The sequence below is a fragment of the Aquabacter cavernae genome (assembly GCF_003993795.1).
In the GTDB taxonomy this organism is placed as follows: domain Bacteria; phylum Pseudomonadota; class Alphaproteobacteria; order Rhizobiales; family Xanthobacteraceae; genus Aquabacter; species Aquabacter cavernae.
Window position 1 is genome coordinate 109,422 of record NZ_RWKV01000001.1, and the last position, 54,824, is coordinate 164,245.

55 protein-coding genes and 2 pseudogenes (2 of these 57 cut by a window edge) are annotated in these 54,824 nt (G+C 65.7%); 26 read left to right on the plus strand and 31 right to left on the minus strand.

Features of this window, described 5'->3' with window-relative positions; translation table 11 throughout:
• Both EJJ38_RS00560 and otnC read right to left on the minus strand, forming a co-directional pair.
• On the minus strand, nt 1-362 hold the start of the coding sequence (locus EJJ38_RS00560; protein WP_127088393.1) for an ATP-dependent helicase. It extends 2,035 nt beyond the left edge of the window; only the first 362 of its 2,397 coding nucleotides appear in the window; its start codon is at nt 360-362; the stop codon falls past the left edge of the window.
• Nucleotides 363-516: 154 nt separating this feature from the next.
• On the minus strand, nt 517-1,209 hold the full coding sequence (otnC, locus tag EJJ38_RS00565; protein ID WP_127088167.1) for a 3-oxo-tetronate 4-phosphate decarboxylase: 693 nt from the start codon (nt 1,207-1,209) through the stop codon (nt 517-519).
• A gap of 125 nt (nt 1,210-1,334) precedes the next feature.
• On the opposite strand from otnC, the gene ltnD reads away from it, so the two are divergent.
• Entirely contained in the window at nt 1,335-2,246 is a 912-nt protein-coding gene (gene ltnD, locus EJJ38_RS00570; RefSeq protein WP_127088168.1) for an L-threonate dehydrogenase, read from the plus strand.
• A gap of 3 nt (nt 2,247-2,249) precedes the next feature.
• Nucleotides 2,250-3,539 carry a 3-oxo-tetronate kinase gene (otnK, locus tag EJJ38_RS00575; protein ID WP_127088169.1) on the plus strand — a complete coding sequence of 430 codons (1,290 nt, stop codon included), beginning with the start codon at nt 2,250-2,252 and terminating at the stop codon, nt 3,537-3,539.
• A gap of 205 nt (nt 3,540-3,744) precedes the next feature.
• Here otnK and EJJ38_RS00580 read toward each other — a convergent pair whose 3' ends face one another.
• Nucleotides 3,745-4,575: an alpha/beta hydrolase gene (locus EJJ38_RS00580; RefSeq protein ID WP_127088170.1), complete on the minus strand. Its 831-nt coding sequence runs from the start codon at nt 4,573-4,575 to the stop codon at nt 3,745-3,747.
• A gap of 42 nt (nt 4,576-4,617) precedes the next feature.
• Nucleotides 4,618-5,196: a TetR/AcrR family transcriptional regulator gene (locus tag EJJ38_RS00585; RefSeq protein ID WP_164738355.1), complete on the minus strand. Its 579-nt coding sequence runs from the start codon at nt 5,194-5,196 to the stop codon at nt 4,618-4,620.
• A gap of 119 nt (nt 5,197-5,315) precedes the next feature.
• Between EJJ38_RS00585 and EJJ38_RS00590 the strand changes: the two genes are divergently transcribed.
• The 3 genes from EJJ38_RS00590 (at nt 5,316) to EJJ38_RS00600 (ending at nt 7,434) form a co-directional block, all read left to right on the plus strand.
• Nucleotides 5,316-6,017: a glutathione S-transferase N-terminal domain-containing protein gene (locus EJJ38_RS00590; protein WP_127088172.1), complete on the plus strand. Its 702-nt coding sequence runs from the start codon at nt 5,316-5,318 to the stop codon at nt 6,015-6,017.
• Nucleotides 6,018-6,024: 7 nt separating this feature from the next.
• Nucleotides 6,025-6,750, plus strand: a complete 726-nt coding sequence (locus tag EJJ38_RS00595) for a glutathione S-transferase family protein (RefSeq protein ID WP_127088173.1) — start codon at nt 6,025-6,027, stop codon at nt 6,748-6,750.
• Between the two features lie 168 nt (nt 6,751-6,918).
• Nucleotides 6,919-7,434 carry a flavin reductase family protein gene (locus EJJ38_RS00600; RefSeq protein ID WP_205666063.1) on the plus strand — a complete coding sequence of 172 codons (516 nt, stop codon included), beginning with the start codon at nt 6,919-6,921 and terminating at the stop codon, nt 7,432-7,434.
• Nucleotides 7,435-7,858: 424 nt separating this feature from the next.
• Here EJJ38_RS00600 and EJJ38_RS00605 read toward each other — a convergent pair.
• Nucleotides 7,859-8,746, minus strand: a pseudogene (locus EJJ38_RS00605) (YifB family Mg chelatase-like AAA ATPase); the annotation flags it as partial.
• 49 nt (nt 8,747-8,795) lie between these two features.
• Between EJJ38_RS00605 and EJJ38_RS00610 the strand changes: the two are divergent.
• Both EJJ38_RS00610 and EJJ38_RS00615 read left to right on the plus strand, forming a co-directional pair.
• Entirely contained in the window at nt 8,796-10,589 is a 1,794-nt protein-coding gene (locus EJJ38_RS00610) for a recombinase family protein (RefSeq protein ID WP_127088175.1), read from the plus strand.
• A gap of 67 nt (nt 10,590-10,656) precedes the next feature.
• Nucleotides 10,657-11,355 (plus strand): recombinase family protein, encoded by a 699-nt coding sequence (locus EJJ38_RS00615; protein WP_245454044.1) that lies wholly within the window; start codon nt 10,657-10,659, stop codon nt 11,353-11,355.
• Here EJJ38_RS00615 and EJJ38_RS00620 read toward each other — a convergent pair.
• Nucleotides 11,329-11,613 (minus strand): helix-turn-helix domain-containing protein, encoded by a 285-nt coding sequence (locus tag EJJ38_RS00620; protein ID WP_127088177.1) that lies wholly within the window; start codon nt 11,611-11,613, stop codon nt 11,329-11,331. The genes EJJ38_RS00615 and EJJ38_RS00620 overlap by 27 nt on opposite strands.
• A gap of 130 nt (nt 11,614-11,743) precedes the next feature.
• On the opposite strand from EJJ38_RS00620, the gene EJJ38_RS20870 reads away from it, so the two are divergent.
• The gene (locus EJJ38_RS20870) at nt 11,744-12,001 is read left to right on the plus strand and encodes a superinfection immunity protein (RefSeq protein ID WP_127088178.1); all 258 of its coding nucleotides are present in this window, start codon (nt 11,744-11,746) and stop codon (nt 11,999-12,001) included.
• A gap of 249 nt (nt 12,002-12,250) precedes the next feature.
• Here EJJ38_RS20870 and EJJ38_RS00630 read toward each other — a convergent pair whose 3' ends face one another.
• The 5 genes and pseudogenes from EJJ38_RS00630 to EJJ38_RS00645 all read right to left on the minus strand — a co-directional run.
• Nucleotides 12,251-13,297 (minus strand): hypothetical protein, encoded by a 1,047-nt coding sequence (locus tag EJJ38_RS00630; RefSeq protein WP_127088179.1) that lies wholly within the window; start codon nt 13,295-13,297, stop codon nt 12,251-12,253.
• 205 nt (nt 13,298-13,502) lie between these two features.
• On the minus strand, nt 13,503-13,664 hold the full coding sequence (locus EJJ38_RS20225; RefSeq protein WP_164738356.1) for a hypothetical protein: 162 nt from the start codon (nt 13,662-13,664) through the stop codon (nt 13,503-13,505).
• Nucleotides 13,665-13,710: 46 nt separating this feature from the next.
• Nucleotides 13,711-14,994, minus strand: coding sequence for an outer membrane protein assembly factor BamB family protein (locus EJJ38_RS00635; protein ID WP_127088180.1), 1,284 nt, complete (start codon nt 14,992-14,994; stop codon nt 13,711-13,713).
• Nucleotides 14,994-15,431 carry a toll/interleukin-1 receptor domain-containing protein gene (locus EJJ38_RS00640; protein WP_127088181.1) on the minus strand — a complete coding sequence of 146 codons (438 nt, stop codon included), beginning with the start codon at nt 15,429-15,431 and terminating at the stop codon, nt 14,994-14,996. The genes EJJ38_RS00635 and EJJ38_RS00640 overlap by 1 nt, the downstream gene beginning before the upstream one ends.
• A gap of 101 nt (nt 15,432-15,532) precedes the next feature.
• A pseudogene (locus tag EJJ38_RS00645) lies at nt 15,533-16,180 on the minus strand (magnesium chelatase domain-containing protein); the annotation flags it as partial.
• Nucleotides 16,181-16,350: 170 nt separating this feature from the next.
• On the opposite strand from EJJ38_RS00645, the gene EJJ38_RS00650 reads away from it, so the two are divergent.
• The gene (locus tag EJJ38_RS00650; RefSeq protein ID WP_127088182.1) at nt 16,351-16,551 is read left to right on the plus strand and encodes a hypothetical protein; all 201 of its coding nucleotides are present in this window, start codon (nt 16,351-16,353) and stop codon (nt 16,549-16,551) included.
• Between the two features lie 134 nt (nt 16,552-16,685).
• Nucleotides 16,686-17,477 carry a class I SAM-dependent methyltransferase gene (locus EJJ38_RS00655; protein ID WP_127088183.1) on the plus strand — a complete coding sequence of 264 codons (792 nt, stop codon included), beginning with the start codon at nt 16,686-16,688 and terminating at the stop codon, nt 17,475-17,477.
• Between the two features lie 54 nt (nt 17,478-17,531).
• Here the strand turns inward: EJJ38_RS00655 and EJJ38_RS00660 are convergent, their stop codons facing one another.
• The 4 genes from EJJ38_RS00660 to rsmI form a co-directional block, all read right to left on the minus strand.
• Complete coding sequence (locus tag EJJ38_RS00660; protein WP_127088184.1) at nt 17,532-17,843, minus strand: polyhydroxyalkanoic acid system family protein; 312 nt, start codon at nt 17,841-17,843, stop codon at nt 17,532-17,534.
• Between the two features lie 99 nt (nt 17,844-17,942).
• A complete protein-coding gene (gene gshB, locus EJJ38_RS00665) occupies nt 17,943-18,887 on the minus strand; it encodes a glutathione synthase (protein ID WP_127088185.1) in 945 nt (314 codons plus the stop codon).
• 75 nt (nt 18,888-18,962) lie between these two features.
• On the minus strand, nt 18,963-19,337 hold the full coding sequence (locus EJJ38_RS00670; protein WP_127088186.1) for a YraN family protein: 375 nt from the start codon (nt 19,335-19,337) through the stop codon (nt 18,963-18,965).
• Complete coding sequence (gene rsmI / locus EJJ38_RS00675) at nt 19,330-20,232, minus strand: 16S rRNA (cytidine(1402)-2'-O)-methyltransferase (RefSeq protein ID WP_127088187.1); 903 nt, start codon at nt 20,230-20,232, stop codon at nt 19,330-19,332. Before rsmI ends, EJJ38_RS00670 begins: the two co-directional genes overlap by 8 nt.
• Before the next feature lie 132 nt (nt 20,233-20,364).
• Here rsmI and EJJ38_RS00680 point away from each other — a divergent pair, with 132 nt between their 5' ends.
• Together EJJ38_RS00680 and EJJ38_RS00685 are read left to right on the plus strand one after the other, a co-directional pair.
• Entirely contained in the window at nt 20,365-21,564 is a 1,200-nt protein-coding gene (locus EJJ38_RS00680; protein WP_245454045.1) for a penicillin-binding protein activator, read from the plus strand.
• A 152-nt stretch (nt 21,565-21,716) separates the two neighbouring features.
• A complete protein-coding gene (locus EJJ38_RS00685) occupies nt 21,717-22,337 on the plus strand; it encodes a hypothetical protein (protein ID WP_127088189.1) in 621 nt (206 codons plus the stop codon).
• A 66-nt stretch (nt 22,338-22,403) separates the two neighbouring features.
• On the opposite strand, the gene EJJ38_RS00690 is transcribed toward EJJ38_RS00685, so the two are convergent.
• Nucleotides 22,404-22,844, minus strand: a complete 441-nt coding sequence (locus EJJ38_RS00690) for a GlcG/HbpS family heme-binding protein (protein ID WP_245454046.1) — start codon at nt 22,842-22,844, stop codon at nt 22,404-22,406.
• Between the two features lie 177 nt (nt 22,845-23,021).
• Complete coding sequence (locus tag EJJ38_RS00695; protein WP_127088191.1) at nt 23,022-23,909, minus strand: NAD(P)-dependent oxidoreductase; 888 nt, start codon at nt 23,907-23,909, stop codon at nt 23,022-23,024.
• Nucleotides 23,910-24,076: 167 nt separating this feature from the next.
• Here EJJ38_RS00695 and EJJ38_RS00700 point away from each other — a divergent pair, with 167 nt between their 5' ends.
• The 8 genes from EJJ38_RS00700 to maiA all read left to right on the plus strand — a co-directional run bounded on the left by EJJ38_RS00700 (nt 24,077) and on the right by maiA (nt 32,773).
• Complete coding sequence (locus EJJ38_RS00700) at nt 24,077-25,876, plus strand: CocE/NonD family hydrolase (RefSeq protein ID WP_205666064.1); 1,800 nt, start codon at nt 24,077-24,079, stop codon at nt 25,874-25,876.
• Nucleotides 25,877-26,112: 236 nt separating this feature from the next.
• Nucleotides 26,113-27,360 carry an ABC transporter substrate-binding protein gene (locus tag EJJ38_RS00705; RefSeq protein WP_127088192.1) on the plus strand — a complete coding sequence of 416 codons (1,248 nt, stop codon included), beginning with the start codon at nt 26,113-26,115 and terminating at the stop codon, nt 27,358-27,360.
• A 186-nt stretch (nt 27,361-27,546) separates the two neighbouring features.
• A complete protein-coding gene (locus tag EJJ38_RS00710; protein WP_127088193.1) occupies nt 27,547-28,407 on the plus strand; it encodes a branched-chain amino acid ABC transporter permease in 861 nt (286 codons plus the stop codon).
• Nucleotides 28,404-29,393 carry a branched-chain amino acid ABC transporter permease gene (locus tag EJJ38_RS00715; protein WP_127088194.1) on the plus strand — a complete coding sequence of 330 codons (990 nt, stop codon included), beginning with the start codon at nt 28,404-28,406 and terminating at the stop codon, nt 29,391-29,393. The genes EJJ38_RS00710 and EJJ38_RS00715 overlap by 4 nt, the downstream gene beginning before the upstream one ends.
• Nucleotides 29,390-30,133 carry an ABC transporter ATP-binding protein gene (locus EJJ38_RS00720; protein ID WP_127088195.1) on the plus strand — a complete coding sequence of 248 codons (744 nt, stop codon included), beginning with the start codon at nt 29,390-29,392 and terminating at the stop codon, nt 30,131-30,133. Before EJJ38_RS00715 ends, EJJ38_RS00720 begins: the two co-directional genes overlap by 4 nt.
• A complete protein-coding gene (locus EJJ38_RS00725) occupies nt 30,123-30,839 on the plus strand; it encodes an ABC transporter ATP-binding protein (protein ID WP_127088196.1) in 717 nt (238 codons plus the stop codon). The genes EJJ38_RS00720 and EJJ38_RS00725 overlap by 11 nt, the downstream gene beginning before the upstream one ends.
• Nucleotides 30,840-30,874: 35 nt before the next feature.
• The gene (locus tag EJJ38_RS00730; RefSeq protein WP_127088197.1) at nt 30,875-31,924 is read left to right on the plus strand and encodes an amidohydrolase family protein; all 1,050 of its coding nucleotides are present in this window, start codon (nt 30,875-30,877) and stop codon (nt 31,922-31,924) included.
• Nucleotides 31,925-32,116: 192 nt separating this feature from the next.
• A complete protein-coding gene (gene maiA, locus EJJ38_RS00735) occupies nt 32,117-32,773 on the plus strand; it encodes a maleylacetoacetate isomerase (RefSeq protein WP_127088198.1) in 657 nt (218 codons plus the stop codon).
• A gap of 40 nt (nt 32,774-32,813) precedes the next feature.
• Here the strand turns inward: maiA and EJJ38_RS00740 are convergent, their stop codons facing one another.
• The 3 genes from EJJ38_RS00740 to EJJ38_RS00750 form a co-directional block, all read right to left on the minus strand.
• Nucleotides 32,814-34,934 (minus strand): xanthine dehydrogenase family protein molybdopterin-binding subunit, encoded by a 2,121-nt coding sequence (locus tag EJJ38_RS00740; RefSeq protein ID WP_127088199.1) that lies wholly within the window; start codon nt 34,932-34,934, stop codon nt 32,814-32,816.
• On the minus strand, nt 34,931-35,398 hold the full coding sequence (locus EJJ38_RS00745; protein ID WP_127088200.1) for a (2Fe-2S)-binding protein: 468 nt from the start codon (nt 35,396-35,398) through the stop codon (nt 34,931-34,933). Before EJJ38_RS00745 ends, EJJ38_RS00740 begins: the two co-directional genes overlap by 4 nt.
• Nucleotides 35,399-35,506: 108 nt before the next feature.
• Nucleotides 35,507-36,043, minus strand: coding sequence for a carboxymuconolactone decarboxylase family protein (locus EJJ38_RS00750; RefSeq protein WP_127088201.1), 537 nt, complete (start codon nt 36,041-36,043; stop codon nt 35,507-35,509).
• 204 nt (nt 36,044-36,247) lie between these two features.
• Between EJJ38_RS00750 and EJJ38_RS00755 the strand changes: the two genes are divergently transcribed.
• A complete protein-coding gene (locus EJJ38_RS00755; protein ID WP_164738357.1) occupies nt 36,248-37,147 on the plus strand; it encodes an NAD(P)-dependent oxidoreductase in 900 nt (299 codons plus the stop codon).
• 53 nt (nt 37,148-37,200) lie between these two features.
• On the opposite strand, the gene EJJ38_RS00760 is transcribed toward EJJ38_RS00755, so the two are convergent.
• Nucleotides 37,201-37,887: a TetR/AcrR family transcriptional regulator gene (locus tag EJJ38_RS00760; protein WP_127088203.1), complete on the minus strand. Its 687-nt coding sequence runs from the start codon at nt 37,885-37,887 to the stop codon at nt 37,201-37,203.
• A 318-nt stretch (nt 37,888-38,205) separates the two neighbouring features.
• On the opposite strand from EJJ38_RS00760, the gene EJJ38_RS00765 reads away from it, so the two are divergent.
• The 3 genes from EJJ38_RS00765 (at nt 38,206) to EJJ38_RS00775 (ending at nt 41,460) form a co-directional block, all read left to right on the plus strand.
• Nucleotides 38,206-39,156, plus strand: coding sequence for a cyclase family protein (locus tag EJJ38_RS00765; protein ID WP_127088204.1), 951 nt, complete (start codon nt 38,206-38,208; stop codon nt 39,154-39,156).
• An 11-nt stretch (nt 39,157-39,167) separates the two neighbouring features.
• Nucleotides 39,168-40,475, plus strand: coding sequence for a histidinol dehydrogenase (gene hisD, locus EJJ38_RS00770; RefSeq protein ID WP_127088205.1), 1,308 nt, complete (start codon nt 39,168-39,170; stop codon nt 40,473-40,475).
• A gap of 208 nt (nt 40,476-40,683) precedes the next feature.
• Nucleotides 40,684-41,460 (plus strand): SDR family NAD(P)-dependent oxidoreductase, encoded by a 777-nt coding sequence (locus EJJ38_RS00775; protein ID WP_127088206.1) that lies wholly within the window; start codon nt 40,684-40,686, stop codon nt 41,458-41,460.
• Nucleotides 41,461-41,551: 91 nt separating this feature from the next.
• Here EJJ38_RS00775 and EJJ38_RS00780 read toward each other — a convergent pair whose 3' ends face one another.
• The 4 genes from EJJ38_RS00780 to EJJ38_RS00795 are packed head-to-tail and all read right to left on the minus strand — an operon-like array spanning nt 41,552 to nt 45,109.
• Complete coding sequence (locus tag EJJ38_RS00780; protein ID WP_164738358.1) at nt 41,552-42,532, minus strand: TRAP transporter substrate-binding protein; 981 nt, start codon at nt 42,530-42,532, stop codon at nt 41,552-41,554.
• A 52-nt stretch (nt 42,533-42,584) separates the two neighbouring features.
• Complete coding sequence (locus tag EJJ38_RS00785) at nt 42,585-43,853, minus strand: TRAP transporter large permease (protein ID WP_127088208.1); 1,269 nt, start codon at nt 43,851-43,853, stop codon at nt 42,585-42,587.
• A 14-nt stretch (nt 43,854-43,867) separates the two neighbouring features.
• Nucleotides 43,868-44,413: a TRAP transporter small permease gene (locus tag EJJ38_RS00790; RefSeq protein ID WP_127088209.1), complete on the minus strand. Its 546-nt coding sequence runs from the start codon at nt 44,411-44,413 to the stop codon at nt 43,868-43,870.
• Nucleotides 44,414-44,443: 30 nt separating this feature from the next.
• Entirely contained in the window at nt 44,444-45,109 is a 666-nt protein-coding gene (locus EJJ38_RS00795; RefSeq protein WP_245454047.1) for a GntR family transcriptional regulator, read from the minus strand.
• A 169-nt stretch (nt 45,110-45,278) separates the two neighbouring features.
• Between EJJ38_RS00795 and EJJ38_RS00800 the strand changes: the two genes are divergently transcribed.
• Nucleotides 45,279-46,181: a dihydrodipicolinate synthase family protein gene (locus EJJ38_RS00800; RefSeq protein ID WP_127088210.1), complete on the plus strand. Its 903-nt coding sequence runs from the start codon at nt 45,279-45,281 to the stop codon at nt 46,179-46,181.
• Between the two features lie 256 nt (nt 46,182-46,437).
• Here EJJ38_RS00800 and EJJ38_RS00805 read toward each other — a convergent pair whose 3' ends face one another.
• From EJJ38_RS00805 to kaiC, 4 genes are all read right to left on the minus strand, one after another.
• Nucleotides 46,438-47,364, minus strand: coding sequence for an alpha/beta fold hydrolase (locus EJJ38_RS00805; RefSeq protein WP_127088211.1), 927 nt, complete (start codon nt 47,362-47,364; stop codon nt 46,438-46,440).
• Nucleotides 47,365-47,539: 175 nt separating this feature from the next.
• Nucleotides 47,540-49,030 (minus strand): sensor histidine kinase, encoded by a 1,491-nt coding sequence (locus EJJ38_RS00810; protein WP_127088212.1) that lies wholly within the window; start codon nt 49,028-49,030, stop codon nt 47,540-47,542.
• Entirely contained in the window at nt 49,027-49,308 is a 282-nt protein-coding gene (locus EJJ38_RS00815; RefSeq protein ID WP_127088213.1) for a circadian clock KaiB family protein, read from the minus strand. The genes EJJ38_RS00810 and EJJ38_RS00815 overlap by 4 nt, the downstream gene beginning before the upstream one ends.
• 11 nt (nt 49,309-49,319) lie before the next feature.
• On the minus strand, nt 49,320-50,996 hold the full coding sequence (kaiC, locus tag EJJ38_RS00820; protein WP_127088214.1) for a circadian clock protein KaiC: 1,677 nt from the start codon (nt 50,994-50,996) through the stop codon (nt 49,320-49,322).
• 227 nt (nt 50,997-51,223) lie between these two features.
• Here kaiC and EJJ38_RS00825 point away from each other — a divergent pair, with 227 nt between their 5' ends.
• The gene (locus EJJ38_RS00825; RefSeq protein WP_127088215.1) at nt 51,224-51,778 is read left to right on the plus strand and encodes an HXXEE domain-containing protein; all 555 of its coding nucleotides are present in this window, start codon (nt 51,224-51,226) and stop codon (nt 51,776-51,778) included.
• Nucleotides 51,779-51,799: 21 nt separating this feature from the next.
• Here the strand turns inward: EJJ38_RS00825 and EJJ38_RS20230 are convergent, their stop codons facing one another.
• On the minus strand, nt 51,800-52,927 hold the full coding sequence (locus EJJ38_RS20230; protein ID WP_245454048.1) for a DUF2778 domain-containing protein: 1,128 nt from the start codon (nt 52,925-52,927) through the stop codon (nt 51,800-51,802).
• 422 nt (nt 52,928-53,349) lie between these two features.
• A protein-coding gene (gene ettA, locus EJJ38_RS00835) for an energy-dependent translational throttle protein EttA (protein WP_127088216.1) crosses the window boundary here: on the minus strand, nt 53,350-54,824 show its 3' portion. 181 nt of this gene lie beyond the right edge of the window; 1,475 of the gene's 1,656 nt are visible here — the last part of the coding sequence; its start codon lies off the right edge, out of view — the gene reads right to left on this strand; it ends in the stop codon at nt 53,350-53,352.

Genomic DNA, 54,824 nt, shown 5'->3' on the forward strand with positions numbered 1-54,824 from the left:
ATGGAATGGAAGGTGCCGAGCCAAGGCATGCCTTCCACCGCATCGCCCACCATGGCGTGGATGCGCTCCTTCATCTCCCGCGCGGCCTTGTTGGTGAAGGTCACCACCAGGATCTGGGAGGGGAAGGCGCGGCCCTGGGAGAGGATATGGGCGACGCGGGCGGTGAGCACGCGCGTCTTGCCCGTGCCCGCCCCGGCGAGCACCAGAAGCGGCCCGTCCAGGGTTTCCACCGCCTCGCGCTGCTCCGGGTTCAGCCCGTTGAGGAAAGCGGGGTTGGGCCGCCCGCCCGCCCGCGCGCGCTCGGCGATGCCGCCCGGCCGCAGGGCCGGAGGCTCGGGCGCCTCGTGGGGCAAGGACGGCATCTTCTCGGGCAAGCCAGCCAACCGGGTTCCCTTTCCGCGCGACCATCCGCGCGTGATTCTCTAGTGAGAACAAAATGGCATCGGAAGGGCCGGATTGCGAGGGGGGAGCGGAATCGGGCTGAAAGCTGTGAAAAACCCTGCGGGCGGAAGAGGATTACGGATGGTGGTGCCCGTCATGGTCTTCGTGGGCCGGCAGCTCCACGCCGAACACGCGCACCAGCTCCTCCACCTGGGCGGGGCTCAGCAGGCGGGGATTGAGGTTGCGCAGCAGGAGATAGAGCTTGGCCGTCTCTTCCAGCTCCTCGGTGGCGTAGACGGCCGCCTCCAGCGTTTCGCCCGCCACCACCGGCCCGTGATTGGCCAGCAGCACCGACGAATAACGCCCCGCCAGGCCCTTGATGGCCCCCGCCACCGCCGGATCGCCCGGACGATAATAGGGCAGCAGCGCCACCTGCCCCGCGCGCATGAGGGAATAGGGGGTCAAGGCGGGCAGCACCGCCTTCGGGTCCACCTCCGGCAGCATGGAGACTGCCACCGCATGGGTGGAATGCAGGTGCACGATGGCGCGGGCCTTGGCGCGGGTCTCATAGAGCGCGCCGTGCAGCGGCATTTCCTTGGTGGGGGCCGACCCGGAGATCAGCCGCCCGGAGGCGTCGAGCCGGGAGAGGGCGGTGGGGTCGAGGAAGCCGAGGCTGGCATTGGTGGGTGTCACCAGCCAGCCGCCGTCATCGAGCCGCACGGAGATGTTGCCGGAGGAGCCCGGCGTCAGCCCCCGCTCGAACAGGGAGCGGGCGAAGCGGCAGATCTCTTCCCGCAGGCGCGTTTCCGATGAGCCGTTCTGGGACATGAAACGCCTCCCTCTTGCGTGCCTCTCCCCTTGGCAGCGGGACATATCCCGACGTACCAAGGGAGGGAAGTCAAAACGATTCAATAAGCCGTTCCACACGGAAAACGGCAGTCAGGGAGGCGAGGATGACGACACCCCTCAAGGCGGCGGTGTTCGGTCTCGGGTCCATGGGCGGCGGCATGGCCCGCTCCCTGCTGCGCGGAGGCTTCGCGGTCACGGGCTATGACCCGGCTTCCGCCGCCGTGGAAGCCTTCGCGGCTGACGGCGGCACCGGTGCCGCCACCGCCCGGGAGGCCGCTTCCGGCGCGGACATTGCGGTGAGCGTGGTGGTGAACGCCGCGCAGACCGAGGCGCTGCTGTTCGGCCCGGAGGGCGTGGCCGACACCTTGCCCGCGGGCGCCGTGTTCCTGTCCTGCGCCACCATGGCGCCGGAAATCGCCCGCGACCTCGCCGCCCGGCTGGAGGCGACGGGCCGCTTCTATCTGGACGCGCCCATTTCCGGCGGCGCGGCGCGGGCCGCCACGGGGGCGCTCACCGTGCTCGCCTCCGGCAGCCCCGCCGCCTTCGCCAGGGCCCGCCCCGCGCTCGATGCCATGGCCGCCAAGGTCTATGAGCTGGGCGCGGCCCCCGGCACGGGCGCGGCCTTCAAGATGATCAACCAATTGCTCGCGGGCGTGCATATCGCCGCCGCCAGCGAGGCCTTCGCCTTCGCCGCCCGCCAAGGGCTGGACCTCGCCAAGGTCTATGAGGTGATCACCGCCTCGGCGGGCAATAGCTGGATGTTCGAGAACCGCATGCCCCATGTGCTGGCGGGCGACTACCGGCCGCTTTCGGCCGTGGACATCTTCGTGAAGGATCTCGGCATCGTGCAGGACATGGCGCGGGGTGCGCGCTATCCCGTGCCGCTTGCCGCCGCCGCCCTCCAGATGTTCCTTGCCGCCTCCGGCGCGGGCATGGGGCGCGACGACGACGCCTCCGTGGCGCGCATCTATGCGCAGCTGTCCGGCACGCACCTGCCCGGCCAGGGAGAGGGCTGAGCCATGCCGCTGATCCTCGGCGCCGTCGCGGACGATTATACGGGCGCGTCCGACCTCGCCAACACCTTCACCAAGGCGGGCCTGCGCACGGTGCAGACCATCGGCGTGCCCGATCCCGCCCTCCCTTTGCCGGAGGTGGACGCGGTGGTGGTGGCGCTGAAGAGCCGCTCCATCCCCGCCCCCGAGGCGGTGGCCCTGTCGCGCGCTGCCGCCCGCTGGCTGCGGGAGCGGGGCGCGGGCCATGTGCTGTTCAAGGTCTGCTCCACCTTCGATTCCACCGATGCCGGCAATATCGGCCCGGTGACGGACGCCCTGCGGGCCGATGTGGGCGCGGGCCCGGTCATCGTCACGCCCGCGTTTCCGGAGACGGGCCGCACCATCTATCTGGGCCATCTGTTCGTCGGGCCGGTGCCGTTGAATGAAAGCCCGCTGAAGGACCATCCCCTCAACCCCATGCACGACGCCAATCTCGTGCGGGTGCTGGCGCGGCAGAGCGCGGCGCCGGTGGGCCTGCTCGATCTTCCCACCGTGGAGGCCGGACCGGGCGCGGTGCGCGCGCGTCTCGCCACGCTGGCGGCGGAAGGCGCGGGCGCGGCCATCGCGGACGCGGTGTTCGAGCGGCACCTGGAGGTGCTGGGGGAGGTGGCGCTGGACGGCCCGCTGTCCACCGGTGCTTCCGGCCTCGGTCTCGGGCTTGCCCGCGCCTTGGTGCGCGCGGGCAAGCCGGGGCGGGTGACGACGGGCGAGGGAGTGGCGGGCGAGGGACTGGCGGATGTGGGCGGCCCGGCCGCCATCCTGGCGGGAAGCTGCTCGGCCGCCACGCTCAGTCAGATCGCCGAGGCGGAAAAAGTGATGCCCGTTCTGCGTCTCGACGGCGAGCGGCTGGTGACGGCGGGTGCGCAGGCGGTGGAGGCGGCGCTCGCCTGGGCGCATGAGCGCCTGAGCCATGGCCCGGTCCTCATCGCGGCGAGCGGCACGCCCGCCCAGGTGGCCGCGCTCCAGGCGAAGCACGGCCGGGCCGCCTCCGGCCATGCCATCGAGCAGGCGAGCGCGGCCCTGGCGGAAGGGCTGGTGGCGGCGGGGGTGCGCCGCCTCGTTGTGGCGGGCGGGGAGACCTCCGGCGCGGTGGTGGACCGCCTCGGCCTCACCGCCTTCCTGCTGGGCCCGGAAATCGCGCCGGGGGTGCCGGTGCTCGCCACGGTGGGATCGCGGCCGGACATGCGCCTCGCCCTGAAATCAGGCAATTTCGGCGGCCCCGACTTTTTCGCGCGGGCGCTGGAGGCAGTGCGCTGAAGGCGGTGCGGCTTCTCCCTGGCGGGAGAGGCGATCTGTCGCCAAAGCCCTCTTCCGCCCGAACTTGGCTGTTGCCAAGTTCGGTTCGCGAGCGTGCCGAAGTCGGAAACATCCGACTTCGATGCGGGGGAGGGTTGGGAGGGGGAAGGCCGGACGGTGTGCGACGGAGACCGGGAGGGGGACCAAGAGAAGGGCGGGGAGGTCCTCAGCCCAGCGTTCGGCGCAGCCACTCGGAGACGCTGTCGCACACCAGGTCTTCCACGCCGTTATAGAAATGATCGCAGCCCGGCAGCACCTGCGCCTCGCAGGGGCCGCCGGCCCGCTCCGCATAGACCTCCGCCGGATAGCCCACGGGGGATTCATCGTCGCCCCGGATAGTGAGGGTGGGCACCTTGATCTGTGGTGCGAGGTCGAGGATCTCGTACATGCTGGTGAGGCGGTCCACATAGCTCTGGGCGGAGATCACGTACCACCAGCCCGGCAGCAGCAGCAGCTGGTCGCCTTTGCCTGCCGCCACCAGCGCCTTCGCCTCTTCCAGAACCTCGGCACTGCGCTCCTGGCCCAGATGCCCGGAGCGGGCGAGCGTGGAGAGGATGCCCGGCCCCGAACCGCCGCGATGGGCGGAGAGCAGGACGAGGGCGGGCGTCTCCGGCCGCTCCAGCACATGGCGCACCGCCAGGAAGCCGCCATTGGAATGGCCCATCACGATGGGGGCGGGAAAGCCCTGCTTCGCCATCCAGGCGGCGGCGAGCGCATTGTCCTCCAGCGCCTGCGCGGTGGTCTGGTAGGCCCCGCCCTCAGTGGCGCGGCTGTTGCGGATGGAGAGGATGTCATGGCCGCGCCGGTTGAAGGCGAGGCAGGCATAGCCCATGGCGGTGAGCACCGGCGGCAGGAAGCGCGGGGCGCCCATGTAGAAGTTCATGGTGTTGCCGTGGAACAGCAGCACGCCGCCGCGCACCGGCCCGTCCTCCGGCAGGTGAAAGGCGCCGTCCAGCGGCGTGGTGGGCGTGTCGATGCTGATGAGCTGCGTGCGCATGGGCGTTGCCTTCCGGTCTTGGTCTTGAATTGGGGGGCGGGATCAGGCGGGTGGGTTGGGAAACAGCAGGGCGACGAGGTCGTCGCCCATGGCTTGAAGCTGGCCGGCATCGCCATGCACCCGCTCCATGACGGCAAGGCCCCGGGTGAAGGCCACCACCAGCCGGGCCGCATGGTCGGGGGGCAGCGCGCATCCGGTGCCGGGCCGGGAGAAGGCGGACAGGAGCAGGGCGTCCAGCGCATCCAGCAATTCGCGCACCTCCTCGCACACCTTCGCTCCGGCGCCCGCGCCCTCGGTGGCGAGGCGGGTGGAGAGGCATCCGCGCGCGGGGCCGGCGGTCATGTTGGCGACGGCGATGCGCAGGAAGGCACTGAGCCCGGCGCGCAGGTCCGGGGTCGCCAGCGCCGTCTCCGCCGCCTCCAGGAAGCGGGTGCGATAGCGCGCGAAGGTCTTGAGGAAGACGTGTTCCTTGTCGCCGAAGGCGTTGTAGAGGCTGCCGCGCTGCACGCCCGTGGCGCGGGACAGGTCCAGCATGGAGGTGGCGCCATAGCCCTGGGCGCGGAACAGCCGCTCCGCCGCGCCGAGCACCTGCTCCTCGTCGAACTGCCTGCGGCCCGCCATCCGAGATCCGTTATTGACATGCGTGTCAAAGATGACACCCTTGTCAAACATAGGCCCGCCCGCACGGGATGGGAAGCCGTATCGTCCGTGTCCCGTCCCCGCCGTCCCCCGGAGGTTTCATGATCGATCTGCTGTACTGGACCACGCCCAACGGCCAGAAGGTCCTCATCGCGGTGGAGGAGCTGGGTCTTCCCTATGAGATCAAGCCCGTGAACATCTCCAAGGGCGAGCAGTTCCAGCCGGACTTCCTCAGGAACAGCCCCAATAACCGCATTCCCGCCATCGTGGACCATGCGCCCGAGGATGGCGACGGCCCGCTGGCGGTGTTCGAATCCGGCGCGTGCCTGGAATATCTCGCCGACAAGACCGGCCGCTTCCTCGCCAAGTCCACCCGCCGCCGGTTCGAGGCGCTCCAGTGGCTCTATTGGCAGATGGGCGGGCTCGGCCCCATGGCGGGGCAGGCGCACCACTTCATCCAATATGCCGCCGATCAGCACCCCTATGCCATCGAGCGCTATGTGAAGGAGGCGAACCGCCTCTATGGCGTGCTGGACCGGCGCCTTGCGCTCGTGCCCTATGCGGGCGGCGAGGACTACACCATCGCCGACATGGCTATCTATCCCTGGATCTACCGTCACGAGCGGCACCGGCAGGACCTCAACGACTTCCCCAATGTGAAGCGCTGGTACGAGATCGTCGGCGCGCGCCCGGCGGTGAAGCGGGCCTATGAGATCCAGGACGCCATCAACGTCACGCCCACGGTGAGCGCCGAATCCCACGCCTTGCTGTTCGGCCAGACCGCCGAGCTTCCCAAGGTCTGAGGCCGCCATGAGCGACACCGCGCGCGACACCGCCTTGCGGCTCTATGAACTGGCCGGGGACGATCCCGGCCTGCGCTTCAGCCCCCATTGCTGGAAGGTGCGCATGGCGCTGGCCCATAAGGGCCTCTCGCCGGAATGCGTGCCCTGGCATTTCGCGGAAAAGGACGCCATCGCCTTTTCCGGCCAGGGGCTGGTGCCCGTCTTGGTGGCGGGCGAGACGGTGGTGAGCGATTCCTTCCGCATCGCCGAATATCTGGAAGCCGCCTATCCCGAGCGGCCCACTTTGTTCGGCGGCGAGATGGGCCGCGCCACCGCGCGCTTCATCAATGCCTATGCGGATACGCTGCCGGTGCCGCTCATCGCCCGCACGCTCCTCATGGACATTCATGACCGCCTCGCGCCGGGCGACCGGCCCTATTTCCGCCAGTCCCGCGAAAAGCGCTTCGGCATGACGCTGGAGCAAGCGGCGGCCGACGCGCCCGCGCGGATCGAGGAATTGCGGCGCATCCTGCAGCCGCTGCGCCTCATGCTGAAGGCCCAGCCCTTCCTCTCCGGAGCGGAGCCCGCTTATGCGGACTATTGCCTGTTCGGCATGTTCATGTGGGCGCGGGTCATCAGCCCCACGGAGCTTCTGGCGGAGGACGACCCGGTGCATGCGTGGCGCGCCGCGCTGCTGGATGCGTTCGACGGCTTCGCCCGTGCCGCACCCACGGCAGGGGCGCGTGCGGCGTGATGCGGGCGGGTGGCGAGCCTGATAAAGGAGGCGGGGCAGCGGGCACGCCTGCGCCCGGCCGGTTCAAGGTCATCAGGCCCTGTGATCGACTGGATTAAACATCATAATTTGCGCTCATGGCCTGCGCTGGCCATGGTGAAGGCCAGACGATTGCATTAGGATTTTACCGTGAGCCATCCCGCCGCCGATATCGACACCCTGGCCCCGATCCTGCCGCGCCACCTGCGCGATGTGCTGGGATCCTTCACCACGGGCGTGGTGGTGGTGACCACGCAGGTCGAGGGCGACCGTCCGGTGGGCCTCACCATCAATTCCTTCAATTCCGTCTCCCTGGATCCCCCGCTCATCCTGTGGAGCCTCGCGCTGAAGGCGCCGAGCCTGGGGGCGTTCCGGGCGGCCGGAAGCTTCGTCATCAACATCCTGGGCGAGCACCAGGAAGATGTCGGCCGCCGCTTCGCCACCCCGGCCCCGGACAAGTTCGCGGGTGTCGCCTGGGAGCCGGGCCTCACCGGCGCGCCAGTCCTGGCCGACACGGCCGCCCATCTGGAATGCCGGGTCTATGCCCGCTATCCCGGTGGCGACCATGAGATCTATGTGGGCGAAGTGGTCGCCCTGCAGGATCGCGGCCATGCCCCGCTGGTCTATCACCGCGGCGCCTTCTGCAAGATCCACAAGGCGGGCTGAGCGCCCATCGGGCGTGGGGCCGATCGATATTCAGATCGATGGAAGGCTTCGCGCCCTTTAAGGCCCGTCATGCCTGGGCTTGTCCCGGGCATCCACGCCTCTGCGTCGAGCGTGCACCCAGCGGAACCCCGTGGATGGCCGGGACAGGCCCGGCCATGGCGCCGCTTTCTTAAAAGAGCCGTCCAGGCCGCTTGAAGGGCGATCCGCCCCAGAGCGTTCCGAGCGAAGCGTGAAGCAGTTCGCATGAAGGAAGCGCTTAAAAACAAAGAGATAGAGCGTTTCAACGTTTCCATGAAATGCTCAGACGCGCTCGGCGGCAAGGTCTCCCGGCCACTGACGGTTCGCGCACCCGGCTTCGCGGTGCCGTGTCCCGCACCGATGCCTGCTTTCCCGCACGGGTGCTCGACGCTTCCCGGGCGGCGGGTCACGCCGCCAGTTTCTGCCGGTCCGCCAAGGCGCGATAGGCCAGGGCCTCGGCCAGATGCCGGCGGCCCAAAGTCTCGGCGCCGTCCAGATCCGCCAGCGTGCGGGCCACTTTCAGCACCCGGTGATAGCCGCGCGCGGACAGGCGCATGGCGTCCGCCGCATCCCGCAGCAGCGCAAGCCCGGCTGCGTCCGGCGCGGCGGCCACGTCCAGCAGCGGGCCGTTGGCCTGCGCGTTGGTGCGCACGTCTGGCCGTCCCAGCGCGGCATAGCGCTCCGCCTGGAGAGACCGCGCCTGCGCGACGCGGGCGGCCACGTCCGCCGAGCCTTCCTGCGGAGCCGGGCGCACCAGATCGGCGGCGGTGACGGCGGGCACTTCCAGATGCAGGTCGATGCGGTCGAGGAACGGACCGGAGAGGCGGGCCTGGTAGTCCTGAACGCAGCGCGGTCCGCGCGCGCAGGCATGTCCCGGCTCCCCCGCCTGCCCGCAGCGGCAGGGATTCATGGCGGCGATCAGCTGGAAGCGCGCGGGATAGGTGACGCGGTGATTGGCCCGCGCGATCAGCACGTCCCCCGTTTCCAACGGCTGGCGCAGGGAATCCAGCACCTGAGGGGAGAATTCCGGCAATTCGTCCAGGAACAGCACGCCGTGATGGGCGAGGGACACCTCGCCGGGCCGGGCCTTCATGCCGCCGCCCACCATGGCCGCCATGGAGGCGGAATGGTGGGGCGCGCGGAACGGGCGGCGATCCACCAGGGCGCCGTCCTCGATGGCGCCCGCCACCGAGGCGATCATGGACACGTCCAGCATTTCCGCCGGGGCCAGCGGCGGCAGGATGGAGGGCAGGCGCTGCGCCAGCATGGACTTGCCCGCGCCGGGCGGGCCGACATAGAGCCTATTGTGTACTATTTCCTTCTTGCTACGCTGGAGGAATCAGATGGCCCCTAATTGCTTATTTTCAAAAGGAAAAGGTGGGATGCGCTCCAGCGAGTCCGATGGTCGGCCATTGGCATATTCCTACATACGCATGTCCACCGATCACCAGCTGAAGGGAGATAGCCTCCGCCGGCAGCTTCAGCTCTCCAAAGCATATGCTGATCGACACAATCTCAATCTGCTGGAGACGTATCAGGACATTGGCTTTTCAGCCTACACGGGAGAGAACGTTAGCGAGGGTGCTTTAGGAAGATTTCTGGCTGCCATCGAGGCGGGAGGTGTTCCCTCAGGCTCGTATCTCTTGGTTGAGTCTCTTGACCGCATTAGCCGGCAGACGGTCTCAAAAGCATTTGCTGTTTTCAGCCGAATAATAAGCCTTGGGATGAAGGTAGTCACGTTACAGAATGAGAAGACCTATTTTGGCGACCTAGATTTTTTGGATATGATTCTTTCGTTGTCCGACATGTTGAGGGCTCATGAGGAATCAAAAGTCAAAAGTAAGCGACTTTCTTCTGCATGGGACAATAAGCGAACCAACGCTGAAAATAGGAACATGACACCCATTTGTCCATATTGGCTTGTTTCAAATAAGGATTCAGCCGGATTCAAAATCGATGAGAAAAAAGCTTTAGTTGTCCGACGCGTTTTTGAAATGTCTGCCAGCGGATATGGCACAGGAATCATTGAAAAGCGCCTCAACGGAGAGGGCGTTCCAGGCATCGGAAAAACAGGGAGTTGGCATAAGTCCTATATACAGAAGATATTGAATAATAGAGCTGTTATTGGCGAAATGCAGCCGCATAAAATTCAGGGTGGAAAAAGGGTTTCCGTCGGAAATCCTATCCCGAACTATTTTCCGAAAATTGTGGATGACGAATTGTTTTACAGGGTGCAAGCGGCAAGAAATCAAAGAAAGGTTGTGGGAGCCGGCAGAAAGGGAAAATTTGTCTCAAACCTGTTCTCTGGCCTACTTATCTGCGACTATTGCGGCAAAGGAATGAGATATATCGACAAAGGACCAGCACCAAAGGGCGGCAAGTACCTATTATGTGGGACGGCAGAAAGGGGCCTGAATTGTGAAAAGGCGTATTGGAAATATGAGTTATTTGAGAGAACGTTTCTCTCCTATGTTTCAGAAGTAAACGTCTCTGACATTCTGGATAGCGAGAATCGACAAAATTTGAGAATGCAAATTTCTAAATCAATGGAGGCTTTGATAGGTGAAACCGAAATTCTTAAATTAAAATATAAGAAATTGATTGAGCTTATTTTAAATGATGACACAGATCGGCGCCGATCTTTGCTCTCTAACGAATTAAAAGTTATAGAAAATCAGATTGATTTGAATGAGCTTAAAGAAACCGATCTCCGTCAGAAAATGAACTCGCTAGCTTCAGATCAGAGCATCGACCCCTACAAGTTGAGGGAATTAATCGAACGTGTTCAGATAAACGGCGTCGACTCATACGATTTGAGAATTCAGATCCAGCATTTTTTGAAAACTATCATTGATAGTGTTCAAATGTTTCCGCTCGGCAATCTGCCTTATTTTACAGATGGCCTTGATGAGCTTGAGAGGCTTTTTTCCGAAACCGCCAACCAAAATCTCATCTCAGAAATAAGCCAAATGAAGGACTTGATAGACAATTCGGTATCCTCTCAACCTCGTTTTATTGTCCATTTCAAAAATGGAGACAATCGTACCATCTATATGGACTCGGATGGCGGGGAGTTTCCGGTTGGCAATGTGATTTCAAAATCCAATGGAGAATTCATCGACGATGAGTCTGTTTAAACGTGCTTTTAGATAGCGTGATAGCCTGTTACAAACCAGTCAACGTTGGTTGTTTGGCTTGTTTAAAATGAAATATGTCTCCTACTACAGAGTCTCAACAAGCCGACAAGGCAAATCGGGACTCGGCCTTGGAGGGCAGAAGGAGGCGGTTCATCGCCACCTAAAGGAAGATGCTCAGATTGTTGGGGAGTTCATTGAGGTCGAAAGCGGCCGGCACTCAAATCGACCCAAACTGAATGAGGCCATCCAAGCATGTAAAGCTTGGAAAGCGAAACTGATCATTGCAAAATTAGATCGCCTATCCAGAAACGTGGCATTCATTTCGTCGCTAATGGAATCTGGCGTTGAGTTTGTGGCCGTGGATTTTCCTGACGCAAATCGACTGACTCTCCATATTCTGGCTGCCGTTGCAGAGCATGAGGCAATTTGCATATCAGCAAGGACGAAGGAAGCCCTGGCCTGCGCTAAGTCCAGGGGGAAGAGACTGGGAGGACATAGAGGATCAACCCCATCTGACAGCTGCCGTCGTCTGGGCGTCGCTTCTGTTCGGAAATCTGCAAATGAGCGACTGCTTGCAGTATGGCCCGTAATTCAGCCTCTCCTCGGGGAGGGCCATATGCCCCCTGCTAGAATAGCGAAGTTTCTCAACCTCAGGGGAATTCCGACCCTAGGAGAGGGAGGGAAAGGCTGGCAAACAGTCCAGGTCAGCCGCATGTTGGCACATGCAAGCCGGCTAGGCCTATTGGGCGCTGAGCCTCTTCGCTGAAACGGGCTTCCGTCCCCTTTTTAGGCCCGTTGGCCTTTGAGCGCCTTCGGGGAAAGGGCGAAATAGCTCCGAGACATGAGCACCCAGTGCGTCTGTAAGTTGCTCCAGAAAATTCAGGGTTACGTTCGCCTGTTCAGCCTCGAGGGCTGCCAAGTGAGACATATCTACGTCGGCGGAGAAGGCCAGCGCCTCCTGCGAAAGCCCCCTCTCGGCCCTTAGCCGCCGTAGATTCCATGCCACCAAGCGGATCGCTTTCATCTTCGCAAAGCACAGCCTTGCGAGACTTCAATCTATGGGTTATAGGCCATAAATATCTGCCGGACTCTGCTACTTCCGTTGAAAAAGTATCAGGTCGGATCCTCTCCACTGATTTTAAGGGGTTTCCGCCATGGAACACTCCCAGTTTGGGCTCGTCTTCATCGTTGTGGGTGTGTTGGTCTATTTTTATCCGGCATGGACAGCGTTCACCCGGAAGCCTGACAACTTCATGGGTGTGTTCGTACTGAATTTGTTCCTCGGCTGGACGGCAATCGGGTGGCTGATTGCGTTGATCTGGGCCTTCTCTGGCCCAAACGAACGTCGGAAGCGTCGCCTTGAGCGCTTGGCCGAGAGGAAGAGAATGAGGATGGAGGCAAGGGGTGAATAGCTATTGGATACTAATTGCGTTGCAGATCCTAAATTACCAGCCCGGAAAGGTTGAGGTAATTCCGGACACAATCACATACTCTCAGAAAGAGTGTAACGCTGCAAAGGCCAAGGCGACAAAGGCCTACCTAGCTGCCTTAAGAAAGGCGACCACTGGAAAGGGTGATGAAATCCAGGTGAATGTCTGGTGTGTGCCGGTCAAGTTCACCGACCCTACGATTGAAGGGCCAGATGAATGCGATGGCTGCCGTTAATTGGACGACTGCCCGAGTTTCACAATTACCCTCGGATGGAATTTCGGCTCTAGGCCACTTCTTAGGGCCTCCGCCATCGCACAGCCCAACGCTACATGACGTGCAAGGCCATCTCCAAACTCCGGCATTGACTCTAGGCGGACACTACACCAGCCGGCTCGATGCGGCTCAAATTCGAACTCCACACCAACGTCCATAAGCGCCGGAACGGCGGTCTCTGGAAAGAGCAAAACTCCTCTGCCGGAAGTGTGGATGGAGAATGGTGGAATAGCGTCGGCATCGGCGAACTCGGCTACAGCGAGTGCCATTGCCCAGACGGCTTTGAAGGTCGGCACACGACCCCCATCGTGGGCTGGTTTGACTAATGGGTTACGCCCCCAGAGCGACCCTTTGAAATCCCGCTCAGGGAAGAAGGCCTGTAGCTCCTCGCCGATGTCCGCAACGCTCACACGATTAAAAAACTTGCCTCCGTAGGACACTGCCGCCTGAAGGTTGTCGACCCTTCGAACGTGGAGTTGTCCTTGGTCCTCCAGAGAAGACCAGGCGCTACTGGCAGCGCCGTGTTTGGTCCCTCTGGGGTTTTGGTCAAGACCTTCCCTGCCAACCCACTGCTCGAACGCCGCTACCGTTTTTGAAGGTACCCAGCATACGGCATGGATATGAGGCCGAGCCTCATCACTGTCTTTGTCGTCGATGTACGCAATGAGGTGAGGGTGCTTTCCTCGGGATTTTTGAGCTGTGTGCTTGTGAACACAGTTTGATAGGAGGGAGAGATACCATCCTCGAAACGTGTGAAAGCGTTCCGAAGCGACAGCTTTAATTAGCTCCAAGCGGCGACCGCCGGTAGCACCGCTCCATGAGAAGCTGTTAAAACGACCTTGGCTGAAGGTGGCAGTTATAAAATAGAACCGGCCATTTGGATCTCTGGTCTGCAACTCCTTGAGGAGGCGGACATCGGCTAATTCTAGGAAGTCTTTGAATTTCAAAAGAGATTCAGCTTTATCTCTAACCAATCCTATTTTCAGTGTTGAAAGGTCTTTCATTTTTAAAATCCAAATTATCCATTTTTCCTTCGGACAAGCCTTTACAAATGGCTTGAATTTAATTTCATGCCATGGGTTTGTTCCAATGTGTATAAAGTTGACTTAAAAGAAAACCCTCAAAAAACGCCTGGTTCTTATCCCCAAAATACACAATAATTTAGTATATTTTAGCCAAAAAGTCAACAAATTTGACTATGAAAAGCTATCATTGCTGATAGGCATACCATATCAGCGCAATCATAATTTGCTCTCTCGTATGAGAGGTATCAGCACATAGCGCATCAAGGGCCGCTGATGTTTCCTCATCTAAATGCAAGGAGAGATGAGCAGTTGGCTCTGCGAAAAAATGGTCGAATGGGTTCTGCATGGCTCCTCCTATTTGTATTTATAGGAGGCCATAAGGACCTCTCGGCCTATGGCTTTAAGGCCACCAATTTCCCGGATATCGTGCCAACGATGATCTGCCCACCAGAATAAACGGGAGTGCTTGCGAGCCCGGACGTGAGTATTTGTCCTGGACCGGGCCCTTCAAACGGCATCTCGCTACTGCCGGGATCAGGCCATAAACTTTCTGAATAATCCAACTCGTCAACGGCCTGACCGTTTGATGGAGTTTCAAGTGATATGCTCCGAATAACCCTTCGAGTCTGAAGGTCCACGAATGCTATCACGCCATTGGCTCTTGGCACCGCAAGGGTTCGTCGATTCATTAGAACCGGCGAAGCCCAATTCTGAAACAAATCGTTGTCAACTCTGACGCTCCATGCGCATCGACCGGTCGTAATTGAAAACGCATACAGGCTATCGCTATAGGCGAATGTGGCGAGGACTTCACCGTTGGAGATTACCGGGTGGATGCGGCAGTTCCCAAAATAGAACCGCTTCTTCTTTGATACGGTTTTGCGAGGGTGCCCATTCCAAGCCACTTTCCAAGTCCGCCAGTCGAGGGCCAGGATCGGCGGACGCTCATCATATGTTTCCCGAGCATAAGTCACGATCAGCAGATTCTCGTGAAACAAGAGAGATCCAATTCCTTGGAGTCTCAATTTAAAGTGGTAAGGACCTGATGAATCGGTGACTGGAATTGTGAAGCGCTCCATATCGGTGCTTCCAAACGTTCCCACTCCAATCTGGAATATTGTGCCGGCTTCATTAGCCGCCAGAACACTGCCTGTTTCCGCAAGTTCGGGGTTTGTCACAATGTTCGTGCGGAAAGTTCCCGGCAGAGATCCAGTATGGCGGAACGAATTGTCCGCTAAATTGAAACAGATAATGTGGCCATCCCTAGAGAGAAGCACTGCGATGCGCTCTCCCTCCACATCCACAATCACTGCCTTGGTGTAGACAGGCGAGCCTGCCTGAAATCTAGATAGGATACGACCGTCCGCTATATTGAGCGCATAAATCATACCACTATCGGTGCCGGCAACTAGGACCGAGTCAAAGATGGCGATTCCATTTACATCTGAATCGGTCTGTACTCTCCAAACGACCTCGCCGTCACTCTGCCGAACACACAGGATAGCGTCGTTCGGATCGCTGAAATTCCATTTATCGCCTGACGTTCCAAAATACAGAAGATCGCCAGCCGGTAAAATATTATTGCGATAATGCATTCGGCCAAAAGATTTTTCCCAGATGATGGGATTTGGCTGGCGCATCTTTATGGAGGCTAAAGTTTGCGAAATATCGATCATCACTGCCCCCCAAATCGGTTCGCAATTTGAGCCACAAATTGCGGAATTTCGTCGAATGCAACGACCCCCCACTGAATATCGCTAAGCTCAATATTTCCCACTCGTAAATTCGGTGGATTGAGCTCCTCAGAGAGGATCGGTAGCACCAGCACGTCGTCTTGTGGGAGCGAACTCATAAGCTCAAGAGCCAGCCTAAATTCGTTCTGTACGAAGCCCCTCTTTACGACGCTTGTAGGGGTCAAAATAAGAACGATGCGGCTCGCTGACCTAATTTTCATTTCGATAACTGGCCGCCACCTTTGACCAATTTGCAGCCCTAGGTGGGAATACGGGGAGGGTGGCTTGTCCATCCACGGCTCAAGCCCCGCCTCATGCAATTCTGCAAAGAGCCGATGAGCGTAATCGGCATCTTCCTTAGCGTACGATATGAAAATCATAGCGACTCGGAAGCTTCCCCGTAGCGACGCTTGAGTTTGCCCACATCAAGGTGGGCTTTGAAAGCCGACTCCCTTATCGCTTCCCAGAAATTAATGGGTTACAACGAAAGCAGGTTGTGGCCCCCGGCGGCGGCCACTTCCAGCGCCCGCTTGGCGGTCTCCTGGCCTTTCACGTCCCTCAGGTCCGGCAAGGTGCCGTGCCCGGCGCGCATGCGCGGGTCCGGGCGGGCGAGCACCTGGCGGCCGGTGACATGGTTGGCGAGGGCGATGAGGGACAAAGGGGCGAGAATCTCCATGTCCGGGCTCGCCCAGGCGGCTTCCGCCCCGCAGGCGGCGGGACAAATGAGGCCGTGGCCCCGCGCATTGGCCCCGATGGCGGCAGGCAGCACGCCCGCCACCGCCGCGATGGAGCCGTCGAGCCCCAATTCCCCCACCACGGTGAAGCCGGACAGGGCGTCTGACGGGATGGCGCCGATGGCCGCCATGAGGCCGAGCGCGATGGGCAGGTCGTAATGGGAGCCTTCCTTGGGCAGATCGGCGGGAGCGAGGTTCACCGTGATGCGCCGCGCGGGAAGCGCCAGACCGGAGGCGATGAGGGCGGCGCGCACCCGCTCCTTGGCCTCGGTCACCGCCTTGTCCGGCAGGCCGACAATGGTGAAGGCGGGCAGGCCCGGCGCCACATGCACCTGCACGTCAACGGGGCGCGCCTCCACGCCCTGGAACGCGACCGTCGCCACCCGTTGGATCACCCGCGCCTCCCCTCACCCAGGATTGCGGAAGGCTAGCGGACTGCCGTTCCGGGTGCAAGAACAGAGTGGGAACACATAGGCGATTGATGCCCGCTTTATGTCCGGCCCCTGGGTTCGCCATCGCCCCTTTACGGGCGGGGGTGGGAGAAGCCTCTCCAAGGAGTTGGCCCATGCCCCAGGTTTTGCGATCCGCGCACGTCCCAAGCTCCGCCCCTGTGGCGGCGTCTCAGGCACTGAAGGGGTATCGGCCCCATTGGTCCGGGCCCACGGGCAGCGCGGGCAGCCTGCGCTATGGCGCGGTGCGCGCCTTGTGGCTTGCGGGCCTTGCCGGTGCCGCGCTGCTGCTGCGCGCGGCCGCCTTCCTGCTATAGAGGCGGACGCGCGCCGGGCCTGTGGGCCGGTGCGCCAGCGAGAGTGCGATCGCCTCTCTATCTATGAGTTAGAGCCTGATCCACTCAGGGTAATAAACCTGAGTGGATCAGGCTCTAAGGGAAGGAACAGAGCCATGTCGTCCGCCGCGTCGTCCACTGCCGCTTCCGGCAGCATCGAGGATCTGGTGGCCCGCCAGTTCGGCCCCCAGGCCGCCGCCTATGTGACGAGCGCGGTCCATGCCTCCGGTGCCGATCTCGAGGCGCTCGGTGCGCTCCTGGCGGGACACGGCACCGCCCGTCTGCTGGATCTGGGCTGTGGCGGCGGCCATGTGAGCTTCACCGCCGCCCCCCATGTGAGCGAGGTGGTGGCCTATGACCTCTCCGACGCCATGCTGGCGGCGGTCTCGGGGGAGGCGGCCCGGCGCGGCTTCACCAATATCACCACCGCGCAGGGCGTCGCGGAGGCGCTTCCCTTCGAGGACGCGGCGTTCGATTTCGTGGTCTCGCGCTACAGCGCCCATCACTGGCGGGACCTTGCCGCCGGCCTGCGCCATGCGCGGCGGGTGCTGAAGCCCGGCGGCCGGGCCGTGTTCATGGATGTGACGGCGCCCGAAAACCCCTTGCTGGACACCTTCCTCCAGACCGTGGAGATGCTGCGCGATCCCTCCCATGTCCGCGACTACCGGCCGTCCGAATGGGTGCGGCGGGCGGAAGAGGCGGGGTTCCTCGTGGAAGGCGTCACCGATCGCCGCCTGCGGCTGGAATTCGAGTCGTGGGTGAAGCGGATCGCGACCCCGCCGGTCCATGCGGCGGCCATCCGCTCGCTCCAGGACGGGGCGAGCGACGAAGTGCGGGAGCATTTCGCCCTGGAGGCGGACGGCACCTTCACCCTGGATACGCTGACCCTGGTGCTCGTGCCCGCCTGATACCCAAGGCCCGCGCGACGCCGGTCAAAGCCCGGGCCGTTGGGATGAGCCTGCCTATTTCTTCTCCAGCAGGATGCGGCCCTGGCGGTCGATGAGGGCCTTCGCCTTCTCGGCCATGAGGTGCAGCAGCCAGGGCAGCGTCACCTCCAGGTGAACGGCGTCCTCCGCCACGTCCAGCTTTCCGGCGGCCTCGTGGCCCATGACCGCCACGCGGAAATCCAGGTGATCGCCGGTCCAGGTCTCCTGCATCACCGAGAGCTTGTCGCCGAAGCGCTCGCGCACCGAGCTGAGCCCGGTTTGCAGGCGGCGCGTGGCTTCCGCCTTGCCCAGGCGGTGCGGAATGGAGACGGTGAGCGGCTGGGCCATGAAACCTCCGGCGCTGGCGGAAAACGGGCGACGTTCTCTCTCAAAGAGCGAGAGACTGATTTGACCGATCAGGTTGGTTCACCCTGATCGGATCAGGCTCTAGCCGCGTCGCTTGTCCTCGATCTTGTCCCAGATCTGGGCGGCGATATCGGGGCCGCCCAGGCGCTTGATGGCGCGCAGGCCCGTGGGCGAGGTCACGTTGATCTCGGTGAGATTGCCCGCGATCACGTCGATGCCCACGATCAGCAGGCCGCGCTCGCGCAGAGCCGGGCCGATGCGCGCGCAGATCTCCAGCTCCCGGTCTGTGAGGTCGGTGGGCCGGGCAGCGCCGCCGCGCACCATGTTGGAGCGCAGGTCCCCCTCGCTGGGCACGCGGTTCACCGCGCCCGCCGCCTCGCCATCCACCAGGATGATGCGCTTGTCGCCCGCCTTCACCTCGGGAAGGAAGCGCTGGATCACCCAGGGCTCGCGGAAGGTGACGGCGAAGAAGTCATAGAGCGAGCCGAAATTCAGATCATCGGCGGTCAGGCGGAACACCGCGCCGCCGCCATGGCCGTAGAGCGGCTTCATCACCACGTCGCCATACTCGGCCCGGAACGCCTTGATCTCGTCGAGGTCGCGGGAGATCAGGGTGGGCGGCATCAGGTCCGGGAAATGGGTGACGAAGATCTTCTCCGGCGCGTTGCGCACATGGCCGGGGTCGTTCACCACCAGCGTGTGGGGATGGATGCGCTCCAGGAAGTGGGTGGAGGTCACATAGGCCATGTCGAAGGGCGGATCCTGGCGCAGCAGGATCACGTCCTGCTCCTTCAGCGCGATGCGGCGCTTCTCGCCCAGGGTGAAATGGGCGCCCACCTCGTCCTTCACGGTGAGCGGCTCGACGGTGGCGAACACCTCGCCGTCGCGCATGGCCAGCTGGTCCGGCACGTAATGCACCAGCGTGTGGCCGCGCCGCTGGGCTTCCAGCAGGAGGGCGAAGGTGGAATCCCCGGCAATATTGATGCGCGAGATGTGGTCCATCTGGACCGCGACCTGAAGGGTCATGGGAAACTCCGGGCGATGAGCCGGGCGGAAGGGTTCCCCTTATCTAGGGCCGCGCGCGCCGCGCCGCCAGTGCGCTCACCCTTCCATCTCGAAGGCGCCGGGAATGTGCTCCACGCCGTCCCCGCTCACCAGCACCGCGTCGAAGCGCGCATCGAGGGTGGCGAGGTCCGGCCGGGCGGCGAGCCAGGCTTCCGCCGCCGCCGCGATGCGCCGCATCTGGCGGGGCAGAAGGGAATAGGCGGCCGCGTCCCGCCCGCCGCGCGCCTTCACCTCGCAGAAGACGAGCAGCCCTTCCTGGCGGGCCACCAGGTCGATCTCGCCCGCCGGGGTGCGGGCGCGCCGGGCCAGGATGGTGAAGCCCGCCCCTTCCAGAAATGCCGCCGCCCGGTCCTCGGCGACGAGGCCCCGATCATGGGCGGCGCGCCGGGCGGGGGCCGGGCGGTCAGCCATCCTCGCCCCGCGTAAGGGCCAGCGCCCGGGCATAGACATCCCGCTTCGGCCGCCCGGTGGCGCCCGCCACGGCGGCCACCGCATCCTTCAGGGAATGGTCCGCGAGCGCGCGGGTGAGGGCGGCGTCCACGTCCCCGTCCTGCGCGGCGGCTTCCTGCGGCGGGCCGATCACCAGGACGATCTCGCCCTTGGGCGTGCTCGCTGTCGCATAATGGGCGGCCAAGGCTGCGAGGTCGGACCGCCGCACCTCCTCGAACGCCTTGGTCAGCTCCCGGCATACGGCGGCCGGGCGCGGGCCGAGGCCCTCGGCCAGATCGGCGAGGCTTTCCGCGAGGCGCGGGCCGGTCTCGTAGAGCACCAGAGTGGCGGGGATGGCCTTCAATTCCGCGATGCGGTTGCGCCTCTGCCCGTCGCGCGGCGGCAGGAAGCCGTCGAACAGGAAGCGGTCCGTGGGCAGGCCCGCCGCCACCAGGGCGGCCAGCAGGGCCGAGGGGCCGGGAATGGGATGGATGCGGTGGCCCGCTTCCGCCGCCTCCACCACCAGCTTGAAGCCTGGATCCGACACCAGCGGGGTTCCGGCGTCGGAGACCAAAGCCACCGCGTCTCCCGCCGCGAGGCGCGCCAGGATGCGCGGGCGCATGCTGGCGCCGTTGTGATCGTGATAGGGGATGAGCGGCGCCTCGATGGCGTAGCGATCGGTGAGCCGCCGCGTCATGCGCGTATCCTCGCAGGCGATCACATCCGCGCCAGCGAGCGTCTCCAGAGCCCGGACGCTGATGTCGCCGAGATTGCCGATGGGCGTCGCCACCACATGCAGTCCGGGCGCGGGGCGCGCGGCGAACTGGCGGGTTCCGGCGATGAGATAGGTGCGGGGCGTGCCCTCTTGTCCTGTCATGCCCGCATCTTAGCGGGACCGGAGCCGCTGCGCGACCGTCCTGCCGGCCTCGCCAAACGCGGCGGGAGACGGTATGCCTGTTTCAGGCACGCAGCGCGCAAGGAGAAGCGGGTGGACGAGGCGGATCGGCCCTTGAGCAGCAAGACGGCTTCCATTGGCGTATCCCGCCGGGCGCTACTGGCGAGCGGCCTGAAGCTCGCGAGCGTGCCGGCCCTGCTCTCCACCCTGGCCGCCTGCGCCGGCGGCGACATTGCAGGGGGGCCGCCCTTCGCGGCCGTGGCGCCCACCGGGCAGCCCATCGCCGCCGCCGGTCCCGTGGTGGCGCTCATCCTGCCGCTGACCGCGCAGGGCAATGCGGGGGCCGTGGGCCAGTCGCTGCGCAACGCGGCGGAACTCGCCCTCTCGGAACTGGGCGCCGCACCCATCAGCCTCGTGGTGAAGGATGACGGCGGCAATTCGCAGGGCGCCCGCGCGGCGGCCGAGCAGGCCATGGCGGAAGGCGCGCGTATCATTCTTGGCCCGCTCTTCTCCCATTCGGTGGGCGCGGTGGCCCAGGTGGCGCGCCCACGCGGCATTCCGGTGATCGCCTTCTCCACGGATACCAATGTCGCGTCGTCCGGCGTCTATCTGCTGAGCTTCCTGCCGCAGACGGACGTGAACCGCATCATCTCCTTCAGCGTCGCCCAGGGGCGGCGCTCCTTCATCGGCCTCGTTCCGGAAAATGCCTACGGCTCGGTGGCGGAAGGGGCGTTCCAGCAATCGGCCGGGGCGCTGGGCGGCCGCATCATGGGCATCGAGCGGTTCACGCAGGACCGCGCCCGCCTCCAGGCCGCGGTGCAGCGGGCGGCGGCGGTGGCCGGGCAGGCCGACGCCGTGTTCATTCCCGATTCGGCTGATGGCGTGCCGGCGGTGCTCCAGGCCCTGTCGGCGGCGGGCGTGGATCTCACCCGCGTGCGGCCCATCGGCACCGGCCTGTGGGACGACCAGCGGCTGTTCTCCAACCCGCTCATGGAAGGCGCCCAGTTCGCGGCGCCCGAATCCGGCGGCTGGCGCGGCTTCTCGGAGCGCTATCGCGCCCGCTTCGGCACGGACCCGGTGCGCACTGCGACCCTTTCGTATGACGCGGTGTCGCTGGTGGCCACCATCGTGCGCGCCCAGGGGCCGGGGGCCCTGACGGATGCCTCCCTCACCAATCCCTCGGGCTTCAACGGCGTGGACGGCGTGTTCCGCTTCCGCTCCGACGGCACCAATGAGCGCGGCCTCGCGGTGCTGGAGATCAAGGGCGGGGCGGCCCAGGTGGTGAGCCCGGCGCCCCGCAGCTTCATGGGATGAACGAAACACGCCGCAATGCTGTCGTTGCGGCAGGGTTGGTTTGGCGGCGGGATGGGCTATAGCTTCGCCCCGCCGGTATGGGACGCACGGTCCGGCAGGCTTGCCTTGGGCAAGCCGGGCGGCCGGCACGAACAGACAAGGAAATCGGGTCCATGAGACTGTCCACGAGACTGATCGCACCTCTGGCGGGCGTCCTTCTGGCCGCCTCCGGCCTGTCCGCCCTCGCGCAGACGCCGCCCGCCGCCGCCCCGGCGGCCCCCGCCGCTCCGGCCGTGAACCAGGGCCTGACCCAGGCCGGCACTCCGGCGCGCCCCGAGGTCCAGATCTCGCGTCCCATCGAGATGCTGCTGACCCAGCAGGCGGCCGGCATGACCTTCGACGGCAAGACGCTGACCCTGACCGGCGTTCCGCCCATCACCTCGTTCCGCGTGGAGCGGCCCGAGCGCATCGGCGGCACCATGACCACCGAGCAGTTCGTGAAGCTGTGGAACGCCACGGTGGCGGTGTTCAAGAACGATCCGCCCAACGCGGCCCTGACCGTGCTGGGCCCGACCCCCGCCCAGGTGATCATCGAACTGGGCACCGTGACCCAGAACGGCACCACGCTGACCTACAACGCCACCCTGCTGGACGGCGACATCCCGGCGAGCGGCGGCCCGGTGAGCATCGTCACGGCCCCGGTGGTCTATCGCCCGCTTGAGGCGACCGGCACCTTCCTGAAGTGCTGGTGGAGCCCCTACTGGGTCGAGCGCGTCTGCCGCGCGGGCTGGTGAGCCGTCTGACCCCTTGATCGCGAATCGCCCCGGAAGCCAAGCTTCCGGGGCGATTTGCTTTTGGCCTCACTCCGGCGGGCGGAAGCCGGTTTGGCCGATATAGCCGGCGGCGGCGATGCCCGCGAGGCAGCAGATTTCGTCATTGTCCGAGGTGTCGCCGGAAATGCCCACGGCGCCGATCACCGCGCCGCCGTCGATGATCAGCACGCCGCCCGGAACCGGCACGAAGCGCCCGTGGCTGGCCGCCATCAGCGCGTTCATGAAATGGGGCACCTTCACCGCCCGCTCGCCCAGCTCGCGCGAGCCGAAGCCCATGCCCAGCGCGCCCCACGCCTTGCCGGCGGCGATTTCGGGCCGAAGGATGCCGGAGCGGTCTTCCCGCTTGAGGGCCACCAGATGGCCGCCGGCATCCAGCACCGCCACGGTCAGCGGCTCGAACTTCAGCTCATGCCCCTTGGCAAGGGCGGCTTCCACGATCACTTCGGCCTTCGCGAGGGTGATGCTCACCTCGGTCTCCTTCAGTCTGATTCTCATGCCAATGGCCGATGAGGTTCACTCATCGGCCATTGGTCAAGCCCGCACGATTTCCCGCTCCGGCGATTGTCGGAGCCCATGGTCATGATGGCGCGTCCCGGACGGCCCGGCAGGGCGTGACCGACATCCGTTCGGCGTCGGCCGCCGGTGTCAGGCGCCGAACTTGCCCGGCCAGAAGCCGGCCAGCATGGAGCCGTCCTTCTCGCCCAGCCCGCTTGCGGAAGCCTCGTCATAGACCTTGAGCGCGGCGGCGGTGAGGGGCAGGTCCGCGCCCTCGGTGCGGGCTTCCGCCAGCATGGTGCTCAGGTCTTTGCGGATGGCGTCCACGGAGAAGGCGGCGGGGCCCGTGTCGTCGCCGGACAAAGCCTGCGCGATGGCCGCGCCGCGCATCTTCAGGATGTTCGATCCGCCCGACGTGTCGGCGAAGAAATCCACCAGCCAGGCCGGGTCGAGCCCGGCCTTCCGGCACAAAGTATAGGCCTCGCCGAGGGCCTGGTAATAGACCAGCAAGGGCAGGTTGATGGCGAGCTTGAGGGCTGCGCCCGCGCCCACCGGGCCCACATGCTCCACCCGGCGGCAGAGCTGGTCCAGCAGGGGCTTGGCCTGCTCGAAATCGCCCGCCTCCCCGCCCGCGAGGCCCAGCAGCTTGCCGGTGCGCGCCGGTCCCACCGTGCCGCCCACGGGGCATTCCACGAAGGCGGCGCCGGCGGCGCGCACCTTCGCGGCCAGCTCCTCCTCCTCGCGGGAGAGGACGGTGCTCATCTCGATGACCAGCTTGCCGGTGAGGTCCACGGAGAGGAGGCCGCCCGGCCCCTCATAGACCGCCTGCATGGCCGGCCCGTCCAGCAGGCTGGAGAAGATCACGTCGTTTCCGTCCGCAAGGCCGGCGGGGGTCGCCGCCACCTTGGCGCCCGCCGCTTCCAGCGGCGCCAGCTTGTCCGCGCTGCGGTTCCAGACGGTGACCTCGTGCCCCAGCTCCAACAGGCGCAGGGCCATCGCCGCGCCCATGCGCCCCATTCCGGCAAAACCGATCCTCATGGCTCTCTCCCTGGCCGCCGATTCCGGCGGTCCTCCGCGTTTCTTGTATCCCCATCCGCGACAGGCACGTTTTGGGCTTGCTAATTATCGTCTGATCATTAGCATGGTCCCCATAACGGGTGCAAATGCACCAAGAAGAACGAAAAGCTTTGGGAGGAGCAGACGATATGGGCAGCACCCCTGTGCGCCAACCCTCTGTCACGTCTGAGAAGAAGAAGGCGCCGTATCCCGCTTTCCAGGAGACGCGCTCCGGCATGCGCATCCTGTGGGATGTGCCGATCGAGATGGATGACGGCGTCGTGATCCGGGCGGACGTGTTCCTGCCGATGGAGGAGGGGCGCTATCCCGTGCTTCTCACCTATGGCCCCTATGCCAAGGGTCTTGCCTTCCAGGACGGCTATCCGTCCGCGTGGAACCGCATGGCCGAGAAGCAGCCGGATGTGACCGCGGGCTCCTCAAACCTCTACCAGGCGTGGGAAGTGGTGGACCCGGAGAAGTGGGTGCCCCACGGCTATGCCTGCGTGCGGGTGGACAGCCGCGGCTGCGGCACCTCGCCGGGCTTCGTGGATCCCTTCGGCCCGCGTGAGCAGAAGGACTTCTACGACAGCATCGAATGGGCGGCCGCCCAGCCCTGGAGCACCGGCAAGGTGGGCCTCAACGGCATCTCCTATTTCGGCTCCAACCAGTGGCACGTTGCCAAGCACAAGCCGCCGCATCTCGCCGCCATGTGCATCTGGGAAGGCTCGGCCGACTGGTACCGCGACATGACCCATCACGGTGGCATCCTCTCCACCTTCTGGGCCAACTGGTACGACATGCAGGTGAAGACGGTGCAGTACGGCATCGGCGAGCGGGGACGGCGCAGCAAGGCGCACGGCCAGCTCGTGTGCGGGCCGGAGCTGCTCTCCGAGGAGGAACTGGCCGCCAATCGCATCGATTTCGGTGCGGACATCCGCTCCCATGCTTTGGACGACCAGTATCACAAGGACCGTTCGCCGGTGTGGGACGACATCGAGGTGCCGTTCCTCTCCGCCGCCAATTGGGGCGGGCAGGGCCTGCATCCGCGCGGCAATTTCGAAGGGTTCGTGCGCGCCGCCTCCAAGAACAAGTGGCTGGAGGTGCACGGCATTGAGCACTGGACGCACTTCTACACGGACTATGGCCGGGAGCTGCAGTTGCGTTTCTTCGACCATTTCCTGAAGGGCGCGAACAATGGCTGGGACCAGCAGCCCCGCGTCCTGCTCCAGGTGCGCCATCCCGGCGAGAAATTCGTGGAGCGGGAAGAGCATGAATGGCCGCTCGCCCGCACGCAGTGGACCAAGCTCCAGCTCCATCCGCGCACCTCGCGCCTGGCCGCTGAGCCGGTCCAGAACGTGACGCAGATGCCGTTCGAGGCCATGGGGGAAGGCGTCACCTTCCTCTCCGCCCCGTTCGAGGCCGAGACCGAGATCACCGGCCCCATCGCCGCGAAGCTCTTCGTCTCCTCCTCCACCGCCGATGCGGACCTGTTCCTGGTGGTGCGGGTGTTCACGCCGGACCTGAAGGAAGTGACCTTCCAGGGCGCCATCGACCCGAACACGCCGGTGGCGCAGGGCTGGCTGCGGGCGTCGCACCGGAAGCTCGACCCGAAGCTCTCCGAGCCCTATCGCCCCTATCACACCCATGACGAGAAGCAGCCCCTCACCCCCGGCGAGGTGGTGGAGCTGGACATCGAGATCTGGCCGACCTCCATCGTGGTGCCCAAGGGCCACCGGGTGGGCCTGTCGGTGCGGGGCAAGGACTATGAGTGGCCGGGCGGCTCCGGCGGCAAGCTCTCGAACTTCAAGAACGAGCTGACCGGCTGCGGGCCCTTCCTGCACAACGACCCGCTGGACCGTCCGCCGGAAGTGTTCGGCGGCACCACGACGCTGCACTTCTCGCCGGAGCGCGAATCCTACCTGCTCCTGCCGGTCATCCCGTCCAAGTAAGGCGGAGAAAAAGTCAGGCGGATCGGCTGAGGCCGGAGGCTTCGCGCCTCCGGCCCGGCACGCGCGGTTCCGACCAAGGGTCGGGGCCGTCGTCATAAGACGGCTTCCGGCACCGGCGCGCCAACGCCGCCGTCCGGCGGGCCGGGACGAAAGCGGGCGAGCCCGGAGCAACCGGGCCGACCAACCCAGACGGCGGGACAGCCGCCATCGCACGAGGAAGCACAAGGAGAACGGCAATGACCGTGAATCGCAGGACCGTGATCAAGGGACTGGGTGTCGGCGTGGGCATGGCGGCCCTCGGCGCCCCGGCCGTGAAAGCCCAGCCCAAGCCCATCCGCGTCGGCTTCATGACCGTGAAGACCGGCCCGCTCGCCTCCGGCGGCATCCAGATGGAGCAGGGTCTCGCGCTCTATATGAAGGAGCGCAACAACATCCTCGCCGGCGTGCCGGTGGAGATCGTCACCGTGGACAGCGGCGGCGCGCCGGCGGTGGCGCGCACCAAGATGCAGGAGCTGGTGGAGCGCAACCAGATCTCCGCCATGATCGGCCCGCTCTCCACCCAGGAGGCCCTGGCGCTCGACGACTATATCCGCGAGACCAAGACGCCCACTTTGTCCGTGGCGGCGGCTGATGACATGACCCAGCGCCGGGCCAATCCCTGGTTCGTGCGCGTCACGTCCACCTCCTCGCAGTGCTCGCAGGTCATGGGCGACTACGCGGCGAAGGAGCTGAAGTACAAGCGCTGCTCCACCATCGCCGACGACATCGCCTATGGCCATGAGCAGAATGCCGGCTTCCAGGCGACCTTCGAGACCGAGGGCGGCAAGATCGTCCAGAAGCTCTGGCCGCCGCTGGCCGTGCCGGACTACGGCACCTACATCGCCCAGATCAACACCAAGGTGGACGGCATGTTCGCGGCCTTCGCGGGCTCGAACGGCTTCCGCTTCTTCCGCCAGTTCAACGAATACGGCCTGCGCAACAAGATCCCGCTCCTGGGTGGCATGACCGCCTTCGACGAGAGCCTGCTGCAGCAGATGGGCGATGACGCCCTCGGCCTGCTGTCGGTGAACTATTACTCGGCCACCATCGACAACCCGTCCAACAAGCGGTTCGTCGAGGGCATGCGCCGCGACTACAAGGTGGATCCCGGCTATTACGCCGCCGCCACCTACACCGCCGGGGCGGTGCTGGAAGCCGCGCTGAAGACCGCCGGAGGCGGCGGCGACAAGCAGGCGCTCATGGATGCGCTGCGCAACAACAAGGTGGAAGACACCTGCCGCGGCCCGGTGGCGTTCGACAAGTACGGCAACGTGATCGGCAACGTCTATATCCGCAAGGTGGCCAAGCAGGACGGGCGGCTCGTGAACGCGGTCATCAAGACCTACGAGAACGTCAGCCAGTTCTGGAACGTGAAGGCCGAGGACTTCCTCAAGAACCCGGTCTATTCGCGCGACTACCCGCCGGCCAAGTTCCTCGAGAACTGAGTTCCGAGACCTGAACGGCCCGGCGGTCGCCGGACCTTCCGCATGACGGCACGCTCCCCGCCCGGCCCTGTGCCGGACGGGGAGCGTCGTCACCGGCATAGCCCAACCGGCCGGGATGTCCCGGCCCGACGGTCCAGGCGCGGGGCGCCCGCGGCGCTGCCCCATTCTCTGCAAAGGACGTCCAGAATGCAGTTCTGGCTCATTCAGACACTCAACAGCATCGCCTTCGGAGGCCTGCTGTTCCTGCTGTCATCCGGCTTCTCGCTGATCTTCGGCCTGATGCGCATGCCCAATCTCGCCCATGGCGCCTTCTTCATGCTGGGCGCCTATTTCGGCGCGACCTTCATGAATTGGGGCATCAATTTCTGGATCGCCGCCCTCATGGCGGGCCTCGTGGTGGGCGGGCTCGGCATCGTCCTGGAGCGCGGCCTGCTGCGCAAGCTGGCGGGCAATGCCCAGGGCCAGGTGCTGGTCACGCTGGGCGTCTCCTTCATCATCGCCGATGTCTGCCTCATGGTGTGGACCGGCGATCCGGTGCCCGTGCCGGCACCCCAATGGGCGCGCGCGCCCACATTCTTCATCGGCTACGCCTTCCCCACCTATCGCCTCGTGGTGCTGGGAGTGGCCGTGGTGGCGGCGGTGCTGCTCTACATCCTCATGGAGCGCACCCGCCTCGGCGCCATGATCCGCGCCGGCGTGGACGACATGGAGATGGCGCGCGGCGTGGGCATCCGCGTCTCGCTGCTCTTCATGATGGTGTTCCTGCTGGGCGCGGCGCTGGCGGGGCTCGGGGGCACCATTGGCGGGCCGATCATGCAGGCCTATCCCGGCCTCGACCAGGACATGCTGCCGCTCGCGCTGGTGGTGGTGATCCTGGGCGGTGTCGGCAGCCTCCTGGGGGCGTTCGTCGGCAGCTTCGCGGTGGGCTTCATCTACAATTTCGGCACCGCTTTGTTCCCCGACTTCGCCTACGTCATCCTCTTCCTTCCCATGGTGGCCGTTCTGGTGCTGATGCCCCAGGGCCTGTTCGCGGGGGCGCGCCAATGAACCGCAACGCAATCCTCGCTTTGCTCGGGGTCGTCCTCCTGGGCTTCGTGCCCTTCGTGATGGATGACTTCTTCATCAACCTCACCAGCCAGATCCTCTGCTACGCGCTGTTCGCGGTGAGCCTGAACCTCATCGTGGGCTATGGCGGCATGACCTCGCTCGGCCACGCCGCCTATTTCGGCATCGCCGCCTATGGGGTCACCTGGCTCCATACCGTGGCGGGCTGGGGGCAGCTCTCCTCCGCCATCGGCGCGGTGGCGGTGGCCACCTTCACCGCCGCCGTGTTCGGCGTGCTGGCGCTGCGCGCGAGCGGGCTGTCCTTCCTGATGATCACGCTGGCGCTGGGGCAGATCGTGTGGGGCGTGGCCTATCGCTGGGTGGGCCTCACCCAGGGCGACAACGGCATGCGCTTCCCGGTGCGCCCGGAACCGCTGGGCTTCAACATCAACGGGGCGACCAGCTTCTATTACTTCTCGCTGATCGTGTTCGTGGTGTCGGTCTACATCATCTGGCGGGTGGTGCAGTCGCCCTTCGGGGCGGGCCTGCGCGGCACCAAGGACCAGCCGCGCCGCATGCGCATGCTCGGCCACAATGTGTGGATGATCCGCTGGGTGGCGTTCATCATGTCCGGCTTCTGGGCCGCCATCGCCGGGCTTCTGTTCGTCTATTACCAGAAGTTCGTGAGCCCCTACACGGTCTCGCTCCAGCAGTCGGCCGAAGTGCTGCTCATGACCATCCTGGGCGGCGCCGGCACCCTCACCGGGCCCATGGTGGGCGCGGTCATCGTGACACTGGTGAAGAACGTGGCCTCCTCCTATGTGGAGCGCTGGAACGCGCTGCTGGGCCTCATCTTCGTGCTGGCCGTGGTGTTCATGCCCACCGGCCTCGTGCCCGGCTTCCGCAAGCTCTGGAAGCGGCGGACGGCACCGCCGCCCGCCTCCACGCCCGCCCTCACGGCCAAACCCTCCACGGAGCATGCGTCATGAGCGCGGCGGCACTGGAAATCTCCGGCCTGTCCAAGAGCTTCGGCGGGCTGCATGTGACGCGCGACGTGTCCATGCGGGTGGCGCCGGGTGAGCGGCGGCTCATTATCGGCCCCAACGGCGCGGGCAAGACCACGCTGTTCAACCAGATCACGGGCGATCTCAAGCCGGACAGGGGCTCCATCCGCCTGTTCGGCGAGGAGATGGTCAGCCTCAAGACCCAGAACCGGATCGCCAAGGGGCTGGCGCGCACCTACCAGATCCTGACGCTCTTCCCGCACGACACGTTGCTGCACAATGTGGTGCTGTCGCTGCTGGGGCTTCGGAAGGAGCGGTGGGATTGCTGGCGCACGCTCGCCCGGCGCACCGATTTGTTCGATCTGGCCGCTCAGGCGCTCGCGCAGGTGGGCCTCTCGGAGGGGGGCGACCGCCTCGTGGGCGAGACCTCCTATGGCGAGCGGCGGCGGCTGGAACTGGCCATGGCGCTCGCCCAGAAGCCGAAGCTGCTGCTGCTGGACGAGCCGCTCGCCGGCCTGTCCCAGGACGAGCGCAATTCGGTGAGCGCGCTGCTCACCACCATCCCGCGCGACGTGACCATCATCATGATCGAGCACGACATGGACGTGGCGCTGGCCTTCGCGGAGCAGATCACCGTGCTGCATTTCGGCGAGGTGATCGTGGAAGGGACCCGTGCCGAAGTGGTGGCCGACCCGCGCACCCGGGAGATCTATCTTGGCGAATGACATCCTCGAACTCAGCGGCGTCCACGCTTATTACGGGGACAGCCACGTCCTGCACGGCATCAATTTCGGGCTGCGCAAGGGCAGCCTGCTGGGCCTGCTGGGGCGCAACGGGGCGGGCAAGACCACCTGCATGAGCACCATCATGGGGTTCCTCAACCCCAAGCAGGGCTCCATCGTGCTGGAGGGCGAGCGCATCGGCGGCGCGAAGCCCGAGACCATTGCCCGCAAGGGTATCTGCCTTGTGCCGCAGGGGCGGCGGATCTTCCGCTCCTTGACCGTGAAGGAGAACCTTCAGGTTGCGGAGCGCCGCGTGCCCGACACTCCCGGTGCGTGGACGCTGGCCCGCGTGTTCGAGATCTTTCCCCGCCTCAAGGAGCGCCAGAGCCAGTTCGCCGGCTCGCTCTCCGGCGGGGAGCAGCAGATGCTGGCCATCGGCCGGGCGCTGATGGGCAATCCCCGCGTCCTGCTGATGGACGAGCCGTCCGAGGGGCTCGCGCCCCAGATCGTCGCGGATGTGGGCCGGATCATCGCCATGCTCAAGGCGGAGGGGCTGTCCATCATCCTGGTGGAGCAGAATATCAAGATGACGCTGAACCTTGCGGACGACATCGTGATCATCAATACCGGACAGGTCGTGTTTTCCGGCCCCGCCGCGCAGGCGGCGGCCGACCATAGCCTGATCTCCCATCATCTCGGTGTCTTCTGACCCCGCCTTCATCCCTTTCATTGCAGGACACAGCCATGACCGACGTCTGGAATTCCTATGGTCCGTCCGCCGGCCGGCGGCACGGGGTCACACAGCGCCCGCAGAGCGTGACGGTGGACGTGCATTCCCATGTGGGCGTGCCCGCCGCCGCCGCCATCGTGGAGGGGCATCTCGACATCTCCACCATCCCGCTCGCCCGCTACGGCACGCCGGACACCAAGGCGCTGAACCGCCAGCAGGATGCGGACCGCCGCTCGCGCATGACGCAGTATGACGACCGCCTGAAGGACATGGACGCCGCGGGCATCGACAAGCAGCTCATCATGTGTCCCCCGCCCCAGTGCTATTACACGGTGAAGACCGACATCGCGGCCAAGGCCACCCGCGTGGTCAATGACGGCCTCGCCGAATATGTGGCGGGTCGCCCCGACCGTTTCACGGCTTTGGGCTCCGTGCCGCTGCAGGACGGGCACCTGGCCGCCGCCGAGCTGGAATATGTCATGTCCCTCGGCATGAAGGGCGTGCAGGTCCTCACCAATGTGGCGGGCAAGGAATTGTCCGATCCCGAATTCGCCCCCTTCTGGGCGAAGGCGGAGGAGCTGGGCGCGCTGGTGCTGCTGCATCCCAACGGCTTCACGGAAGCCGAGCGCCTGTCGCGCTTCTACTTCAACAACGTCATCGGCAATCCGCTGGAGACCACCATCGCCCTCCACTACCTCATCTTCGACGGGGTCATGGAGCGTCATCCCAAGCTGAAGATCTTCGCCGTGCACGGCGGCGGCTTCGCGGGCGCCTATTGGGCGCGCATGGACCATGCCTGGGGCGCGCGCTCCGATGTGAAGGTCATCCCCCTGGCCCCCACCACCTATCTCAAGCGCATGTATTTCGACACGGTGGTGTTCTCCGTGGAGCAGCTTGAGGCCCTGGTGCGCATGGCGGGCGTGGACCATGTGCTCATGGGCACCGACTATCCCTATGACATGGCGGACAGCGATCCCGTGGGCCATGTGATGGCTTCCGCCCTCGATGACGCGGCCAAGGCCGCCATCTGCGGCGGCAATGCGGTGAAGCTGCTCGGGCTCTGAGGCGGCGGCGCAGACCGTCCCTTCGGAGGTCTTCGCGGCCGGGCATGCCCGGCTTCCGAGCCTCCGCTCCCCTTGGCCCCGGTCTGAGACCGGGGCCTTTTGTTTTCACGCCGCCCCGCTTGCCCGCGCCGGCCGCTGGTGATCAATGTGGGACACACGGCCCCTCAGTCGGGCCTTTCGGGAACAGCTTCCATGACCCTGCGCATGTACGGCTTCTGGCGCTCCATCGCCTCCTACCGCCTGCGGGTGGCCCTCAGTCTGAAGGGCATCGCCTATGAGGAGGTCTCCCTCGACATCCTCGCGGGCAACCAGTTCACGCCGGAATTCGACGCCATCAACGCGGCCCATGCGGTGCCGGCTCTGGTGGAGGAGGACGGCCATATCCTGTTCCAGTCCCTGGCCATCCTGGAATATCTGGACGAGACCCATCCGGCCCCGGCGCTCATGCCCACGGACCCGCGCGAGCGCGCCTATGCCCGTGCCTTGGCGCTGGTGACGGTGGCGGACACCCATCCCCTCATGGTGCCGCGCGTGCGCAAATATCTCGCGGAGACCTTCGGGGCGGACGAGGCGGCGGTGGCTGACTGGATCCGCACCTGGATCGGCAAGGGCATGGGCACCTATGAGCGCCTGCTGGAGCGCCGCCCGGCCGCGCCCTATGCTTTGGGCGCGACGCCGGGCATCGCCGACATCTGCATCGCCGGCCATGCCATGAGCGCCGAGTTGTTCGGGATGGACCTGACCCCCTATCCCGCCTTCCAGGCCCTGACGCAGCGCCTGTTCGCCCTGGACGCCTTCGCCAGCGCCCACGCGCTGCGCCAGCCGGGCGCGCCTGCGAAGTCGCGCTGAGCGGGATATCCGATCGACGGTGTGGGGCCTTGCTGGCGGATCAGTCCGCCAGCAGCGCCTGCATGATGCGGTCGCGGGTGAGCGGCAGGTGTCGCAGTCGCGCGCCCAGCGCTGCCGTGACCGCATTGCCGATGGCGGCAGCCGTTGGCCCCTGCGAGACCTCGCCCATGCCCAGCGGCGGGTGGGCGGGATCGCCGATGAGGCGCGTCTCGATGCGCGGCACCTCGGAGAAACGCAGGATCGGATAGGTTTCCCAGGTGTTGGAGGAGACCGCGCCGTCCGCGAACATCACCTGTTCCTTCAGCGTCCAGGAGATGGCCTGGATCACGCCGCCCTCCACCTGGTTGATGGCGCCGTCGGGATTGACCACGAGGCCCCCGTCCACCGCGCACCAGGCGCGGGAGACGCGCACCTCCTCCTCCACGCTCACTTCCACCGCCATGGCCAGATAGGCGGCCGAATTCTTGTAGCGGGAGAAGGCGAAGCCGCGCGTGAAGCCGTCCGGCGGCGGGGTCTCCCAGTCGCACATGCGCGCGGCTTCCATGATGACGCCCCGTGCGCGCGGATCGCTCATGAGGGAGAGGCGGTAGGCCACCGGGTCCATGCCGGCGGCTTCCGCCAGCTCGTCCATGAAGCTTTCCAGCGCGAACACATTGGCGAAGGCGCCGAGCCCGCGCATGGAGGAGGTGCGGGCCGGGGCATCGGGCACGAAATGATGCACCAGCTTCTGCTGGGGCAGGTCGTAGAGCACGAAGCCGTTGCGCACGGCCCCGCCGCCCAGGGCGTCCGGGAAGTCGGCCGGCGTCGGGCGTGCGGGCGGTGTCTCCAGCGCCTCGGCGGAGAGCAGGTTCACCCCGCCATTGGCGCCCGGCCGGTCCACATGGGTGGGGCTGCGGATGTCGATGGTCCAGTCGAGGGGCCGCCCCTGCGCATCGAGCCCGGCATCCAGCGTCACCACCATGGGCGCGCCGAACGGGGCGACGCCCATCTCGTCCGCGCGGGTCCAGAGCACGCGCACCGTGCGGCCGGGATGGCCGAGCGCCACGATGGCCGCGTCGAAGGCGGCATCGTCCGCCCCGTTATGCCCATAGCAACCCGCGCCCTGGCGATGGATCACGTCCACCGCCTCGGGCGCGAGCCCGAGCGCCCGGGCGATGGCGGCACGCAGCGGAAAGACGCCCTGCGTGTGGCTCCAGACCGTGAGGCGCCCGTCCGCATAGCGCGCGACGCCGCAGGACGGGCCGATGGAGCCATGGGCGAGGAACGGCTTGGAATAGGTGGCGGTGACACGCTGCGCGGCCGTGCCGGCGGCAGGCGTGCCGCGCTCCACGATGCGGGGCGCAGCCGTGTCGAGGCCGGTGAGGAAACCGGGTTCCGCATGCTCCGGCCCCAGCGCGAGCCCACCCTCGAAGCGCGCGCGCTCGTGCAGGCGCTCGAAGGCCAGATGGACGCGGGATTCATCCTCGCCCACCAGGGCCACCATGTCGCCGGTGCGGAACAGGGCGACGGTGCCGAGGCCCGCCTTGAGCGCGGCGGCCTCGTCCAGCGCCACGAGCCGCGCGCCCTTGCGGGGGCGGTGGAGCACCCGGGCGTGGAGCAGGTCCGGCGCCGTCATGTCGTGGATGAAGGGGGCTCCGCCCACCTTCTCCGGCAGGTCGGTGCGCGGCACGTCCGTGCCCAGCGTGCGCAACTGCGCCGGGCTCTTCACGGGCGCCATGCCGGTGGCGGCGCGGGTCAGATCGAGATCACCCGCCAGCGCCCAATAGTCGAGCCCTGTGGCCGCGCCGTCCTGCAGCACGCGGCCGTCTTCGACCGCAAGGTCCTCGCGCGGGCAGCCGAGGCGGGCGGCGGCGGCGTCCAGCATCAGGGACCGCACTTCCGCGCAGACGAGGCGCAGGGCCACCCCGCCGATCTGCACGGAGAGGCTGCCCGCCGTGAAGCCCTCATTGGGCGTGTCCCGCGTGTCGCCGGAGGCGAGGTCCAGGCGGGACAGGTCCACCTCCAGTTCTTCGGCGGCGATCTGGACCATGGCGGTGAGGATGCCCTGGCCCAGCTCCACCTTGCCCGTGCGCACCGCCACCCGGCCCTCGGCGGGAAAGCCGATCCATTGTTCGAGGCGCGGATTGTCGGCGAGGCTGGAGGGCAGCGTATTGGGGATCATGCCGCCTCTCCCCGGAGCATGGCGGCGGCGCGCTCCACGGCGCGGATGATGCGCTCATGGGCGCCACAGCGGCACAGATGCGGATCGAGCGCCGCCACGATGGCCTCGCGGCTCGGGCTCTGGGTACGGTCCAGCAGCGCCTTGGCGGACATGAGGATGCCCGACAGGCAATAGCCGCACTGGCCCGCCTGTTCCGCGAGGAAAGCCGCGCGCAGCGGGTGGCCCATGAGGCTCTCCGCCGTCTCCACCACGCGCGCGTCCGCGTCCATGGCGAGATGGGAGCAGGCATAGGTGGGCTTGCCGTCCATCAGCACCATGCAGGCGCCGCACTGTTCCTGCCCGCAGCCGAACCGCGAGGCCCGCAGCCCCAGCATGTTGCGCAGGGCATGGAGCAGCGGGGTGGTCTCGTCCACCACCAGGCACGAGGGCGTGCCGTTCACAATCAGGGTGATCTCAAGCGACATGCACACCCCCGGAGCCGTGCACCGGGGCACGCCCCGGCGGGATCAGGTTTATGAAAGTGACTTTCTTATTCCGCAAGATGTTTTCAAGCGGGCCGGGTGCAGGCCGGTTCAGGCCTCGCCCTGGGGTGGCACCCGGTAGATGCGCAGGCAGATGGCCAGCATGGAATAATAGCCCAGCAGGCCGGCCAGCTCGACCACCGCCTGTTCGCCGAAACGAGCCTGCGCCGCCGCGAACAGATCGTCCGACACGTCATTGTTGGCGAAATAGCTGCTGGCGAAGCGGTAGACCAGGTCGTCGTCCGCATCGTCGAACACCGGCACCTCGTCCTTCTCCAAAGCGGCGATGACGGGCTCCGGCACGCCGGCCTTGCGGGCCTCATGCACATGGACGGACCATTCATAGGCCGCGTCCCAATGACGGGCGACCACGAGGATGGCCAGCTCCGACAGGCGGGGCGAGAATTGCGTGCCATAGCGGCAGAACACGCCCAGCGCCTGCGCGGTCTTGGCCAGCTCCGGGCTGCGCAGCAGCAGGTGGTAGATATAGGGCACGGTCTGGCGCGGCCCGGAGGCGATGGCCTCAAAGACGGGCTGCTGCGCGGCGGTGAGATGGTCGGGGATCAGCTCCCGGAAACGCTTGGTCACGCTGTTCTTCCTCCCAGGATGGCGCAGTGCGCGCCTATCCCTAACACCGCCGGCGAACCCGGCGGATTTTTTTGTTGATCGATCGATAATTCTTGCCCGGCCCCCGCTTGTCAATTATGGCCGTTGAACGGGCTCAGCCCGCCAATGAAAGTGACGCCCCGGTCCGGCCCCCAATATGGTGCGCGGGGCGTGGAGGAACACAGAATGAGCGGCATTTCGGATCGCCCGACCGTTGGCGTCGTCGGGCTCGGCATCATGGGCCTGTCCTATGCGCGCCATCTGCGCGCGGCGGGGTTCCCGGTCATCGGCTTTGACGTGGCGGAGGCGCCGCTGAAGGCGCTGGCCGAGGTGGGCGGCACCATCGCCGCCACGCCGAAGGCGCTCGCCGAGACGGCGGATGTCATCCTCATCGCCCTTGCCAGCGTGGATGCGGTGAAGGCCACCTGCGGCGGCGCGGACGGGATGATCCATTCCATCCGCTCCGGCGCCGTGGTGTGCGAGATGGGCACCTTCCCGCTCTATGCCAAGGACTATGTCCGCACCCTGTTCGAGCCGAAGGGCGTGACCGTGCTCGACTGCCCGGTCTCCGGCACGGGCGCCCAGGCGGCGGTGCGCGATCTCGTGGTCTATGCCTCGGGCGACGAGGCGACGGTGGAGCGGATCCGCCCGGTGTTCGACGGCTTCGCGCGCAACACGCGCTATGTGGGTCCCTTCGGCGCGGGCATCAAGCTGAAGTTCGTGGCCAACCTTCTGGTGACCATTCACAATGTGGCCGCCGCCGAGGCGCTGGTCCTGGCGGAGCAGGCCGGGCTCGACCTCTCCATGGTGTATGACGCCATCAGCGACGGCGCAGGCACCTCGCGCATGTTCGAGGTGCGCGGGCCCCTGATGGTGAAGGACACCTATCTGCCCGCCACCATGAAGATGGAGGTCTATATGAAGGACATCACCCTCATCATGGACTTCGCCCGCGAGATGCGCGCGCCCACGCCGCTGATGGCGGCCACCGTGCCCTATTACACCGCTGCCGTCGCCGCCGGACGCGGGGCGGACGACACCGCCGCCGTCCATGCGGTGCTGAAGGAAATGACCCAGAAGAAGTGATCGCACTCTCTCAATGAGTTAGAGGCCCATGAGCGCGGCTCATGGGCCTCTAATCATGCTTGCGCGGCGAGGCGGGCGCCGTAGCCCGCGAAGAACAGGTCCAGCGCCTCGGTGATCATCTCGCTTTTCGAGACGTGGACTTTCGTGCCGTACACATAGCGGCGCACGCCGTAATAGAAGATGCCGCCCTGGAGCTGCCAGGCGATCTCAAGCGCGCGGGGCAGCGTGTCCGGCCCCGCCTCCAGCCCCGCCTCGTGATGGAACTCGCGCACGATGGGCGAGAGGATGCGCTCCTCCACCAGCGCCAGGTAGCGCTCATTGATGTTCACCCCCTTCAGCCCGGCGAAGAAGTAGATGCGCATCCACTGGGGGTTGAGGATGACGTCGGTATAGTCCTCGTAGAAGTCCTGCAGCCGCGCGCGCAGGGGGCGGGTGCGGTCGGTGAGCAGTCCGTCCCAGTGCGACTTCCACTGGTCGAGATAGACCACCTTGTAGATCTCCTGGATCAAGGCGTCCTTGTTGGGAAAATAGCGGTACAGCAAGGGCTGGGTCGTCCCCAGATGCCGCGCCAGTTCGCGCGTGCCGCCGTCGAAGCCCACTTGCGCGAAATATTCGATGGACTTGGCGAGGATGTCCCGGCGCCGGTCCGCCGCGCTGAGCCGCCGTTGGACCGGCGCCGTTTTCGCGCGCGCAGCCGTCCGTCCAGATGCCTGTGTCCGATTTTGCGCCGCCCGGCTCATCGGTTTTCCTTCATCTTGTCCAGACCTTCTTAGAGCCGGATGCGTTGAGACGAAATCGTTTTGCGATTTCGTCTCAACGCTGAATCCGTCTCTTTCCAAAAACCGGGAGAGCGATTCACCGTTTAGCTGGACGCAGACTGCGTCCAGCTAAACGGATCGCGCTCCAGGCGAGCATAAGCGCCTTCGCGACGCCTATGTTTGCGAAGGATCAGACCGCTATCCTGTTGCAGTGCAGCGCAAATCTCCGTCCGGCCCACTCTTGCGCACCGGCTTTCCATGTGTATTTATCGATCGATAACAACACAAGGGAGGCCGCTCATGAAGGTCAATCGCGCTGCGATCTACGAAGCTGCGGAAAAGCTCTCCAACTGGGGCCGCTGGGGCGCCGACGACCAGATCGGCACCCTCAACAACATCTCCCCCGACGACATCATCAATGCCGGAAAGCTCATCAAGAAGGGCAAGGTGTTCGCGCTCGGCCTGTCGCTGAAGGAGCCCATCCAGTCCGGCCTGTTCGGCGGGCGCTGGAACCCCATCCACACCATGCTCGCCACCGGCACGGATGCCGCCGCCGGCGTCCAGGACGAGCCCGCGCCGTACCTGCGCTATGCGGACGACGCCATCAACATGCCCTGCCAGGCGTCCACCCAGTGGGACGCGCTCGCGCACATCTTCATCGACGACAAGATGTATAACGGCTTCGACGCGAAGCTCGTGGACGTGAAGGGCGCCAAGAAGCTCGGCATCGAGAATGTGCGCGACAAGATGGTGGGACGCGGCGTCCTCCTGGACGTGGCCCGCTTCAAGGGCGTCGCCTCCCTGGATGACGGCTATGCCATCACCAACAAGGACCTGGACGACACTGCCGCCGCGCAGGGCGTGGAGATCCGCAAGGGCGACTTCGTCATCGTGCGCACCGGCCATCAGGAACGCTGCCTCGCGAAGAAGGACTGGACGGGCTATGCGGGCGGCGGCGCGCCGGGCCTTGCCTTCGAGACCTGCTACTGGATCCGCGAGCACGACATCGCCGCCATCTGCGCCGACACCTGGGGCTGCGAGGTGCGCCCCAACGAGACGGACGAGGCCAACCAGCCCTGGCACTGGGTGGTCATCCCCGCCATCGGCATCTCCATGGGCGAGATCTTCTATCTGAAGGAGCTGGCCGAGGATTGCGACGCGGACAAGGTGTATGAGTTCTTCTTCTCTGCTCCGCCGCTCCACCTGCCGGGGGGCGCGGGTTCGCCCATCAACCCACAGGCCATCAAGTAAGGACACCTCCCATGGCGACTTTCCTGAAGCGCGGTCGCGACGCGGCCGCGCGCGCGGAGGACCTCTCCAAGGTCCGCCATACGGTCGAAGGCATTCTGGCCGACATCGAGGCGCGCGGTGATGCCGCCGTGCGCGAGCTGTCCGTGAAGTTCGACGGCTGGGACCGGGAGGATTTCCGCCTTTCGGAACAGGAAATCGAAGCCTGCCTGTCCAAGCTCACCAAGCGCGACCTGGACGACATCCGCTTCGCCCAGGAACAGGTGCGCAACTTCGCCCAGCACCAGAAGAACGCGCTGAAGGACATCGAGGTGGAGACGCTGCCCGGCATCGTGCTCGGGCACAAGAACATCCCGGTGAACTCGGTGGGCTGCTACGTGCCGGGCGGCAAGTATCCGCTGCTCGCCTCCGCCCATATGTCGGTCATCACCGCCAAGGTGGCGGGGGTGAAGCGCATCATCACCTGCGCGCCGCCCTATCATGGCGAGCCGGCCCCTGCCATCGTCGCGGCCCAGCATCTGGCCGGGGCGGACGTGATCTATTGCCTGGGCGGCGTCCAGGCGGTGGGCGCCATGGCGCTGGGCACCCAGACCATCGAGCCCGTGGACATGCTGGTGGGCCCCGGCAACGCCTTCGTGGCGGAAGCCAAACGCCAGCTCTACGGACGGGTGGGCATCGACCTGTTCGCCGGCCCCACCGAGACCCTGGTGATCGCCGACGACAGCGTGGACGCGGAAATGTGCGCCACCGACCTGCTGGGACAGGCCGAGCACGGCCCCAACTCGCCCGCCATCCTGCTCACCAATTCGGAAAAGCTCGCCCGCGAGACCATGGCCGAGGTGGAGCGCCTGCTCACCATCCTGCCCACCGCCGCCATCGCCCGGCAGGCCTGGGAGGATTATGGCGAGGTGATCGTCTGCGACAGCTATGAGGAGATGGTGACGGAGGCGGACCGCATCGCGTCCGAGCATGTCCAGGTCATGACCCGCGACCCGGACTATTTCCTCAACAACATGACCAATTACGGCGCGCTGTTCCTGGGCGCCCGCACCAATGTGTCGTTCGGCGACAAGGTCATCGGCACCAACCACACTTTGCCGACCCTGAAGTCCGCCCGCTATACGGGCGGCCTGTGGGTGGGCAAGTTCCTGAAGACCTGCACCTATCAGAAGGTTCTGACCGACGAGGCCTCGGCCATGATCGGCGAGTATTGCTCTCGCCTGTGCATGCTGGAGGGTTTCGCCGGTCATGCGGAGCAGGCCAATATCCGCGTGCGCCGATACGGCGGCCGAAACATCCCCTACGCGACGGCTGCCGAGTGAGGGCAGGCCGGTGCGCGGCTTATGCCCGGCCGGCCTTGCGGATTTGGTCCAACTGGGGCTCGCAGGCGTTTCCTCCGGCGAGCCCCTCTTTCTTGAGAGCGTTTCCGAGCGAAGTGTGAAGCGGTTCGCGTGACGGAAACGCGGAAAAGCAATGAGAGTGAGCGTTTCAGCGTTTCCATGGAAGGCTGAAACGCTCACTACGATCCCGATGGAGCAGCCCGTGGACATTCCCAAGACGCCGAGCTTCGCGCTCACCGGCAAGCGCGCCCTCGTCACCGGCGCGGGCCGGGGCATCGGGCTCGGAGCGGCATCGGCGCTGGCGCAGGCGGGCGCCCATGTGGTGCTCGCCGCCCGCACCCTCGACGAGATCGAAGCGGCGGCTGAGGCGATGCGCGCCCAGGGCCTCAGCGCCGAGGCGCTGGCGCTGGACGTGACCGACCTTCCCGGCGTGCGCGCGGCTTTGTCGGAGCGCCCCGCCTTCGACGTGCTGGTGAACAATGCCGGCACCAACAAGCCCAGCGCCTTCCTGGACGTGACCGAGGAGAGTTACGACCTCGTCATGGCCATCAATGTGCGCGCGGCCTTCTTCGTGGCGCAGGCGGTGGCGCAGGGCATGGTGGATGCGGGCAAGGGCGGCTCCATCATCCACATCTCCTCCCAGATGGGCCATGTGGGCGGCCCGCGCCGCTCGGTCTATTGCGCGTCCAAATGGGCCATGGAAGGCTTTTCCAAGGCCATGGCCATCGAGCTGGGGCCGCTGGGCGTGCGGGTGAACACCGTGGCGCCCACCTTCATCGAGACGCCCATGACCAGGCCCTTCTTCGCGGACGCCGCGTTCCACGAGAGCGTGGTCGCCAAGATCAAGCTGGGGCGGGTGGGGCAGGTGGAGGATCTGATGGGCGCCATCGTCTTCCTCGCCAGCGACGCCTCCGCGCTCATGACCGGCTCGTCCCTCGTGGTGGATGGCGGCTGGACGGCGGACTGACCCCTCAAACGCAGCGATGCCCGGGACCGGCCCGGGCATCGCGTTCTCAATCAGGCAAGATCAATCCGGCAGGATCAATCAGGTCCGGCGCTCACTGCGCCTTGATCTTGTCGAGCCACTGCTTGGCCTGGGGGAACTCCTTCAGGAGCGCCGCATAGACTTCCGGCGCGGTGGCGCGGAAGGAGGCGAGGTCCGGCTCCACCAGCTGCACCTTGCCGCTCTTCCTGATGGTCTCCAGCGCCGCCGCATAGTCCTTCTTGTAGTGGTCGATGGCGAAGGTCACGGCCTCGGCGGCGGAATCGGTGAAGATCTTCTGCTGCTCGGGGGTGAAGCCGTCCCAGCGCGACTTGGAGATGATGATCAGCGCCGGCATGTACATGATCTTGGTGAGCGAGAAGGTCTTCGACACCTCGACGAAGCGGTCCTGGAGGAACAGATCGGGGGAATTCTCCGCCGCGTCCACCGCCCCGTTCTGGAGCGCCATGTACAGTTCCGTATAGGCCATGGGGGTGGGCTGGGCGCCCAGCGCCTTGTAGGCGGTCACATAGCCCGGGCCGGGAATGACGCGGATCTTCAGGCCCTGCATGTCGGCGGCGGTCTTGATGACGCGGCCATTGGTGAAGATGTCCCGCTCCAGCGCCGAGATGAAGCCGAGGCCCACCATGCCGTATTGCGGCAGCAGCCCCAGCATCTCCTTGCCGATGGGACCCTGAAGGGTCTTGTTGGCCTCGTCCACGGACGAGAAGAGATAGGGGAAGGAGAAGACGGTGTAGTCCTTCACCGTGTTCTCAAGCGGCGCCTCGCCGGTCACCACGATGTCCTGGGTGCCGGTGCGCACGGACTGGATCATCTTCACCTCGCCGCCGAGCTGGGCGGCCGGGAAGACGTTGATCTTGATCTGGCCCTTGGACTTCTCGGCCACCAGTTCCGCGAGCTTGGCGGCGGCGGCGTGATAGTGGCTGGCCGTGGTCAGCACATGTCCGGCATTCAGCTCGATGGTCTGGGCGCCGGCGGCGAGCGTGCCGGCGAGCAGCATGGCGGAGGACAAAAGACAGCGCGCGGTTCTCAGCATGTTCGGTCCTTCTCTGGTCGGTTCTTGTTTCAACGGCCCTTTTTGGGCCGGTTCACAGCAGCGCCAGCGAGAGCGCGGGCACATAGCTGATGATCAGGACGTCGATGGTCAGCACCACGAGGAAGACCAGGACCGGCTTGGTCATGGCATCCATGCTGACGCCGGAGATTTCCGAGGCGACGTTGAGGTTCACCGCCACCGGCGGCGTCACCATGCCGATGGCGATGTTGACGATCATCACCAGGCCGAAATGGATGGGGTCGATGCCGTATTTGATGGCGAGCGGCGCCAGGATCGGCCCCAGGATGAGGATGGTGGCCAGCGCCTCCATGAAGGTGCCCACCACGAACAGCAGCACGTTCACCAGCAGCATGAACATGATGGCGTTGGAGGCGATCTGGCCCACCAGCTCCCCGAAATAATGGGGGATGCGGTTGATGGTCATGGCATGGCCGAACAGGGCCGCGAAGGCGACGATGAGCATGACCATGCCGGTCATCACCGCGCTGTCGTTGAGGATCTTCAGGATGTCCCGGAACGAGATCTCCCGGTAGACGAACACGCCCACCACGAAGCCGTAGACCACCGCCACCACGGAGGCTTCCGTGGCCGTGAAGGCGCCCGAATAGATGCCGCCCAGGATGATCACCGGCATGAGGAGAGCGAGGAGGGATTCGCGCCCCGTGACCCACACCTCCTGCGCCCAGGCGCGCAAGGAGACCGGCTTGGTGCGGTCGAAATCGTTGAGCTTGGCGAAGACGCAGATGGTGAGGATCAGCGTCAGGCCGATGAAGATGCCCGGCAGGATGCCGGCGATGAACAGCCCGCCGATGGAGACATTGGCCACGAGGCCATAGATGACCATGGGCAGCGAGGGCGGGATGATGGCGCCCAGCTCCCCGCCCACCGCCACGGTCGCGGCGGCGAAGGGCTTGGGATAGCCCTTCTTCACCATGGCCGGGACCATGGTGGCCCCCACCGCCGCCGTGGTAGCGGAGGAGGAGCCGGAAATGGTGGAGAAGAACATGCAGGTGAGGATGGCCGCCGCCCCCACCCCGCCCCGGACCCAGCCGAGCAGCGCGCTGGCGAGCCCGATGAGCCGGGCGGAGATGCCGCCCGCCTTCATGATGTTGCCCGCCAGCACGTAGAAGGGGATGGCGAGGAGCGCGAAGGAATCCAGGGATTCGAACACGTTCTGCGGCACGGCGATGAGGTCGATGCGGCGCTCCAGCAGCGCCACCACGGAGGACAGGCCCATCACCGCGAAGATGGGGACGGACAGCGCCAGGGTCAGGGCCATCGTGCCGAACAGAAGGGCCATGTCTTTGTCTCCCGTCAGACGATGGAGGCCGCCGCTTCCTCCGCCGCGGCCTGGGCGGCGCGGCGCTCGGAACGGCGCTGGAAGTGACGCTCGACCATGAGGGCGAGGATGTTGATGATGGCCACCGCCGAGCCCAGCGGCATGGCGGCGTAGACCCAGGCCATGGGCATGGCCATGACCGTGGAGGTCTCCACGGTGCCGAATTCCACCCAGCGCACCCCGAGCCAGACCAGCAGCGCGAAGAAGGCGATGGTGATGAGGAGGCCGAAATTGCGGGTCGCGTCACCGAGCCTGGCGGGCAGCGCGTCCACCACGCTGTCCATGGCGATGAGCGCGCCGGAGCGGGAGGCCACCGCCGCGCCCAGGAAGATGCACCAGACCATGAGGTAGCGGGCCAGTTCCTCGGTCCAGGGGGCGGCCACGATGATCCCGGCCTTTGGCAGGACGAAACGCACGCAGATCTGGATGGTGACGGTCACCACCATGACGCCCAGCATGGCGCCGACCACATGGCGGAGCAGGACATTCATGCCCGCGATGATGCCGAAGACCAGTTTCACGTCGCGTCTCCGCCGTCTGGGTCTGCCGTCTCAGGCCACGTCCGGATCGGCCCGGCGGCTTTCGCCGATGGACCGAACGAGGTTTTCCGCCACCGTCTCGATATGCTTGCGCAGCAGCTTCACGCCGCCCTCCACATCCCGCAGCCGCGCGAAGGCCAGCAGGTTGCGGTGATCAACCAGCTCGTGGTCCACGTCCGCCACCACGGCGAGCTGCAGGTTGATGTAGCGGTTGGCATTGTCGTGGACGCCCTTCAGCAGCTTCAGCGCGATGGTGCGTCCGGCGGCGGCATAGAGGGCGGAGTGGAAGCGCCAGTTGAATTCGCCCCAGGTGCCCACCTCGCTGGCGGCGCTTTCCGCGATGATGGCGTCGGCCAGCGCGAAGTCGGCCTCGCTCATGCGGGGAATGGCGAGGGCGAACAGCCAGGTCTCCAGCTCCGCGCGGATCTCGAACATCTCCTGGATCTCGGCCAGCGAGAGGGAGGAGACGACGGTGCCCTTGTGCACCTCCGACACCACCAGCCCCTCGGCCTCCAGCTGGCGGATGGCCTCGCGCAGCGGCACGCGGGAGACGCCCAGTTCCGCCGCGAGCTTTTCCTGGCGCAGGGGCGTCCCCTCCGGCAGGTCGCCGGAAACGATCCTCTGGCGCACCGCGCTCACGATCTGGTCGGTAAGGGACTGCCTGCCGAGCTTCGTCACGATCCGCTCCAAAATTGAATACGATATTCAGTGACGAGAGGCGGGCCTTTCCGCAAGCGCAGAATTTGACCGCCTAATGCCTCAAAATCACGCATTCGATACCCTTGCCGCGGGCACTTCGAGGATGATAATCGAATATTGTATTCAATTCTGGCGTGAGGCAAGAGCCATGACCCGGTGGAGCGGCGTATTCCCGGCAGTGACCACGAAGCTGAAGGAGGACGGCGCGCTGGACCTCACCGCGCTCCAGCACAGCGTGGATCGGCTCATCACCAATGGCGTGTCCGGCGTCATCCTGCTGCCCATGCTGGGCGAGAATGCCTCGCTGACCATGGACGAGCGCGCCCAGGTGCTGAGCGCGGCGAAGGAAGCGGTGGCGGGCCGCGTGCCCATGCTGAGCGGGCTGGCCGAAGTCTCCACCCGTTCTGCCGCCGAGGCGGCCTGCGCCTATGAGAAGCTGGGGGCCGAGGGACTGATGGCCTTCCCGTCCATCGCCTATAAGAGCGACAAGCGCGAAACCGTGCGCTGGTACAAGGATCTGGCGGCGGCATCCTCGCTGCCTATCATGATCTACAACAACCCCATCGCCTATGGCGTGGACTGCACCCCCGACATCCTGGAGCAGCTGGCGGATACGCCCGAAATCGTCTGCATCAAGGAAGAGAGCGGCGACATCCGCCGCGTTACGGACATCTACAATGCCTGCGGCGACCGCTTCGCCGTGTTCTGCGGCGTGGACGACCTGATCCTGGAAAGCGCCGCGCTGGGCGTCACGGGCTGGGTCTCGGGCATGACCAATGCGTGGCCCGAGGAGTGCGTGCGGCTGTTCAATCTCTGCCGCGCCGGCCGCTTCGAGGAGGCGCGCCCGCTCTATCGCCTGCTGACCCCCGCCTTCCACCTGGATACCCATGTGAAGCTGGTCCAGTACATCAAGCTGGCCGAGCACTACGTCTATGGCGCGCCCGAATGGATCCGCGCCCCGCGCCTGCCGCTGGACGGCGAGGAGCGCGCGCAGGTGAGCGCGGTCATCCTCGACACCATCGCCCAGCTGAAGGCCAAGGCGGCCGCCTGATCGCCGCGCCCCGCCGACATGCGAACGGGCCGCCCGAAAGGCGGCCCGTTCTGCGTTTCGTTCACGCGAACCGCTTCACACTTCGCTTGGAATCGCTTTAGGACGGCTCGGCTATTTGGGTAAGTCCGTGCCTGACCCACAGGCCGTCATGGCCGGGCTTGTCCCGGCCATCCACGGGGTTCCACTGGGTGGGCGTTCAACGGATGGCCGTGGATACCCGGGACAAGCCCGGGTATGACGGTTGGAAAAGCGTTGATCAGCCCTGACCTTCAAGGAAGGGCAGCAGGGCGGCCAGCGTCGCGTCCGGTGCCTCCTCGGGCACATAATGGCCACAGCCTTCCAAAGTGAGGGCGGTGACGTCCCGCGCCACCAGCTTCATCTGCTCGCCCACCCGGTCGCCGAGGCCCAGCGCGCCGCCGATGGCGAGGACCGGCATCTCAAGCATGCGCATCTTCCGCCGCCCGTTGAGCAGGATGTTGATCTCGATGGCGCGGTAGAATTCAAAGCAGGCTTTCAGCGCCTGCCGGCTCGCCTTGATGGGGGCGATATAGATCTCCGCCGCCTCGGCCGGAATGGCGTCGGGCGTCGCGCCCTTGGAAGCGAGCTGGTCACCGAAATAGATCTCCTCCCGCCCCTCCACCATGCGCTCGTTGAGCCCGTCCAGGCGGTTGAAGGCGAAGTGCCAGAGGCGCCGGTTGAGCGGGGCTTCCGAGAACAGAGGCGGGGAGGGCAGGACGCCGGGAATATTGGCATCCATCACCGCGAGCCGCTCCACCCGCGCGGGAAAATCGGCGGCCAGCGCATAGCCCACCCACATGCCCACATCGTGCCCCACCACCGCGAAGCGCTCGTGGCCGAGCGTGCTCATGAGGCCGGCCAGATCCCCCGCGAGGGCGGCGGTGTCATAGGCGCCGTCGGGCTTGTCGGACCGGCCGAGGCCGCGCGGCTCCGCCACCACCAGGCTGTAATGCGCCGCCAGAACGGGCATGAGGAAGCGCCAGACATACCAGGTCTGCGGCCAGCCATTGATGAGCAGAAGGGGCGGGCCCTTCCCGCCTGTCACCGCATGGAGCGTGACCCCGTTCACGGCGATGCGCCGGCTCTCGAATCGGGTCCAGAAATCGTCCGGCAGGCCGGGCAGGGTGGTGGACTCATTGGCCAGCGCGTTGAGGCGGGCGTCCATGGCGTTCCTCTGCTTATTGTTGCGGCATCGCTGCCGTGTCGGGTGGGCGACCGGGAGCGTTTTCACGGGCGACGCTAGATATTGATCGATAGATCAATACGGATCAATGAAGCGCCGCAGCAGTCCGCCGCGATGGAAGCGGCGGTCCCGTAACAGGCAGGCAGGATGGATTCCGTCAGGCCGTGCCGCCGCGCGGGGTTTCGTCGGTCAGGTCGCTGCGCGGAATGCGCAGGGTGCAGACAACCCCCTCGGGGCCGAAGTCGATCTGCGCGCCGCCGCTGGAATAGGACAGGCTGCGGGTGATCACCGTGCGCCCGAATCCCGTGCGGGTGGGGGGCGCCACCGGCGGTCCCGCGCGCTCGGTCCAGACGATTTCCAGGCCGCCGGTTTCCGCCACGCGCCCGCCGCTGATCTCCACCCGCCCTTCGCGGTTGGAGAGGGCGCCGTATTTGGCGGCATTGGTGGCCAGTTCGTGGAAGATGAGCCCCAGCGCCACGGCGGCCTGCGGTGTCACCGTGGCGCTCAGCCCCGTCAGGAACAGGCGATCGCCGTCGGCCTGTACGAACGGCGCCAGTTCCGCCGCCGCCACGTCGCCCACCGACAGGCCGGTCCAGGATTTGCGCGCCAGCAGCGTGTGGGTGGCCGCCAGCGCCTCCACCCGTGCCACGAAGGCGCGCTGGAATTCCTCCACCGTCTGCGCATTGTGGCCGGTGAGGGTGCAGATGGAGAGGACGAGGGCGAGGGTGTTGCGCACCCGGTGGTCCAGTTCGCCCATGAGCAGCGCCTGCTGGCGCTCCGCCGCCTTGCGGGCCGAAAGGTCCACCAGGGTGACCACGCAGCCGCCCCGCACGATGCCGATGCCCACCAAAGGTGCGGCGCTGACCAGAACGTCCTTCACCCGCGGCGCGTCGGGCAGGAACGCCTCGACCCCCCGGGCGGAATAGCCGGCGCGCACCTTCTCCAGCAGGTCATGGGCATCGGTGAAGGGGCCCGTGGCCGGAAAGGTGAGGGTGAGCGCCTCGTCGAAGCGCCGGCCCACCGGCTCCAGGGCCGTGAGGGCATGAACTGCCGGATTGATATGGGTGATGGTGCCGCTGGCGTCGCACACGACCACCGCCTCGTTGGCGGAGGCGATGACCGCGCGCGCCGCCTGTTCGGCAGCTTCCGCTTCCGCCGCCCGCACCCGCTCGGTGACATCGGTGAAGGTGACGGCGATGCCGGAGGTGGCGCCGAGCCGGAGCGGCGTGGCGGTGGCCAGCAGATGGCGGGGCTGGCCCGAGGGATCCTTGAGGCGCAGCTCGGCGCTCCGGCGCCCGTTGGCCGCGCTTTCGGTCATGCGCCGGAGCACCATGGCGTTGGCCGCGTCCAGCACATTGAACAGGCCGGCGGCCTGGAGATGCTCGCTGCCATGCCCGAGCATGTCGGACAGGGCGCGGTTGGCGTAGACGAGGTGGAAGGCGGAATCCAGCACGGCGGCGCCGAGCGTCATGGCTTCCATGAAGGAGCGGTAGGATTCCGGGCCTTCGAGGGTGAGGATCTCGTCCTCCTTCTCGCGGCGGATGACGAGCGCGTCGATCTCGCCCTCGCGGATCGCCCGCAGCGTTTCCTCCGCCTCTTCCAGCCGGCGCCGCAGTTCCGCAGCGGTGAGAAGCGGGATCTCGCTCATCCCTCGCCGATCCTCAGATGGACCAGCACCTTCTCGGAATCGGAGAGGTCGCCGATGATCTTGCGGATCGGCACCGGGAGCTGGCGTACCAAGGTGGGGATGGCGACGATATTATGCTCGCGGGCGAGATGCGGCTGCTTCTTCAGGTCAACCACCTCGATGACGTAGCGGCCAGCCAGATGGGTGTCGCAGATGCGCTGGAGATTGGCGATGGCGGCGACCGACTTCGGCGTCGCTCCCGCCACATATAAAACGAGCTTCATGGGTTCGCTGGACATGACCTTTCCCCTCACCCGCGCCGGCTCTGCTTCATGATGTTCAAATCCGTCGCCGCCTGGCGAGCGAAAGCGACATCCGCGGCGTCGAGATCGCGCAGCGCGCGCTCCTCGCCTTCAAGCTCCGACTGCAGGACGGTTATCTGCGCCCGTGCCCGGGCGAGCTTCATCTCGATGTCCTGGCGCGAGCGTTCCAGCTGCCCGGTGCGCTCCACTTCCAGGCGGCGCAGGCGGGCTTCTTCCGCGCGGCGCGCGGTGCCGGTCAGGGCGCCCGTCTCGCCGAGGAAGGGTTCAAGCAGGCGGATGCCCGAGCCGTCGAGCACGAATTCCCGCACCTGGTTGGAATGGGAGATGCCCCGCGCCTTCAGCAGATAGAGTTCCCGGTTGAACTCCCCTCCGATCTCCCGGTTCAGGAGAAGGATCCAGGCATCCATGAGCGAGGACAGGCCGGTGTCGGTCTGAATCTGCCCCTGGGCGTGGGAGAGGTGGGAGAACACACCCGTGATCCCCCGGCCCTTCAGGAAGTCCACCACCCGCAGCAGCATGGCCTGCACGTCCGTGAGTTCGGCGGAGGCGTCGAAGGCGGAGATGGGGTCAAGCACCACGAGGCTCGGCTGGAAGCGCAGCACTTCCCGCAGCATCACGGCGAGGTGCATTTCCAGGCTGTAGAAGGTGGGCCGGGTGGCGATGTGGCGGAGCTGGTCGCTTTCGATCCAGCGCGCCAGATCGAGGCCGATGGAGCGCATGTTGCGCACGGTCTGGCCAGCGGATTCCTCGAACGAGAAATACATGGCCCGCTCGCCCGCCGCGCAGGCGGCATTGACGAAGGAGGCGGCGAGCGAACTCTTGCCCGATCCCGCGACACCGCTGAGCAGGATGCTGGTGCCGCGATGGAAACCGCCGCCCGCGAGCATGGAATCGAGATCGGGAATGCCCGTGGAGACGCGCTCCTCATGCACCACATGGGTGAGCCCCAGCGCGCTCACCGGCAGCACGCTGAACCCGTCCGCATCGATGAGGAAGGGATACTCGTTGGTGCCGTGGGAGGTGCCGCGATATTTCACGATGCGCAGGCGGCGTGTCGAGACCTGGTTGTGCACCCGGTGATCCAGCAGGATCACGCAGTCCGACACATATTCCTCAAGCCCCTGGCGCGTCAGGGCGCCGTCGCCGCGCTCGCCGGTGACGACGGTGGTGACGCCCTTTTCCTTCAGCCAGTCGAACAGGCGGCGGATTTCCGCGCGCAGCACGGCTGGGTTGGAGAAGGCGGAGAACAGGCTCTCGATGGTGTCGAGCACCACGCGCTTGGCGCCCACCTCGTCGATGGCCAGCTCCAGCCGCAGGAACAGGGCTTCGAGGTCGTATTCGCCGATCTCGGCCAGTTCGGAGGGGTCCACGAGCACATGCTCGATGGCCACCTTGCGCTGCGCCACCAGATCATCGAGCGCAAAGCCGAGGGACGCCACGTTGTCGATGATATCGACTGGCCGCTCCTCGAAGGTGACGAACACGCCCGGCTCGTCGAAGGCCCGCGCGCCGTGAATGAGGAAGGTGGCGGCGAACAGCGTCTTGCCGCAGCCGGCGGTGCCGCAGACGAGGCTGGTGCGCCCCTTGGGGAGGCCGCCCAGTGTCAGTTCATCGAACCCCTCGATGCCCGTGAGGGACTTTTCAATTCCGAGGGCGCTCGTCATATGCTCATCCGTGCAGAACCAGCAAAGCTGTATCCCATCCACTGGCGGCTGCCAATGTCCGATTACAGTAAGGTGTTGAAACATAGGGCGTTATTGCCCCGCTCAAGGTCGTCGGGTGTCGGATGCGCGGTCCGCGCGCCGCGCTCCTGCGCACAAGCTCGCGGAAACCTTCCCGTGTCATTCTGCCAAAAGCCCGCAATCCGGGCATTGGGGAAACGGGGGCGGACATGGTCAAGGCGTGGCTTCAGGCGCATTGGGTGGCGGGTGCGCTCTTCATGGCAGGGCTGCTCCTGCTGCTCGCGCCCTTCTTCGGGGCGGACCGGGCACTGCTGCTGGTCTATCTCGCCGGGCCGCTCTACATGCTGCACCAGCTGGAGGAGCATTGGGGCGACCGCTTCCGGACCTATGTGAACCGCACGGTGTTCGGCGGCGCCGAGGCCCTCACCGTGGCGGATGTGCTCCTGGTCAATCTGCCGGGCGTGTGGGGGCTCAACATCCTGGCCCTCTATGCAGCCGCCCTTTTCGGGGCGGGCTGGGGCCTGTCGGCGGCCTATCTCATCCTGGTGAACGGCATCGCCCATGTGGGCATGGCGGTGCGCTTCCGCAGCTACAATCCGGGCCTTGTGACGGGCGTGCTGGCCTTCATCCCGTTCAGCGTCGCCAGCCTCGTCCTGATCCCGGCGAGCTTCCTCCAGCACATGGTGGGGCTCGTCGTCTCGCTGGTGATCCACGGCGCCATCGTGGTCCTGGTGAAGCACAACGCGGCGCATGCCGGCCGGTGAGGCCGGCCCGGCCGGTGCCGGTCAGCGCCCCTTGCCGGAGAGCCAGGCCAGGAGCGGGTTCGCGTCCGGGAGCGGGGCCGGGGGATTGGCGAGGGCCGCCACCACGATGATCTTGGTGACCTGGCCGCTCTTATAGGCCGCCAGGAACTTGTCGTAGTCCTTGAACGACACGCAGCCGTTGGAATCGCCCCGGTCGCCCATCAGGTAGGAATGGGTGAGGAAGCCGTCGCGGCCATACATCTTGCCCTCGCCCACCGGGCGCATGCGCAGGGCCTGGACGCCATGGAACAGGCGCTCGCGCATGGAGAGCACATAAGTGTTGGGCGGGGTCGGCCCCACCATGCGGGTGGAGACCTGCTGGATATTGTCGAAGCCGTCGCCATAGCCCGAATGGGCCTCCATCCGCTCGCCGGACGGCATGTAGACGGTTTTCCCCTTGATATCGTAGACGGCGTACTTGTCGCCGGGGCCGGGCAGGGCGATGTCGCTGCCGTCCTGCGCCTTGGCGGCCGGAGGCTCCACCGGGCCGGGCGTGGACGCAGGCGGCGGCAACGCGGCCACCTGCTGCTCGCCACCGGACAGAAGCGGGTTGCGGGTCGGAACGGGGGCCGCGGCGATCCTGTCGCGCGCATCGGAGCCGGCGGCCGGCGCTTCCGCCGTCTGCTGGCGTTCGGCGGCGCTCAGGGGATGGTTCTGCGGCAGCGGCACATGGGCCGAGGGCAGATGGGCCGAGGGCAGCGCGGCGGGCGGCAGCGGAGCCGGCGCGAGCGCGATTTCCTTGCTGTCGGTGGCCGCGGCCCGGCGGGCGCCACCGGCCAGGGGATTGGGATCGTAGAGCCAGTTCGGCACCAGCGACAGCGCGGCGGCGCGCGTCGGGGCGGGGTCCGGCGGGATTTCCGCATCGCTCGCGGCCTCGGCGGCGAGCTGGGCGGCGCGCAGCGCCATGGCGTGCTCGTCGAAGGCCGGGATGCGGGCAGGACCGTCTATGCCGGCAAGCGCCCAGGCGCCCACGAGCCCGGCCGAGGCCAGTCCCGCAAAGCCCACGGCAAACGCCCCCGCGATGCGCCAGGAGGCACGCGGACGCTGGCCCGGCTGATGCGCGGGCGGTTCCTGGGAAGGCTCGTCGTCAAACCACGCCGTGTAGGTCATGATCCCCACTGCTCGAACGGAACCCGGAGCCTGAAAAACCAGCCCCGAGCCTGCCTGCGGCTCCGTCTGCCGGGTGGGCGAGCACCCGTTCGGGCGATCATCCGGACCGGCCTGCCTGATGCCGAGCCGCCCGCCAAAATCGGCGTCACGCTCGGCACACGCACATCGCGTCCGCCCGAACCGGGCGGCTGAATTTCGTGGGAGGCAGGGAACCCGCGCACCCGGCCCAAGGTTGTGAAGCCAGCAGCCTCAAGCCCTTAGGTCGTTCCGCCCCAGGCGGTTCGTGGACCTTTGTAACCTCGCCTGTGGCTCTCCCGCAAGCGTCAAGCGGGAATCTCCGGATTCCTACGCAAACGCACGGGCTTCGCCCCGGTTCAGCTCAAGAGCCGGGGCGCCGCGCGGGCGGCGCCCCGGAACGCGCGTCAGCGGCCGAACTTCTTATACTGAATGCGCTTGGGAATGATGGAATCGATGCCGAGGCGCCGCTTCTTGTCTTCCTCGTAATCCTGGAAGTTGCCCTCGAACCACTCCACATGGCTGTCGCCCTCGAAGGCCAGCATGTGCGTGGCGATGCGGTCCAGGAAGAAGCGATCATGGGAGATGATGACGGCACAGCCGGCATAATCTTCCAGCGCCTCTTCCAGGGCGCGCAGGGTGTCCACGTCCAGGTCGTTGGTGGGCTCGTCCAGCAGCAGCACGTTGCCGCCGCGCTGGAGCGTGCGCGCGAGATGGACGCGGTTGCGCTCGCCGCCCGAAAGCGAGCCCACCTTCTTCTGCTGGTCGCCGCCCTTGAAGTTGAAGGCCGCGCAATAGGCGCGCGAAGGGATTTCCTTCTTGCCCACATAGATGACTTCATTGCCGCCGGAGATTTCCTCCCAGACGGTCTTCTTGTCGTCCAGCGCGTCGCGGCTCTGGTCCACATAGCCGAGCTTCACCGACTCGCCGATGGTGATGGTGCCGGCGTCCGGCTTTTCCTGCCCGGTGATCATGCGGAACAGCGTGGTCTTGCCCGCGCCGTTGGGGCCGATGACGCCGACGATGCCGCCGGGCGGCAGCTTGAAGGAGAGGCCGTCAATCAGCATCCGGTCGCCGAACGATTTGTTGAGGCCCTCGAAATTGATGACGTTCTGGCCCAGGCGCTCGGCCACGGGGATGACGATCTGGGTCGCCGAGGGCAGCCGCTCGGACGCCTTCTGGAGCAGGTCCTCATAGCGCTGGATGCGCGCCTTGCTCTTGGCCTGGCGGGCGCGGGGGGAGGTGCCCATCCATTCCTGCTCGCGGGCCAGCGCGCGCTGGCGGGCCTCGTCCTCGCGGCCCTCCTGCTGGAGGCGCTTCTGCTTCTGGCCGAGCCAGGACGAGTAATTGCCCTCGTAGGGAATGCCGTTGCCGCGATCCAGCTCCAGGATCCAGCCCGTGACATTGTCCAGGAAGTAGCGGTCATGGGTCACGATCAGGATCGCGCCGGGATAGGTGCGCAGATGGCCTTCCAGCCAGGCCGTGGTTTCGGCGTCCAGATGGTTGGTGGGCTCGTCCAGCAGCAGCAGCTCGGGCTGTTCCAGCAGCAGGCGGCAGAGCGCCACGCGGCGCCGCTCGCCGCCCGAGAGCTTGGCGACATCGGAATCGTCGGACGGGCAGCGCAGCGCGTCCATGGCCTGATCGACCTTGCTGTCCAGGTCCCAGAGGCCCTGCGCCTCGATCTGGTCCTGGAGCTCGGTCATCTCGTCCGCCGTCTCCTCGGAATAGTTCATGGCGAGTTCGTTGTAGCGGTCCAGGATCGCCTTCTGCTTGGCGACGCCGTCCATCACGTTCTCGCGCACGCTCTTGTTCGGGTCGAGCTGCGGCTCCTGGGCGAGATAGCCCACCCGAACGCCCTCGGCCGGGCGCGCCTCGCCAGAAA

Bases quoted from the DNA above. Each gene is read 5' to 3' on its own strand.
- otnC (WP_127088167.1), bottom strand. From the start codon at position 1,209: ATGTCCCAGAACGGCTCATCGGAAACGCGCCTGCGGGAAGAGATCTGC.
- ltnD (WP_127088168.1), top strand. From the start codon at position 1,335: ATGACGACACCCCTCAAGGCGGCGGTGTTCGGTCTCGGGTCCATGGGC.
- otnK (WP_127088169.1), top strand. From the start codon at position 2,250: ATGCCGCTGATCCTCGGCGCCGTCGCGGACGATTATACGGGCGCGTCC.
- EJJ38_RS00580 (WP_127088170.1), bottom strand. From the start codon at position 4,575: ATGCGCACGCAGCTCATCAGCATCGACACGCCCACCACGCCGCTGGAC.
- EJJ38_RS00585 (WP_164738355.1), bottom strand. From the start codon at position 5,196: ATGGCGGGCCGCAGGCAGTTCGACGAGGAGCAGGTGCTCGGCGCGGCG.
- EJJ38_RS00590 (WP_127088172.1), top strand. From the start codon at position 5,316: ATGATCGATCTGCTGTACTGGACCACGCCCAACGGCCAGAAGGTCCTC.
- EJJ38_RS00595 (WP_127088173.1), top strand. From the start codon at position 6,025: ATGAGCGACACCGCGCGCGACACCGCCTTGCGGCTCTATGAACTGGCC.
- EJJ38_RS00610 (WP_127088175.1), top strand. From the start codon at position 8,796: ATGGCCCCTAATTGCTTATTTTCAAAAGGAAAAGGTGGGATGCGCTCC.
- EJJ38_RS00615 (WP_245454044.1), top strand. From the start codon at position 10,657: ATGAAATATGTCTCCTACTACAGAGTCTCAACAAGCCGACAAGGCAAA.
- EJJ38_RS00620 (WP_127088177.1), bottom strand. From the start codon at position 11,613: ATGAAAGCGATCCGCTTGGTGGCATGGAATCTACGGCGGCTAAGGGCC.
- EJJ38_RS20870 (WP_127088178.1), top strand. From the start codon at position 11,744: ATGGAACACTCCCAGTTTGGGCTCGTCTTCATCGTTGTGGGTGTGTTG.
- EJJ38_RS00630 (WP_127088179.1), bottom strand. From the start codon at position 13,297: ATGAAAGACCTTTCAACACTGAAAATAGGATTGGTTAGAGATAAAGCT.
- EJJ38_RS20225 (WP_164738356.1), bottom strand. From the start codon at position 13,664: ATGCAGAACCCATTCGACCATTTTTTCGCAGAGCCAACTGCTCATCTC.
- EJJ38_RS00635 (WP_127088180.1), bottom strand. From the start codon at position 14,994: ATGATCGATATTTCGCAAACTTTAGCCTCCATAAAGATGCGCCAGCCA.
- EJJ38_RS00640 (WP_127088181.1), bottom strand. From the start codon at position 15,431: ATGATTTTCATATCGTACGCTAAGGAAGATGCCGATTACGCTCATCGG.
- EJJ38_RS00650 (WP_127088182.1), top strand. From the start codon at position 16,351: ATGCCCCAGGTTTTGCGATCCGCGCACGTCCCAAGCTCCGCCCCTGTG.
- EJJ38_RS00655 (WP_127088183.1), top strand. From the start codon at position 16,686: ATGTCGTCCGCCGCGTCGTCCACTGCCGCTTCCGGCAGCATCGAGGAT.
- EJJ38_RS00660 (WP_127088184.1), bottom strand. From the start codon at position 17,843: ATGGCCCAGCCGCTCACCGTCTCCATTCCGCACCGCCTGGGCAAGGCG.
- gshB (WP_127088185.1), bottom strand. From the start codon at position 18,887: ATGACCCTTCAGGTCGCGGTCCAGATGGACCACATCTCGCGCATCAAT.
- EJJ38_RS00670 (WP_127088186.1), bottom strand. From the start codon at position 19,337: ATGGCTGACCGCCCGGCCCCCGCCCGGCGCGCCGCCCATGATCGGGGC.
- rsmI (WP_127088187.1), bottom strand. From the start codon at position 20,232: ATGACAGGACAAGAGGGCACGCCCCGCACCTATCTCATCGCCGGAACC.
- EJJ38_RS00685 (WP_127088189.1), top strand. From the start codon at position 21,717: ATGAGACTGTCCACGAGACTGATCGCACCTCTGGCGGGCGTCCTTCTG.
- EJJ38_RS00695 (WP_127088191.1), bottom strand. From the start codon at position 23,909: ATGAGGATCGGTTTTGCCGGAATGGGGCGCATGGGCGCGGCGATGGCC.
- EJJ38_RS00700 (WP_205666064.1), top strand. From the start codon at position 24,077: ATGGGCAGCACCCCTGTGCGCCAACCCTCTGTCACGTCTGAGAAGAAG.
- EJJ38_RS00705 (WP_127088192.1), top strand. From the start codon at position 26,113: ATGACCGTGAATCGCAGGACCGTGATCAAGGGACTGGGTGTCGGCGTG.
- EJJ38_RS00710 (WP_127088193.1), top strand. From the start codon at position 27,547: ATGCAGTTCTGGCTCATTCAGACACTCAACAGCATCGCCTTCGGAGGC.
- EJJ38_RS00715 (WP_127088194.1), top strand. From the start codon at position 28,404: ATGAACCGCAACGCAATCCTCGCTTTGCTCGGGGTCGTCCTCCTGGGC.
- EJJ38_RS00720 (WP_127088195.1), top strand. From the start codon at position 29,390: ATGAGCGCGGCGGCACTGGAAATCTCCGGCCTGTCCAAGAGCTTCGGC.
- EJJ38_RS00730 (WP_127088197.1), top strand. From the start codon at position 30,875: ATGACCGACGTCTGGAATTCCTATGGTCCGTCCGCCGGCCGGCGGCAC.
- maiA (WP_127088198.1), top strand. From the start codon at position 32,117: ATGACCCTGCGCATGTACGGCTTCTGGCGCTCCATCGCCTCCTACCGC.
- EJJ38_RS00740 (WP_127088199.1), bottom strand. From the start codon at position 34,934: ATGATCCCCAATACGCTGCCCTCCAGCCTCGCCGACAATCCGCGCCTC.
- EJJ38_RS00745 (WP_127088200.1), bottom strand. From the start codon at position 35,398: ATGTCGCTTGAGATCACCCTGATTGTGAACGGCACGCCCTCGTGCCTG.
- EJJ38_RS00755 (WP_164738357.1), top strand. From the start codon at position 36,248: ATGAGCGGCATTTCGGATCGCCCGACCGTTGGCGTCGTCGGGCTCGGC.
- EJJ38_RS00760 (WP_127088203.1), bottom strand. From the start codon at position 37,887: ATGAGCCGGGCGGCGCAAAATCGGACACAGGCATCTGGACGGACGGCT.
- EJJ38_RS00765 (WP_127088204.1), top strand. From the start codon at position 38,206: ATGAAGGTCAATCGCGCTGCGATCTACGAAGCTGCGGAAAAGCTCTCC.
- hisD (WP_127088205.1), top strand. From the start codon at position 39,168: ATGGCGACTTTCCTGAAGCGCGGTCGCGACGCGGCCGCGCGCGCGGAG.
- EJJ38_RS00775 (WP_127088206.1), top strand. From the start codon at position 40,684: ATGGAGCAGCCCGTGGACATTCCCAAGACGCCGAGCTTCGCGCTCACC.
- EJJ38_RS00780 (WP_164738358.1), bottom strand. From the start codon at position 42,532: ATGCTGAGAACCGCGCGCTGTCTTTTGTCCTCCGCCATGCTGCTCGCC.
- EJJ38_RS00785 (WP_127088208.1), bottom strand. From the start codon at position 43,853: ATGGCCCTTCTGTTCGGCACGATGGCCCTGACCCTGGCGCTGTCCGTC.
- EJJ38_RS00800 (WP_127088210.1), top strand. From the start codon at position 45,279: ATGACCCGGTGGAGCGGCGTATTCCCGGCAGTGACCACGAAGCTGAAG.
- EJJ38_RS00805 (WP_127088211.1), bottom strand. From the start codon at position 47,364: ATGGACGCCCGCCTCAACGCGCTGGCCAATGAGTCCACCACCCTGCCC.
- EJJ38_RS00810 (WP_127088212.1), bottom strand. From the start codon at position 49,030: ATGAGCGAGATCCCGCTTCTCACCGCTGCGGAACTGCGGCGCCGGCTG.
- EJJ38_RS00815 (WP_127088213.1), bottom strand. From the start codon at position 49,308: ATGTCCAGCGAACCCATGAAGCTCGTTTTATATGTGGCGGGAGCGACG.
- kaiC (WP_127088214.1), bottom strand. From the start codon at position 50,996: ATGACGAGCGCCCTCGGAATTGAAAAGTCCCTCACGGGCATCGAGGGG.
- EJJ38_RS00825 (WP_127088215.1), top strand. From the start codon at position 51,224: ATGGTCAAGGCGTGGCTTCAGGCGCATTGGGTGGCGGGTGCGCTCTTC.
- EJJ38_RS20230 (WP_245454048.1), bottom strand. From the start codon at position 52,927: ATGACCTACACGGCGTGGTTTGACGACGAGCCTTCCCAGGAACCGCCC.